Origin of the sequence: Emticicia sp. TH156 (assembly GCF_002855535.1) — a bacterium.
In the GTDB taxonomy this organism is placed as follows: Bacteria; Bacteroidota; Bacteroidia; order Cytophagales; family Spirosomataceae; genus Emticicia; species Emticicia fluvialis.
On the sequence record NZ_PKRS01000005.1, the window covers coordinates 1 to 57,671 of the forward strand.

Here is a 57,671-nt window from a genome sequence, read left to right on the forward strand (position 1 = left end):
CCTTCCTATACTGGCATTATAAGTTCTTGCGCCAAAGCTAATTCTTCGCAAATTAAACGTACTTTCCTTTTCTTTATTTTGGTATTCAAATTTATTTTGAAAAGCATTCACTAAACCTACATCTTTCAACACCACCCCCCAAGGGTCAAATGCTGTTTCAGAGGTTTTGGTTAGTGCTGAACCGTTTGCTTTGAAGGCTACACGGGTGTTACCCAGGTGGTCAAATATAAAATACTCATAAGTCCAGGCTCCACTTTGGTAATTCGCCCTGCCTTCAGGGGTTGCCAGTTGATAAAAAGCGCCGTTCTTGAAAACCAAGCCGTCCAGATACTCCCAGTATTCTCCGGTAGAATAACTCGTTTTGTACAATCGCCCGGCACCATCATAGAAGTTCTTAATCCATCGGCTGCCTGTCAGCTGAATTTCTATGGGTTGATTTGCATAAGTGCTGTAAATAATATCGGTGATGTCTTCGTTCTTATCAGCCTTCAAAGCGCCGTTGGCATAATAGGTGTAGTCGTCTGTTCCTGAGTTGCGGTTCACAAAATCAACCTCATAATTACCAGTTACGGCGTCTTCAACCTTTGTTAAACGGTTACCAGCGTAAGTATATGTCAGGTTGTCCATCGGCCCATAGGTGGTGCTGCTTAGTTTGCCATTACGCTGCATGCTGGTAATGTTTCCGTTTCTGTCGTAATTAATGGCTGCCAACCCATAGCTTTCAGAGCCTAAGCCACTATAAGTGGCCGATTTGAGGCGCGAGATGTTGTCATAGCTGAAGGTATAAGTGCGCAGCCCCGACGGAGCATTGTTGTTACTGGCCTGCCAGTATTGCTTGCCAATGTTGCCATCATAGAAAAAGGCGGTTTGAAGTGGAAACAGGAGGAGTAAGAACAGTGTGATTTATAGGCTCTATAGGTGTTAACTAGATTGAATAAAAAAAGGCCATCCAATGAATTGCCTATGGATGGCCTATGGCTTCTAACTAAATTAAATTACATTACATGTATTGGGATGGAGCGATTAACAATAAGGTCAAGGCCGTTATTCAATCATACTATACAAATATACTTCTTGAGATAAAATAAAATCATTATCGTTTTCTTCTCTTCCCATTTCTTCTTGTTCACTGAAAGGGTCAAATGATATATAGAATAAATTATCGTCTTTAAAGAACTTAAATCTTTCTATATTATAGAAAGATAAACTAGACGAATAGAAAAATCCATATTCTTTGACCAATTTAAATTCAAGAAAAATAGTCTTATTTGTTTTCGAATACATTAAATTGATATTCAAACCAATACATAAAACATTGCTTTTGTTTTGAATCTTAATGCTTTCGATTGTTCCACTTATCAAACTCTCATTGTTCGATAAAAATGAAATAACTTCGTCATTTTTTGCAATTAATTTCATGTGTTTTTTAATTATAATCCAAAATCTCTTTTTAGTTCGCCTTTTTTAGGTGGTCTTCCTGGTTGTCTATCTGTTGGTTGAGGGTCATTTGGATGCCGATTCGGTTTAGGTTTATGATCGTGAACATGGTCGTTCCTCTCATTCTTAGGTGTCTTATTACCCTGATGACCTTTATTAAATTCCTTTTGTACATTTCCATCTGGACCGTATTTTTTTGTAGTAGTACCTGAAGGATTAGTTGCTGTGGAATTGGGTTTACCTGTATCTGGGATTCTGTTTTCTCTCCTTTTACCTACATTTGAGCTTTGTGTATTTTGATTTCCTCCGCTATTTTTAGCACCCTCAGAATTTAAATTACCTAGCGCCTTAGAAATAGTATTAACTCCATTCCCCGCAGTGGCTATCGCAGCTGCACCAACTGGTAGTGCAATTGGCGTAGCAGCACCTCCAGTAACCAATTCTAAACCACCAGCGCCAAGCGTGCCTAAACCACCTGCAATTAACTGAACCCCACCACTAAGAAGTGACAAACCATCTCCAAACTTCCTGCCATTTTCATATGCAATACCTCTATATCCACCACCATCCAGCGAAGTTGGTACAGGTGAGTTATTATCTATAAATCTGAGCGTAGCACCAGCCACAAAATCTATGACCTTTTGGCAACAACTCTCACCCATTAATCCATCAGCATCAGAAAAACGGACAGGATTATTGAAAGAATAATGATACAAACTAAATTGCTCTTGTTCCTCAATTACCGGGTCTGTCCTGTCGAAACGCCCAATAGTAGGATTATAACCTCTTGCTTCTAACCGAATTAAATTCAGATTAAATGTACTTTCTTTTTCTCTATTTAAAAACTCAAATCAATTGCAAATACACCAATTTCAATAGAAGTTTTGGAAGTCTTGGTGCGTGCGGAGTTGTTTGTTTGAAAGACCTCATGGGTGCTGCTAAGATAGGTAATAAATTAAAAAAGACCATCCAATGAATGATTGGATGGTCTTAAACTAAATACTTGTACTTAAAATATTTAACTTATTTCAGGATGAGACTCACTCACCTCAACGCTTTGCAGTTGGCTTAGTTAAATATTAAATCTAACTACCCTATGACTTTAATTATCAGTTTTTGTCGCAATAATTGACTAATCAAAAAAGCAGCTACAGCAACAAGGTAAATCCAGCGCTGTTGCTCATAGATAATTGCACAATAAATAAATGGGCTACTAATAATAAACCATTCGGCAACCAATTTTAGCTTTAAATGCTTCTCATTGAAAACAATTAAAAGGAAATCCAGCGCAACCAGTGCAACTATAAAACCTATCCAAAGTATTATCCCATATAAAGCAATTAAAATTATACTAGCTAAAATGGCTTGAAGAAAGTTTCTTGATACGCCGTCATCATTAGTAAGGCCATAAATAACAGAATACAAAAATACTGCTACAAACACGCCTACTATGTTTATCCAATTTGTTAGTATGATTTTCATGAACTTTTTATTTTATAGAAAAAGATATGCCTGAAACTTCAGGTATATATTGTTGAAGGTTAATTTTTTACTGCAGGGGTAGATTGCATCATTTTATTCCAATCTGAAATACTATATGTAGTTGCATTTTTCCCGCTTCCTACAACTACGCCCGTAAATACTCCCTTTTTATCCATTGTAACGGTAAAATTAGCACTCATCATCGGTCTGTTATTGTCTCCTGGTAAACTTGTATAAGGATTGCCAACAGCGGGGCTAACACCTATCATAAGTTGGTTTCCCTTGGTGTCTCCTATCATTGTCTCGGCAGATGGGAAAGCATCTCCTGTTTGAGTTACATTTACACCCAAAGTCCCTGCTTGTTTGTTTACCGTCAAAGTAAAATTAGTTGTAACATCTATGTCTGAAGAACCTGGGATTAACGGATTATGTCCAGACATTTTTGAAGTCCACGAAGTTGTAGTACTTCCATCTTTGTTATTTGAATAAACAAAATTTAATATGCTTCCTTTATCATCCGTTGCCGTGGCCGTCCCTAATATTGGGTGTGAAGAAGGGCTTGATGAAGTTTGTAAATTACTATAAGTATGATTATCTGTATTCATTGTAAAAGATTGAGCAAGTCGTGATGTTACATTTTGAGAAGTAGAAAAACTTCTATTATCTCCAGCAAACCTACCACCAAATTCTTTAAATGGTGCAAAAGCTCGAATATTTATTGGATATGGGTATCTCCCATCAGGGTCAATAAACCTCCAGGGATTATTAAACGAATAAGTATAAGGACTGTACCTTCTCATCTTATCCGCCAACGGGTCAACCCCATCAAACCTACCTATACTCGCATTATAAGTCCTTGCACCAAAGCTAATTCTTCGCAAATTAAACGTACTTTCCTTTTCTTTATTTTGATATTCAGAAAAGGTTGGAGCAGAGGTGGTTAAATAATCATTTCCATATTAAAAAAGGCCACCCAATAAATAATCTATTAGATGGCCTTGGACTAAATGCATGTACTTAATTTGTAAACTGATTTCAGGACAAGACATTTAGAGTAATTCTTGAATTGTCAGAGAGTACTCATTATCCCAAGGAAAGTTATTTTCATTATCAGGGTAAAACAATTGGTACACATTAAAGGCTTTTTCCTTGTAATATTCAGTTGCTTTACCAAATAAATTATCGTATTTGTTATCGCTTATTTGTCTAAATATGCAATTATAACCTTCTAAAATATCGTCATACTCTTTATTTACTTTATATTCAAAACCATCTTTAATAGTTTCGACAATTCCTTCAAATATTAGAGAGCATATATCAGGTTTTAATCCTGATATTGCAATTTCAGGATGTTTAAAAGAATCTGTTAAACCTATAGTATATGAGTATTTCTCACCTCTATCATCATCTAAAATATGAACTACGTGCCATCCATACTTTTGTATGTCATTAATGATTTTTTCTTTTGGTTTCATTTTAGTTATCACTTTTTTTTCTATTACAATCTCGGCATAAGACTTGTCCATTATCTGATTTCCCTTGACCGCCTTTTGATTTAGGCTTAATATGGTCAACTTGAGTCTCATTTTTAGGTGGCGTCACACCTTTTTTCGATTTCTCAGGTTTTACGGTTTCTACACCACAATTCTCACAAACTGTTTTCCCATCATTCTTGTTTTTATTGTCTTCAATTACTTTTTGTTTTTCCTTCTTCGAGAAATTAGTACCAGTCTGCGAATTATTATTCCCACCTTTGTTATTTCCAGTTGAGTTTAAATTATTAGCTGCCTTATAAAGTGTATTAACTCCATTTCCTGCAGTGGCTATCGCTGCTGCACCAACTGGTAGTGCAATTGGCGTAGCAGCACCTCCTGTAACCAATTCTAAACCACCAGCGCCAAGCGTGCCTAAACCACCTGCAATTAACTGAACCCCACCACTAAGAAGTGATAAACCATCTCCAAACTTCCTGCCATTTTCATACGCACTACCTCTATATCCACCACCATCCAGTGAAGTTGGTACAGGTGAGTTATTATCAATAAATCTCAGAGTTGCACCAGCCACAAAATCTATGACCTTTTGGCAACAACTCTCACCCATTAATCCATCAGCATCAGAAAAACGGACAGGGTTGTTGAAAGAATAATGGTACAAACTAAATTGCTCTTGTCCTTCAATTACCGGGTCAACTCTATCAAAACGTCCAATCGTCGGGTTATATCCTCTTGCTCCTAATCGAATCAAATTCAGATTAAATGTACCTTCTTTTTCCCGATTTAAAAACTCAAATTAATAGTAAATACACCAATTCCAATCGAAGTTTTGGAAGTCTGGGTTAGTGCGGAATTGTTTGTTTGAAAGACCTTATAGGTGTAGCGAAGATGGGTAATATATTAAAAAAGGCCATCCAATAAATAATCTATTGGATGGACTTAAGCTAAATATGCTTATTTAAATTAGTTAATCTATCAATAAGACATAAACCACTAAACCTTTGCTAAGGCACTGTAGTTATTTTCCCATCTTTTTGAATAGTATATAATTCAAAATCTTGCGTTGAATCGATATTCGACAATGATGGATCTATTATAAAAAAAGACGGTTTTTCATTCGTTTTTGTTTTGAATAGCATTGTATTTTCAAAATCATAAGGGTATATGGCACGAGTGTTGATATAATGTACGGATGTTCCATTGCTTCCCTTTATAATCAGCAAAATTTTGTAATTATTACAGTTGCTCCCATTGCAAAACATATTTAAACCTCTCAGCAGAATTATTTCCTGATTCCCTTTAAATCTCTTGCCATGTATTCCGAAATCATCTCCATACCACAAGTTAATTGGCTCTACTTTAATAGAATCATTTAACGACTTAATACCATCTAAATTTAAAGTATCTTTACCAATAACAATATAACTGTTTAGGTATTGATAATCTTCAGAAGGTACAAAAGTTCTTTGAGAATAAATATGCGAGGTATCTTCAAAAACAATATTATAAGATAAATTTAAACCGGAAAAATTAACAGTTGCTACAATTTTTTGAGTTTTATTATCCTTCCTATGAGTAAATAAACCTTGTTGTATTGTGGAATATTCTATTATCCTTGATTTTTGATAAAGACTACTTATCAATTTCAAGCTATCTGAACTAAATGCAGTTCTATTATTATGGTCAACTGTGTTTCCTTCAATTTTCTGCTTAATTGAACTTTTACAAGATTGGAATACCACGATAAAAATTAAGGTCAAATATTTTCTCATTGCTTTTGATAAAAGAATCTGTGAGTTCTACCATTACCCCGCCATGAATTAGCACCATTTACTAAGTCTTGACGGTTTGTTTGCTGATTAATGACAGCTTCTGAAGAAGCTTTCATTTCACTATTTGCATTTCTTTGCTCTATTGAAGAATTGTAAAATTCTCTGTATTTTGAAGCGGAAACATCTTGATTTGTAAAACTATGATTTCCATAACTACTGGTATTTCCGGGTTTTCTATCTGTTTCACTCATTTTTTTATTGTGTGAATCTGAATTAAACATTATTTTATCTGTCAAAGCGGTGTAAGATTTTTCTGAATATTTAGGATCGTCTTTCCGATTTTCCATTGCACTAGCTACCTTATCTTTCTCTATATTTGGCATTCCCGATGCTTCATTATAAACAGTCGCAGAATATCTTATAAACTCCTCATGTGTCATATTTAACTCTGTAAGCCCTGCTCCATCAGTTATGCCAGAACGTGCAAATCCTACAAAGTCGTGCATGGTAGTTAATGCTTCTGATGTATTTTGGCTTAGTTGTTGCTCGGAAGTAGTATTTAAAACATACACGCGATTATCTTGAATACCGTCGTTCCCAATATGAGTACCATTTTGGTTATAAATATCTCCAAATCTACCATCCGGATCAATAAAAATCAAAGGATTATCATACACATAATTGTATGGAGAGAAACGTCTTGAGAGTCCCGCCAACGGATCCACCCCATCAAATCTCCCGATACTCGCATTATAAGTCCTTGCTCCAAAGCTAATTCTTCGCAAATTAAACGTACTTTCCTTTTCTTTATTTTGATATTCAAATTTGGTTGATACAGGGTCGCTTTAATCATCATTTCATTTAACTGATTAATAAAAAGGCCATCCAATACATAATCTATTGGATGGCCTTGAACTAAATTTGCTTAATTAATTTTTTAAATTACTTAGGATGAGACAGGTGACTTTTGTGCTAAAACCCCCTTCTTCTTAAATAATACAATTCATTGCTATCAGTACAGTAAAGTAAAAAATAATCTTCCAACCCATCAAAATGTATGTAGCTATAAAAGTTTTTGGGATTCGACAGTTCTTTATAAAAAGAACTACAACATTTAGCCTTGCTCAAGTCGGTAGCTGTCAATGTAAATCTGTACAACTCCAGAGATTGTTTATCAAGAGGGCAATTCTTCCAGTAACTTATGATAGTTTTGTTGGTAATTTTATTGTTTTCCCATTCAATAAACTTAGGATAATTCCTGTCAATTACCGCATCTTCTAAACTGTATTTAAAAATTTCATACAACTCTCCATGAGTGCTTAAGCCAAGAAAATCTTTACTGCAAGTTTTATCAAAACTTCCACTATAACCCTTGAATAATTTTTGAAAATCATTTTCTTTTAACGGACTGTAAGAAACTTCATTAAAAACTAAATACGAAGCAATTATAACTATGGCTACTAATAATCCTAACAGTAATTTTTTCATAATTGTTATTTTTTAACTGGCACTTTAGCATTACCATATCCATAAATCAGAAAATCTCTTCCATCATTCGCACCTCCAGGCCTTCCCACCCAAGTGGCGAAGTTCCGAAAAGTACGATTATCCATTGTAAAGTCATATTTGTCCATATTTTCTGGATATGGTAATCCAAGATGGACATCTCCTGTACTTGCATTTATAAGGGTCAATTTTAAAGTTCCATATACTTTTCCAGTATTACTAAGCCCCCAAATGAAATTCTTATAAAAAGAACTACCTTGTTTATTGTCAAAGTCTTTAGTAGTTACACCAGGAAGTTCTATTTGACTTTGGTCTACAAATAATGGCTCTCCTGATTTACCTCTCCACCATCCATCAGCCTCGGCTTTACTCAAATATCCATTATAATCAGGTCGGAACTCTAAGCGTTTGTAATGATAAAAAAAATCATCGTAGTCATCCTGATTCGGAATCGCCTTATTAAATTCTTCACCACCATTTGGAGCTAAGTTTTTTTTCATAGCATCTTCGTGTTTCATACTCTGTGTAAATTCCCCTTCCTTCATTACTATAGCTTTGCCTTTTAATCCTTTATCATCAGTCCCTAAAAATTTACCATTAGTACCATAAACAGGATTACTTATATTACTATAAGTTCCATTTAAAACAACTGAACCACTACTATTCCTTGCACTCAAATTACTATAGCCATCAGAATAAGTATAATCCTCTGACTCCATCCCATCAGGGTCAATAAATCTTAATGGATTATTATTACCATAAGTGTAAGGTGAAAATCTTCCAGCAATACTTGTCAATGGATCCACCTCATCAAACCTTCCTATACTGGCATTATAAGTTCTTGCGCCAAAGCTAATTCTTCGCAAATTAAACGTACTTTCCTTTTCTTTATTTTGATATTTAGGAAAGGGTGGGGTAGGAGCGGTTTAATCATCATATCCGTTAACTCATTAATAAAAAGACCATCCAATGAATAATCTATTGGATGGCCTTGAACTAAATGCTCTTACTTAAATATGTTAACCATAAGATAATTTAAATAGAATTTGGACATAACAGATTTAAGTAACATCGGTTTTAACAATGTTGACCATAAGGAAGCCAGCTTTAATCCCTATACTAAAATGCCACACATTTTTAACCGTATTTATCGGAGTTGGTATTTCCGAATCAATAATACTTAATAAATCACCTTTGTTTTTTTCTCCAAGGTATTTTATTTCACTAACATCCAGGTTTTTGCACCAGTCAATTAATCCTTGTTTAAGATTGTTTGCATTAATTTGACTTATATATGTGCCACCTCTGAACTCCATTATAAATGTGTAGGTGTTCATTTTTTTATTTTGAATTTATCTGAGCTTAATATTAATTTGAATATTTAAAATAAGGCTTGCTTTATTTTAAATTAATTGCTTCCTTTTGCTTTCCTACTATGGTTTTCACCAGTATTATCCATTTTTTGTTTTTCGTGTTTAAACTGTTTTTCTAATTTTTTCTCTAATGCTTTATCCTCGGGTGTTTTATTTGCCTTTGATTTTGCCGCATCGTATTCTTTTTTGGCCTTCTCATATTTTTCTTTTGCAACTTCTCTTGCTTTTTGATTAGCATGAGCACTATTTTTATTGCCTGAAGAGACATTACTTTTTTTGTTATCCCCTGAATTGCTTTTCCCTTGTGAATTTAAATTACCAAGTGCTTTATAAATAGTATTAGCTCCATTCCCCGCAGTGGCAAGTGCCACCATCCCCAAAGGTATAGCCATTGGAGAAGCAGTACCACCAGAAGCAATTTCTAAGCCGCCTGCGCCAAGAGCCATTAATCCCCCTGCCACTACCTGAGCCCCACCACTTAGAAGCGATAAACCATCTCCAAACTTCCTGCCATTTTCATACGCACTACCTCTATATCCAACACCATCCAGTGAAGTTGGTACAGGTGAGTTATTATCAATAAATCTCAGAGTTGCACCAGCCACAAAATCTATGACCTTTTGGCAACAACTCTCACCCATTAATCCATCAGCATCAGAAAAACGGACAGGGTTGTTGAAAGAATAATGGTACAAACTAAATTGCTCTTGTCCTTCAATTACCGGGTCAACTCTATCAAAACGTCCAATCGTCGGGTTATATCCTCTTGCTCCTAATCGAATCAAATTAAGATTAAAAGTACCTTCTTTTTCCCGATTTAAAAACTCAAATCAATCGCAAATACACCAATATCAATAGAAGTTTTGGAAGTCTGGGTGAGTGCGGAATTGTTTGTTTGAAAGACCTTATAGGTGTAGCGAAGATGGGTAATATATTAAAAAAAGGCCCCCAATAAATAATCTATTGGATGGCCTTGAACTAAATAATCGCACTTAAATTAGATAACTTATTTCAGGAATAGACATCCCGAATGGCGGCTTTTTACTTATTGGCTTAAAATTTCACCGGCATAGTTAAAACGAATAGTAAAGCCATGATACATTACTGCGGTCCGGATTATACCACCTCTTACACCGATACCTTTTGAAAAGAAGTCAGTATCCATCTGGAAAATGATGGGTATTTTTTTTTTGTTAATCTTCACATATCTATTTGTCATTTTTATAAAATTATTTGTCTCTTGTAACCGCAATATCATTATTGAATAATTGCTTAAACTATTTTTATCCATAACTATGTAATAATTTTGCGCCGCATTTAAATTGATAAATGAAGTAAGACTATCGGTAACTTTCTTTGGAAATGTATATTCTATTCCGTTCTGACATAAGGAATCTAAGCTGGCTAACATGAACATTAGCAAAAATATTTTTCTCATTGCATTTATTTGATTTTACCACTTGAGCGCTGTAAAGCATCTAAGCCGATATTAAAAGATGTTGTTGTTCCTTTTCCAATTGTTTTTCCAACGAAATTAGTTTGTTTACCACCTGACGTAACTCTATGTATTGTACCAACTCCATCTGTCTTCTTACCGCTGTAAGAATCAATAGCATAAATCGGTATTCCAAATTCCTTGGAAGTTGGCTTATCAATCTTATCAACTTTGCCCGAATATATGTAAGTATCGAAGAAAATCCACCCGACAGATGTCAAGTGGATTAAATAAATTAGGTAAAAAAATGGATGACCGTTATTTATTTAGTAGTGCAAACTACCAGAAAATATAATCAGATTTACCGGAATACATCCATTGGGTACCGGTAAAAATATATTCAATAGTTATATCTTTACTCTTAATAGGCTTTTTTTGAGAAGTATCCCTATCAAAGTTTGGTTTGCAATAATCTAATATTGTGCCTGTAAATTTAATAGTGTTATTTTTATTATCGAAATTGTAAAGAAAACGATTTGGTTTATATACAATACAGTCGTCATCACGGAAGTATCCAATTTTTAGGCCGTATTTCCCTTGTTTTCTAGAATCTAGAATTATTTCTAAAATATTATCTTTTAAAGCATAAATCAAATAATATTCAAATTCTCGTTTACTATAAACACCACCAAGCATATGAATACCATTTATTTTATACGACTGGAGGTATTCTATTGGAATCAAATAAGATTTATTATCTTTTTTAAAATATATTAAAGAATAGAAATTATTAAAGCTATAAGCATGCCCGCCATTAAATGAAATTTTGAAAATACTCAACAGATTGACTGAGTCATCAATTTCTTCAATTTTTATGTCTGCATTAATTCTAAAATAATTTTCATTAAGCCATTTCCTTATGGCCATTTGTTTGTTAGGAGAATTTTTTAGATTAATAGGCAATTCTAAAATTTCATCCTCATTTGTTTTAGATATATAACTTGCGTTATCATCTCTTTTATAATTACAAGAAACGAAAAATATTATTAAAATTAGCTTACAGAAAAGAAGTTTCATTTTCTTATTGAGTTATATATTTTATATACCGTTTCTTTATAATTGGGCTCTCTGCGGCCGGGACCATATTTCTCTATAGCATAATCCCACCCTTGAAAATTCTTAGTTTTACCATCAGGCGAGCTAAAGGATTTATAATATAACCATCTTAAACCCCACTGTGTACTTTGAATGGCACCACTTCCATTTTGTACATCTTCTATGCTCATTCCCATTTTACCCTTATCTCCATAATCTCCTATATTAAACATGCTAAATATGTCACTTGCGTTCGTTGATCTGGAAGCACCCTGACCTAATCTAGACTCCATATAAGCAAGCGATTTTACCAAATTTACATCTAAGGGAGTTGCATTGTTGCCTAATTTATAGCCCTTTCCAATAGACAAGGAGTTTTTACTTATTTGTCTATTGATTAAATGCGTAGCAACTGCAATAAGTTTATCAAACTGGTTATATTTATCTGATGATGGATTTTCACCTTTATCGAGCGAATAAGTAATTTTCCCAGGAGTTTCTGCTTCTAACGAATGATTTTTCAAGTCGTTAGCATGAGCTTGGCTCAAAACACCTCCCCAATTAACAGTTGTATTTTTTTTGTTTGGATCATATTCATCTTTCAAAACATAAACTTTCCCATCTTCATTTTCATCCTTTCCCAAATGAACTCCTTGATTATCATAGTAGTCGGCAAACATTCCATCAGGGTCAACAAAAATTAGTGGATTGTTAAATGCATACGCAAAACTTGTTGTCTTTCTGTCTTTTTCACTCAATGGATCCACCCCATCAAACCTCCCTATACTTGCATTATAAGTCCTTGCACCAAAGCTAATTCTTCGCAAATTAAACGTACTTTCCTTTTCTTTATTTTGATATTCAGAAAAGGGTGGAGCAGGGGTGGTTTAATCATCATTTCATTTAACTGCTTAATAAAAAGGCCACCCAATGAATAACTTATTGGATGGCCTTATAATACTAAATACTCGTACTTGAATTAGTCAACTTATTTCAGGATGAGACATTCTGATATTTCCGCCAACGGATTCACCTAACTAAACCCCATTAGTATTAGCTTCTTAATCGGTTGGCACTCCATTGTAATAAATAGTACTATTTTTACATTCAAAGCTAAAAACCTCTACTGAATCTTTACTGTCATTTTTATAAAGTGTAATGCTTAAAGTATTTTTCTTTTTAACTATCCTATCACCTTTGTTAGTCTTACGATACAATTGATAGACACCGTCATCCATAAATCTTTTTTTCTCTTTTGCATTTTCAAATACCCACATCCTATTTGGACCATCTTGCCATAGGGAATCAATCTTAATGTTAAATTCCTGGGCTTTTAAAGTAGAATTGTATTCAGAGCAATTATTCCCAATTCTACAACTGGTTAATGCAATTAAGAAAACTACAGTTATCTTTTTCATATTATTTTAGTTGGTCTCTTTCTATAATCAAAAGTTTTATAAAGGAGGGTATTTGAACCTGAAGTAAACATCCCTCCAAGTGGAATTGGTCCTTTCCCAAAAGATTTACTTCCAAATTCAAAACCAAGGCCATATGACTTTACGCCTGATTTAGCAGCTTGTAGAGCTCCCTTAGAATCGTACTCGCCTGACTCAGAAATTGAGACACTCAGTGGGCCTAAATAAGCTCCATTAGTTTTAGAGTTTCCATAAAAAGCACCAATATTGCCAATATAGGTATTATAATATTCACTCAAATACCCCATACTACTAACTGATATTCCTGGAACTAATGGGCCATTCCCCATACTAAATTCATACCCTCCGTAAGTAGTAACACCATAATTATCAAAATATAAGCCGCCGTAACCAGAAAAATTCATACCTGCACCACCTAAAGAGACGCCTCCTTGTAACCCAAAACCATGAGGCAGCCAAGCTCCGTAGTCTCTATCATCATGAGGATTATATTGGAAACTATGGACAAACTGATAAGCTACTTCGTCTTCTCTAGTCCAGCGCTTTGCTGTAACTGAAGCACTTCCTTCTCCATTATAAACTATACCTGTTGGACTATCGTAAGTAAATAAACTTTTATTATCCCTATAAATATCATATTCTTTACTATTAGGACAAGTAGGGCAAGTCCCGATATAAGCATAATGACCATTTATTTCAAGAGGGGTTATATCTTCTCCATCTTTACCACAACCCTTAAAAGACATTCCTGTTGGGTCTGTATTCTTAACAGGATTATTCCCTACATAGTTATATGGAGATAAAGAATAGTAATTATCCGCCAACACATCCACCCCATCAAACCTCCCTATACTTGCATTATAAGTCCTTGCGCCAAAGCTAATTCTTCGCAAATTAAACGTACTTTCCTTTTCTTTATTTTGATATTCAAATTGGTTCGGGGCAGGGTCGGTTTAATCATCATTTCATTAATAAAGGCCATCCAATAAATAATCTGTTGGATGGCCTTAAACTAAATGCTCATTCTTAATGTGTCAAAGCAATTCAGAGAAAATGACACTATTCCTCATCTTTTACTATCTCATTAAAGGAAGGATTAGAGATTGAATATCTGACATCAACACTATCTCCAATGTGATACCGGGTATTCCTAGTGTTACCTCTGTATGCTTTCCCATCAAGAATAAACTCATAGGAGTAAAAGAACCTATGTTCACCAGGAGTCTTTCCTACGTAATTCCTTTCATCTATAACAACGGCTTTTACAATTTTACCTTCATTTGCTAACTGATAATTAGCCACCCCGCTTCTAATCAAAAAGTATATTGGATAACCTACAACCAAAATTACGATTAGCAAGTCAAAGTAAAACTTTAAGGAGAAGTTGTTGCGTTTAGAAGTTTCCTTTTTCTTTAATCTCATCTTTAGGTTTACTAGTTACAATTTTTACTGTATTTTCTGCAGCATCTCCAATTTTTTCTGGCACTTGTTTTACAATATTTTTAGATGTTTGTTTTACAGTATTATTTACTTTCCTTGTTATATCAACACCTGATTTTCTTAAAATTGTTTTTACGCCACTTGCAAGTTTATTGCCTTCTGAACCTGCTGCCTTTTTAATCACATTACTTGCTTTCCCTTTTACTATTGGATTTAAAACTCCGCCTGTTGCTAAGTCAGACATGGCATCAAGGGCTGTATTTTTAACAACATTCGCTCCATTTGTTTCTACAGTGCCTTTAAATTGTCCATTATCATCAATACCAACAGAAACAACATTATTTGCAACAGTTACAGCAGCCTTTGCTAAAAGTTTTCTGCCTGCAGATGCACCTTGAGTTGCCGCACCCTCTGCAGCTGCGAGGCCAATAGCAGTAAAGTTTATATTTTTCGTAAATGCATCCGAATCCAATTTCCCATTTTTTAAGGCATTAGTCGCTACTTGGGTTCCATATTCAACAGCAGCACCTAAAATAGCTCCGATAAGCGGAGTAACAGCTCTACCATCTGGGTCAATGTTTCTTATAGGGTTATTCCAGTTGTAGGTGTAAGGGCCTTTGTCTACTTGCTCCGGTTCATCCGCCAACACATCCACCCCATCAAACCTCCCTATACTTGCATTATAAGTTCTGGCACCAAAGCTAATTCTTCGCAAATTAAACGTACTTTCCTTTTCTTTATTTTGATATTCAAATCTATTTTGGAAAGTATTCACTAATCCCGCATCTTTTAACACAACTCCCCAAGGGTCAAAAGATGTTTCAGAGGTCTTGGTTAGTGCTGTACCGTTTGCTTTGTAGGCTACACGGGTGTTACCCAAATGGTCGGTATAAAAGAATTCATTTTGCCATGCTCCACTTACATAAACGGCTCTACCCTCCGGAATAGGCATTTGATAAGGCTGCCCGTTTTTATAAATAATGCCTGCGTATTCCCAATATTCACCTGTTGAGTAAACAGTTTTCAGCAATGCACCTGCGCCATCATAGTAATAATTTATCTTTCTCGCACCGGTCAATTGTATTTCTTTGGGTTGTTTCAGATACGTATCATACAGAATCAAAGTTATGCCTTCATTTTCATTACTTTTCAGGCTTCCATCGGTATAATACGTATAATTGCCACTGCCTCTCGGTACAAAATCCACATCGTGGTCACCGCTAACCGCATCAGTAACCTGATTTAACTGATTACCGTTGTAATTATAATTAAGTATATCGATATCTCCAAATGTGCTGCCAACGGGCGGCGTTCCGCTTTTACCTTTACGATTTAAGGTTTTAATATTGCCATTTTTGTCGTAGGTGATACCCGATAGTGAATAATTTTCTCCATTCACAATGTTATAACTGGCACTAGCCAAACGTTTTGCAGCATCATAGGCAAAGGTATAATCTCTGATTCCTGTTGCTACATTAGATGCATTTACACCCTGCCAGTATTGTTTACCGATATTGCCATCATAAAACCCGGCCGTTTCGTAGTCCAGCTTATAGCTAAACAAATCACCTTCACTGCTGTTAGGAACGGCGTTTCCTGAATTATCTAAGTTGATACCCCGAAGTGACCCTCTTAAATGGTAAGCTAAATCAATAGTTTGTAATCCATCAATATTCGTTCCGCTGGCCACATAGGTGTTATTGGGCATAATTTTCTTTCGGGTTAAACGCCCTATTTCGTCATAGGTGTTTCTTACAACCTCTATCGGAGTAATACCTATGCCGTGAAAAACCTTCTTAGCTCTGCCAGTATGGTCAAGCTCATTCTGGGTAATCTCTGTGGTGGCAGTGCCGCTCTGATTTTTATGTATTTTTTTAACCTGCAAGATTTCTCCGGCCTGGTTATACTCGGTATCCAACTGCTCAATCTGGCTAAAGAGATTCTGTGAAAGCGTGCGAATAGCCCGGCCTTTGTTATCATAATATAACACTGAAACCAGCCAGTTGTTGTTTACACCGCTCCTACTGCGTGAACCTACCATGGAGCCTTGCGCTTCGGTGTATTGCGTATGAAAAGCCGTTCCCCCATTGGCAAACGCCATACCAGCCGGAACCCAGTCGGTGTAATTATCATAATAGGTAATCTGACGTATGTCAGCATCCGTAAATAACTGCGGATAACCATTAGAATAGCTGTAATAGATGCCCGAAGTAGTTCGGCTCTCGTAACGGCTACCTGCCCATGCCCAGGCTTCGGTTTCCATGGCGGCCAGGCCACGGCTTTCTGATTTTTCTCCTCGTATAATCTCCCGGTTAAAGGCATCATATTTATAGAAAGTCCATTTACCCGCTTCTCTTTGTAAGGCCGTTTGAGACCACACCAATCTATCCCATTTGTCATAAACCATGTATTCATCACCTGCTGCAGGCACTTGTTTTAGGTGCATTCGTCCGCGGTAATCATATTCATATCCAAACACCCATTTTTGCCACTCTGCCGAGTTTTTGAGAATACCGGTATTCAGCTCATAACCCTGCGGCTGTATAACTGCTACAATCCGCCCCATTCCATCATAGAGGTAGTAAGTTGTAATAAAGCCTGTATCGTCCTGTATTTGCTTTTGAATCAACCTGCCTCTTGTATCACTTATCTCGATGCTCGTATGTCCCTGCTCATCAATGGTTCTTTTTTTAAACAAGCTGTTATTGGGGTAATTACCGGATAAAATAATGTTTCCGCTTCCGTCCAGATAATAATACCTCACATCGGTTCCGGCCGCTTCATCAAAACTTTGTACACGTTTCGTTGCTGTGCGCCAGGCATTGCCGGCGCCGTATTGCTCACGGCCCCGGTTTAAAGGTGAATTATCAAAAGAGGTAGTGGCCGAAAAGGCATAACTATCTCCATAAAAAGAGCTCGCCAGGCTAAAAGCACTATTTTGATATGTACCAGTAGTACTACTGGTTGGTGCAACTAATGCGGTACGAATCACACGCCCGTATTTATCAAATTCAACAGCATTGCTTACGATGTCCTTATTGGTAGGTGACTGTTGATAACCAATCGTCTGTACATCTCTCCCTAAACCATCGGCATAGCCAATATTAATAAGGGCCTTGGCGGGGTCTGTTGCATCAGCTTCAGTAGTTGTGGCAACCCTGAATTTGCTATGAATAACAGCATTTCTGTCGCCCGGTATGGTTTGCCCCCAGATTTTTGAAGGGGGGCAAAAAACAACCGATGCTATAAAAAAGATATATCTATGTAGATTCTTCATTTTTTAAAAAGTATTAGTGGATACATTGGTAAGTTGTGACTCATTGATAAGGCTGTTGCTGCCATAAGCATTGTTGTAAGACATGATGCCTAACAGATACGACCCATTGTAAAGACTTGAGCTTACACTGGAAAGCAGTGTCCAATCTGCATCGTTGTTCCATGCCGGATTGGCAGACTGGCTATACCATGCTGTTATGGTAGTACCATTTTTCTTGAGTCTTATCCATAAAGGAATCGTGGTAGCTTGCCAGCTAATAGGATTATCACCGCCACTACTGTTCTGCTCATAAAAACTCAGATACTGAGTACCACTATCATAGAAAAGCTGGAGATAATCAGCCGTCGGACTCGTACTGCTACGAAGCATCACCCCTGTGCGTGTACCTGGTGAATTGGCTGACATGCTTGTAATCTTTGCCACAATTACCGTATTGCCCGTATGAGTTTTATAGACATAATTGAAATTGTCAGTGGTGTTATAAGTATTGCCGCTTCCTCTGAGTGTCCAGGTTCCGCTGTTTTCTCTTACACAACCATCCACCGGTGGAGTCCCGATTTGCTGTGCTGTCCACCCACTTGGCAAAGCAGGCGCTGTAATGGCATTGGATGAGGCGCTCGTGCAACCTGAAACAGTACAGGTAGCCGTATAAGCCACACTATTTTTGGTATCTACCTGAATACTAGTACCTACTGCTCCGTTAGACCAATTGACTGTTCCGGCACATCCTGAAGCCGTTAACTGTACCGCACAAGTACTGGTAGATGTAACAGCAATGCTTGGTGCACCAGGAGGCGTACAGCCTGACAAAGAATAAGTGGCAACATTCGTAAGTTGAGATTCATTAATAAGGCTGTTGCTGCCATAAGCATTGTTGTAAGACATGATGCCTAACAGATACGACCCATTGTATAGACTTGAGCTTACGCTGGAAAGCAGTGTCCAATCTGCATCATTATTCCATGCCGGGTTGGCAGACTGACTATACCAGGCCGAGATGGTCGTACCGTCTTTCTTAAGTCTTATCCATAAAGGAATCGTGGTAGCTTGCCAGCTAATAGGATTATCACCGCCACTACTGTTCTGCTCGTAAAAACTCAGGTATTGAGTACCGCTATCATAGAAAAGTTGCAGGTAATCAGCCGTCGGACTCGTACTACTGCGGAGCATCACCCCTGTGCGTGAGCCTGCTGTATTGAGTGACATACTCGTAATTTTTGCAACGATTACATTATTGCCCGACTGAGTTTTATAGACATAATTGAAATTGTCAGTGGTGTTATAAGTATTGCCGCTTCCTCTGAGTGTCCAGGTTCCGCTGTTTTCTCTTACACAACCATCTACCGGAGGAGTCCCGATTTGCTGTGCTGTCCAGCCACTAGGCAAAGCAGGCGCAGTAATGGCATTGGATGAGGAGCTAGTACAGCCTGAAACAGTACAGGTTGCCGTATAAGCCACACTATTTTTGGTATCTACCTGAATAGTAGTACCTACTGCTCCGTTCGACCAATTGACTGTTCCGGCACATCCTGAAGCCGTTAACTGTACCTGACACAAATTGGTAGAAGTAACAGCAATGCTTGGGGCACTAGGAGGCGTACAGCCTGACAAAGAATTAGTGGAAACATTGGTAAGTTGAGATTCATTAATAAGGCTGTTGCTGCCATAAGCATTGTTATATGCCATAATGCCTAACAGATACGACCCATTGTAAAGGCTTGAGCTTACACTGGAAAGTAGTGTCCAATCTGCATCATTATTCCATGCCGGGTTGGCAGACTGACTATACCATGCCGATATAGCTGTACCGTCTTTCTTGAGTCTTATCCATGAAGGAATTGTGGTAGCTTGCCAGGCAATAGGATTATCACCGCCACTACTGTTCTGCTCATAAAAGCTTAGGTACTGAGTACCGCTATCATAGAAAAGTTGCAGGTAATCAGCCGTCGGACTGGTACTGCTACGAAGCATTACGCCTGTGCGTGAGCCTGCTGTATTAAGTGACATACTCGTAATTTTTGCAACGATTACATTATTGCCCGACTGAGTTTTATAGACATAATTGAAATTGTCAGTGGTATTATAAGTATTGCCGCTTCCTCTGAGTGTCCAGGTGCCGCTATTTTCTCTTACACAACCATCTATCGGAGGAGTCCCGATTTGCTGTGCTGTCCAGCCAGTAGGCAAAGCAGGCGCTGTAATAGCATTGGATGAGGAGCTCGTGCAACCTGAAACAGTACAGGTAGCGGTGTAAGTAGCACTATTTTTTGTACTTACCTGAATAGTAGTACCTACTGCTCCGTTCGACCAATTGACTGTTCCGGCACAACCTGAGGCCATTAACTCTACCGAACAAGTACTGGTAGAAGTAACACCAATACTTGGCGCATTAGGAGTAGTACAAGCTGTCGGGATGGTTGTGGCATATACATAATTATATAAATCGGTTAAATATCCGTTATGGTCTTTAATGGTGCGTAAGCGATTTAATTTATCATAAGTAAACCGACTAACTAATCCATTGGGGGTTACCATACCACTTAGCCCCACCTGTGGCCGATAGCTGTACCAGGAAACCTGGGCATTGGGCAAGGCACTACGTAAACTTTGTTATTGGCTCAATTGCCCTGCTGACAAGTCGGTTACACTCATGCTACTTGCCGTAATTCCGGCAGCACTTAACCCGGCATCAGTCTGGCTCTTGGTGGCATTCTTTATTTCGGCCAGTAAAAGCGCATCATTATACCCCCATACCAAAGAAATGGGCATATCGTCAACTGCATAAGACAAAAGATTTCCATTGCTGGCATAATTGGTGAACGTGGCTCGTTTTTCAAGCGTTCCTCCTTTTGGTGCCGACCAAAGTTCTTTAAGTAATACGTTACTGGTGTATCCTCTTGGATTGGCTCCCGGGAATATGTCAAACACCTTTTTTTCTTTGTAGATAGTGCTAGTTGTACCAGAAATGGTTTCTTTCAGCTCTGTTTCCAAAGCCTGATTACGTTGGTTTCTAACTAACATTTCCTGAGCAACCGGGTCTGAACTATAGGCCGGGTCTGAAGGGTATTTAAAAAATTCAGTGCGGCTATTGCCCGTTTGACTATCGTTTGTCTGTATTTGGGCAGTGTATAATTCATTGGTATAGGTGGTTGTTTGCGTGGTGGCAACATTATCAACCTGATTGGTGACAGTGCTTACAAGATTGATGCCTGTATTGTAAGTGACTGCCGCATAGACCATTTCAGGAAAATTGCCGGAAACTCCAGTAGCCGACTGTAAAAATGTAGTAGGGCATGGAGTGGTACTTCTAGAGATTGAGCCTTGATGTATATACGGTGTGTTTACAAAACCAGCGGCTGTACGTGTAGCAGTAAGCAACTCCTGATAGCTATTGTTAAGAGTGGCTACTATATTGTTGTCTTTGTCGTAAGTGGTTTTGGTAAGCAAATTACCTCTTCTCCATGGTTGTACATCACGAGATGTATAATTTGGTGCATTGATAATCAGGTCCTGGCGAAAATCAAAAGTATATACATTCTTCCCGTTTTTTGGTTGGTCTGCTTCATCCTCAAAAAACTCGGTAACGGTGGTGTAATAAATAGGAGCTGCGTCCATTGTATTCAAATCAACAGCTCCACCACTTTGAGTAAAAGAGGCTTGCGTGGCAGTGGAATTAAATGTTCCGGCCGCATCACGATAAAAGAGGCTTTGTATAGTAGGTGCTGTTGCCGTTGCAAGGGTCCAGTAAGTGGTTAACCTTCCTACACCTTCCCCTTCGCTACTACTATATTGATATCGTTTTAATGTAGTATTCCCCCCCGAAAAACTTTTGATACTTTTAACTCTTAAACCACCTCCAAATACATTACTTACACCGTTATTGTACTTGTTGGTTTCATAATCAAATTCGGTATAGCCTTTAGTAGGATAGGTAATCTGTTTCAGTACACCTTCTTTCATGTAAGTATCTACCGTTGAACGGTCGGCCGCTCCACCGATAATCGAAAGGTTATTGTAACTGGCAACAGGTATTAAATGCGCATTAGGCTTTCCGTTATAGTAGCCAAAAAAATCCTTTTTCTCATTATCGGTGTTTTGATTCCATGAAATAGTATTACTCCAATAATTAAACAGATATTCTTCAACGGTTGTGCTCAATTGGTCGGTGATAGTTATTTTATCTAATTTCAAGCGGGCATTTGTACTGCCATTCAAAAAATAAGAATAGGTAAACTTGATGACCTTGAATAAAGTCTTGACTCCGTTCTCGTAATTATAGACATTGATTTGTTTTAAAAATCTGCTACTGGTTAAATCAAGTCTTTCTCCCGCGTTTGATTGAATGAACTCTATTTCTCCGTTAGCATACGTAATTTTATACGGATTACGCTGACCAATGGAGGTACCAACAGTTGTATATGTTGGATCAAAAACGTTGCTATTTGTATAATATCCGCCTGTTTGAGGTGAAGCATTATAAATCACTGAACTCACCCATTGTCTTTCGCTCAGATACTGAGATCCGCCATCCTGATAAGAATAGTCGATAAAATCATCTGAATTAGCAGAGCGAACTTTGGTTAAAAGCCAGCTACTTATATAACTTCTTTGGCCGGATGCATCCGTGACAGTTTGGCTTTCTGTATCTCCAAATGTGTAGGTTACGCCATCATCGTTAATCAGGTGAAATGTACTAAAAATATTAGGACTAGGATTCTTTTCATAAGCAATTTGGATGGGGTAATTAGGTATTTTAAATGGTGAATCACCATTCTGGCCTAAAATGAATTTACCACTTTTGGATGGAAAGCTGTACGAAAAAATATCGGGTTGGGTGTCTATATAATTGCTTAAAACATTTTGACCATAGTTAAAATCGTTACTGTTGTAGCAAAAATCTCTTGATACCGTAATGGGATTGGTTAAATATCCACCATCATCGTCTCTTGTACCTTGAACGGTACGATTTAAGGATGCTCCGGTATCAAGAGCAAATCCCCAGCCAACCCATGACGCCTGTTCACTCATTTTAAAACCTCCTGCATGGTAGTTTAAAGTAATAGGCATAGATAAGTTTCCATTTTGCACCGTAAAGATTGGGATGGAAATACTTGGTATGCCTGTAGCCAGATTTACCTGGTAATCTCCGAACTTTTGAAAACTCCATGCGTTCGGAGAAAGCGGAGCGTATTGCGGCAGAAACTTTTTGGCTCTGTCGTCAGCATCTGAAAAAACGGTGCTCAGAATTTTTGTTCTTTCAGTTTTGAGAGAATCTTTTTTATGGCCGACTACCATCATTGGAAGGCATAGCAGCCAGAGTAGGAGTTTGTTTTTCATTCAACAAAAGATTTTGTTTAAAAAATTGTGTAATAGTAAAACTTGCACTAACGCCATTACTCGTTCAGGAGTAATGCAGACTTTTTCTCATTGAATTTCCTGCGTGTTTGATTTAGTGTTAAAATGAATATGAACAAATAAGGCATGGCAATGCCTGCCCGATGATTATCGGGGATTATCGAATAAGAATCTTCGAAACCGGAGAGCGTTAACGCTTAAAGAACATAAAAAAGACCAGGCGTCAGAAGATGCTATAACCTTCTGAACCGTAACAGGAGATAAGTTTTGTTTTTCTGATTGTCATTTGCAAAAGCGGGTTTTAAAGTGTTGGATTTTTTGATTATTCAGGCTAATCAGACTAAATGCGCGGCTCTAAACGAAGCTGCCGATAGTAGATATACGTAACTCTATTCTACTTTGTCAATTTCATTATCCGTGTTCTGCTAATAGTCACTCCTTCGTTCAGTACAAAGATAGCGGTTTAGGTTTTCATCCCCTCAGGCTGGCTGCCCAAACATGGCCAACCCTTGCTGATAACTACTTTACATCGGGTTTTGTAGTGCGTCTCTTAAATATCCGGCAGTTACACCTTTTAGGTCTTTGTAAACCGGTTATATGCCATGCCACAAATGGGCATCAGGTATTGGGCCGACTAAGATTTTTATGGCTTTTGTTTTTGCAACATTATTGCAAAAACAAAAATCATGTGTACATTTGCAACAATATTGCAAAACAAGAATTTTGAATTTACACAAAACTTAATCATTAATGAAACCTGAACATTTACTCTTTTTTACCTTGTTTTTTTTGGGAGCCACTTTTAGCAGCCGGGCGCAGAGCCAGATAAAAGGGCTGGTGAAATATGAAGACCAGACTTCCGCAGCCGGTGTTACTGTCAATCTGGAGGTCGGGGCGGCTAAAAAGGGGACACTCACCAATAGTAAGGGGGAGTTTATTTTTGAAAACCTGCCCAACGGAAAATTTAAACTGGTGTTCAGTTCAATTGGGTACGATACCCAAATAGTGGAAGGTACCCTCAGCAATGCAAACAAAACCTTTAACGTGCTGCTTTTGCCGGCTGCCAACCAGTTACAGGATGTTGAAATTGTAGGGCGCGCCAGAAAAGACTATACCAGCGATTACAGCTTCTCGGCTACAAAAATTGCCATAAAAAATAAAGAGCTGCCGCAGGCCATGAGTACGGTTACCAAAGAACTGATAGCCGACAGACAGGCTTTTCAATTGGCTGATGCCGTTAAAATTGCAAGCGGGGTTATTCCGTCCAGTTATTATAACCAGTATAATATAAGAGGTATAAGCCAGAACGAAGAAGGCCAGATTATCAACGGTATGCGCACCAGACAATATTATTTTTTACAGCCACTAACCACCAATATAGAGCGGGTAGAGGTTCTGAAAGGTCCTGCGTCGGTTACGTTTTCGAGTGTTGACCCCGGTGGCAGTATTAATATGATAACCAAAAAGCCGCTGACAGAGAAAAGAAGAGAGTTAAGCCTGAGTGCAGGTAGTTTCAGCACGCTTCGCGGAACGCTTGATTTCACCGGCCCGCTCAATGAATCAAAAACCTTGCTTTACCGCCTGAATGCGGCCTATCAGGAGGCTGGTTCCTTCCGCGATTTAATCGGCAATAAATCAGTGCTTGTTTCGCCTTCTTTCAGCTATATTCCCAACAGCAGAACCGCCATTAATACGGAGCTGATTTTCAGCAACATGATTGGCAACCTGGACAGAGGCCAGCCGATTTTTGGCGCCGTAGCCGGTAAAACAAATCTCAATAGCACGCCTATAAGCCTTAATCTGGGTGCACCTAACGACTTCTTTAAATCGAAAGAACTGATTCTGACCGCTAATCTTTCACATAAATTTAGTCAGCATATCAGTTTTAATGCGGCTTATATGAAACAAACCTGGACAGAAGACCTCCAGGAGCACCGCACTACCAACGCTTTTGCTACCGATATCAGCGGTGCACCCGTTACCAGTCTGGTTATGATGCAACTGCTGCAGCGCAAACAGCACTGGAACACCGATAACCTGAATGCTTACTTTAATTTGAATTTTGACCTCGGCAAAACCACGCACAAACTGGTGTTAGGCTATGACCTGCAAAACTGGTATAAACTGAAAGGTGGCGGCCAGAACTCGGCCCGAGGGTTTCTGCTCAAAGACGGTACCACAAGCAATAGCTTTGTGGTAGCCAATGCAGCCAATTATCAGACTACTACCATAGACGGCAAAACCCTGCCTAAACCCAACGTCAATTATTTCGACCTCAACAATCCGGTTTATACCATCAGAAACCTGAACGATTACGTTATGAACGTCCGTACGGCGCTTCCGGCTGCGCTTACAAGTACAAATGCCCTTTATGCGCAGGAGCAAATAAAAGCCGGTAAGTTTGCGGCCTTGCTTAGCCTCAGAAACGAATGGTTTCAAGACATAACCAACTACAATGCACCCAAAGAAGCTTCATTTAAAAACACGGCTTTAATACCGCGTGTGGGTTTAACCTATGAGCTAAGCAGCAGCGTAAACATATACGCTACGTATCTCAAAGGGTATCAGCCGCAGTCTAACACGGTTACGTTAATGCCCAGCACCGGTAATTACTTTGGAACCGACAAGTCGGCAGCTCAGTTTAAACCGCTGATAAGCGACCTGAAAGAGCTGGGATTAAAATCTACATTGGGGGGCAGCCGCTTTACTTTAAGTGCAGCTGTTTATGAAATTAACCAGAAGAACATTCTGATGAGTGCCAATGACCCCGCCAACCCCGACCTGCTGGTGCAACGCGGTGCCGACCGCAGCCGTGGTTTTGAAACCGATGTGGCGGGGTACATCCTTCCACAATGGCAAATCAATGCCTCTTATAGTTTTATAGATGCCGTAATAAGAATGGACAAAGATGAAAAACTGATCGGCCAACGCAAAGAGAATACTCCGCGCCATAGCGGTAACTTATGGACCCGCTTCAATTTCGGTGGTGCGTCGGCGCTGAAAGACCTGGGCGTAGGCCTTGGATTGCAGGCACAAAGTAGCCGTATCCCGTGGTTCAGCAGGGCATTTGAAGTGCCTGGTTTTGCTACCGTTGATGCCGCCGTTTATTATAAGCCAGCCAGAAGTAATATTCAGATGGCCCTTAACCTCAACAATGTTTTTGATAAAACTTACTGGATAGGCGCCCAAAATTACACCCGTTTGTTTCCGGGGGCACCCAGAAACTTCATGTTAACGGCAACTTATGCTTTTTGATACACGCGCAAATGCAATGTAACCGAATCAGAAATTGCTGAAAAATCTATAAATTATGCGATACCCCATTATAAAAATACTCTCGGCGCAGGTCTGGAAGAGCACCATAAAAAACCGGAGCACGCTTATTCTGATTGCTATTTTTAACTGTATGCTGCTGGCCTCCCTGTTGTCGGGCTACAGCCACATGCTCAGGCAGCAAACGGCGGTAAATGATTTTAGCCACGAGGTGCGCGAACGCTGGGAAAACAACCCCGACAAACACCCGCACCGGATGGCACACTATGGCTATGTGGTTTTCAGACAGAAATTTCCTTTAAGTTTCTTTGACCCCGGCATGGACAGTTACCTGGGCAATGCCGTTTTTTTAGAAGCGCACCGCCAGAATACCGTCAATTTCTCTGAAGCCAGCCTTTCAAATGGTTTGTTGAGGTTTGGCGAAATTTCAGCCGGTCTTATTCTACAAATGTTGCTGCCTCTTTTATTGTTTTTCTGGGGCTTTGACCTGATTGCCCGCGAACGAGAAAACGGCACCTTACGCATTTTATTAACGCAGGGCATCAGCTGGCCCGAGCTTGTAGCAGGTAAGGCGCTGGGGCTGTTTCGCTTGTCATTATGCGTGCTTGTGCCTGCTTTTGTAGCTGGCGGGCTGCTGATGATTATCAATGAGCAAACCTGGCAATTGCCGCAGGCAGTGTGGCGTTTTGCAGTGCTGGGTTTTGCCTATGCCATTTATTGCTTTATAATTGCTTTACTGGCAGTTTATGTGTCTGCCAAAAGCAAAAATGCCAAGTCGGCACTAATAAAGCTGATAGGTATCTGGTTGTTGTTTACGCTTATACTGCCAAAGGTGTCGCAAGTGGCCGGGCAGAGTCTGTTTCCTTCGCCTTCCAAGATAGCGTTTGATACGGCCGTTGAAGCAGAGCTGATTAAACACGGAGACAGCCATAATCCGAACGACCCTCATTATAAAGCGCTGAAAGATTCGTTGCTGACAGCCTATGGGGTAGACTCAACTCATAAGCTGCCATTTAATTACAGCGGATACGTCATGCGTGAAGGCGAACGCCTCAGTGCCGAAACCTACGGCAGGCATCAGGCGCAACTGGTTGGTATTTATGAAAAACAACAGAATGCGGTGCGTATAACAGCCTTGCTTAACCCATTTATAGCTATTAAAAACCTTTCAATGGCGCTGGCAGGTACAGACTATGCCACTTATAACGATTTCCAGAATCAGGTTGAAGCCTACCGGTACAAAATGGCACAAACGCTTAACGAGCTACAGATAAAGCACATTAGCAACAAGGTTAAGAGTTCTGCCGATAAAAGAGCCATTATCAGCCATAAGTATTGGGAAGAATTTCCGGATTTTACGCATAGATTCCCTCCGTTTACCAGGGTTTTCAGCAACGAAATCATTTCAGTTTTATCAATCCTTTTATGGGCGGCAGGTTTATTTCTGCTCATAAAAATCAGTTCAAAACACTTTAAAGCCTTTTAATATGACAGCCCTGCTAATAAAAAACTTTTTACGGTCCAGAGGCTTTATTACCGGTCTTTTTATATTGTTTGCCTCAGGTTTGCTTAGTTTGTATATAGGAAAGCATTTTCTGGAACGAAACCGCCAAATCATTGAGAAAACAGCGCATTATCAACAGGAAAACATAGACCGTTACGTGCAGAACGTTAACAAAGAAATGGGCTTGCTGCTTTACTATGTCCGTTTCGGTCTGGCCAATCCTGGCACGCCGTTGTCGGGGCTATCTGTAGGGCAGCGAGACATCAACCCGGCTGTAATTAGCGTAACCATCAGAAGCCTGCAGGAACAAAAGTATAATACCGACCTCATGAACCCCATGTACCAGCTGATCGGTAATCTTGATTTCAGTTTTGTACTCATTTATCTGTTTCCGCTTGTTATTATCGCATTTGGTTTTAATCTGATATCGGAAGAAAAAGAAGAGGGCACCTGGAGCCTGGTGCTGAGCCAGACGGCTTCGCCCGCAAAGCTGCTCCGTGCCAAAATGGGTATCCGTTATGCCAGTGTGCTACTGGTGCTGTTGCTGCTGTTGCTGGTTGCATGGTTCTATTTATCTATACCGCCCAATGCCGCTTTTGGCGCTTTTATTGTCAGTGCGGTGCTATACGTCAGCTTCTGGTTTTGTCTGGTCTGGCTGGTGGTGTCTTTTCAAAAAAATTCAAGTCAGAATGCCCTCATGCTGCTTATCTCATGGGTTTTACTTACCATCGTTATTCCGGCATCTGTCAATGCGGCTATTGCCAGCCTTTATCCGGTGCCGGAGGCTTTCAGCACGGTTCTTGAAAGCCGCGACGGCTACCATACCCAATGGGACAAACCCAAAGAACCTACCATTGCAAAGTTTCACAGGCATTATCCGCAATTCAGTAACTACACCCATCCACCCGGCGCCGACTACAGCTGGCTTTGGTATTATGCCATGCAACAAATGGGAGACGACGAGTCGGCCACGCAGGTAGCAGCTTTGAAAGAAAAACTACAGAAACGCAACAATGCAGGCCTGGCTGTAAGCTGGTTTGTGCCTACCATTCATACCCAGTTGATGCTCAATTCACTGAGTTTGTCTGACATGAAAAACTATATGAATTTTGCCGACAAACTGGAGCAATTTCACGAACGCAGAAAATTGTACTTCTACCCGAAGATTTTCAACAACGAGCCAGTGCTAAAGCAAAACTGGCAGGCTTTTAAGTTAGAGTACTTTCATGACCAGGTAAATGTAGTGTGGGCAAATGTGCTGCTGCCTTTACTGATTGCCGCCGGGCTTTGCCTGCTGTGGGCGCAAAGAAATTTTAAAAAATTGTATTCAAATAATCATTCTCTGTAAATAAAGATATCTATGCTAACGGCAACCAACTTAACCAGAAAATACGGTGAGCACACAGCACTCAATCAGCTTAATCTAACTATTTTACCTGGCGAGGTTTTTGCTCTGCTGGGGCAGAATGGCGCAGGTAAAACCACCACCATTAATTGTTTTTTAGGATTTATTGAACCCACCTCGGGCGATGCCTTCATTAACGGAAAGTCGGTTGTGGGCCACGCAACTGAAACCAAAAAAGACCTGGCCTACATACCCGAAACCGTAATGCTGTATGCTAACCTGACAGGTATAGAAAACCTGAGCTTTTTTTCTTCTCTGGCGGGGTTCAGCTATTCAAAAGAGCAACTCGGTACTTTTTTAAGCAAAGCCGGTTTGCAGCAAACTGCTCATGAACAAAGGGTAGGGGGGTATTCTAAAGGAATGCGCCAAAAAGTAGGTATAGCCATTGCAATTGCCAAAAAAGCCAAAGTTTTATTGTTAGACGAGCCCACCAGCGGCCTGGACCCTAAAGCCTCGAACGAATTTTCGGAGATACTGAAAGAACTCTCGCAAAGCGGCACGGCTATTCTGATGGCCACGCACGATATTTTCAGAGCCAAAGAAGTAGCCGGCAGAATTGGTATCATGAAAGAAGGTAACCTGGTGTCGGTCATCCACGCCGCCGACATAACCGCCAACGAGCTTGAAAAGCTATATCTGCAAACGGTTTAACATCAACAGGGCCAAAAATTAATCAAAAAGCACGAAGTAGCACGTGCTTTTTGATTAACCATACTGCAAACCATTCAGGCTTGAATATCAAAAAGGCAGTTTTGCTCTTCCTTTCAATTTCTTCTGAAACGCCTCCGGGGTGTCTGTTCCTCTTATATCCAATCGCTGTAATTCATATACATCCTTCATAGACCTGTTCAGTCTGTTGCCAATTCTGAAAGCGGCAACAACGCCCGTATTTTGCATCCGGTCTTTCATTTGCTTCAGCACGGTTCGGTTTTTAGGCCTTTTTCCGTACGGATAAGCAAATACCGGCAAAAACGATAAGCCGTTGTCTTTAAAAAAGCCTAAGTTCTGTTGCAGGTCTGTGGTTATTTCGTCTAAGCTCAAGGCCTGATAACTCTGGTGCAAATGCGAGTGCAAGCCAAAGGAAACAAGTGTTTCATCAAGCGATTTTAGCTGGTCGAGATTCATTAAATCATCAGCTTTATGGTCCCAGCTGCTTGTTTGGCTAATGTAGGCGGTAGGCAGAAAAATAGTGGCCGGGGCTTTGTATTTTTGAAGCAAAGGGTATGCATAATGCAGATTACTAAGGTATCCGTCATCAAATGTAATAAAAACCGGCTTGGCAGGTAAGGCTTCGCCGGTGGTTATATAGGTAAGCAGGCGTTGCATTGGCAAAATATGGTAGCCATTGGCCTGCAGGTATTGCAGGTGCGCTTCCAGCTGGGTTGTGGTTACGGTCAGGTCGTCGGCGTGTTCAGGCGATACCTTGTGATACATTAATACCGGAATACCTCTGCCAGAGGCATCAAGTAGGTAAAGCCAGAGGGCGCCTGCTACCAGCAGGGCTGGAAAAATAAATAACATCAGTATCGGGATTTAAAATTGTTCTGATTAATTTCATGAAGTTTGATGTACTTCATGGTAGACCCGAATGCCTGCCCGAAAGACCACACAAAACCACGGTAACCGTTCAGAAAGTTTAGTCTGAACAGATATTCTACAAAAAATTTCAGCGGAAACTTGATGATGATGTTGAATACCGAGACTTTTTTCTCTGCCCGGTGCAATTCAACGGCTCCTTTGGTGGTGTAGTTGTTTATTTTGTTCAGGAAATCCGTTACATCGGCATAGCTGTTATGCAGTACATGGTTTTTAAGTGAGCCTCTTTTGCCGTTCAGAATCACATCTTCATGTATCTCCTTGTCGTTATAGTTGCCGTGTTTACGGTTAAACAACCTCAGATGCGGCATTTTGTATTCGCGCCCATAACGCAGGGGTTTACCCAGAAATATCAACGTGTTGGGTATCATGTAGCCCTCAAAGCTGGCGTTCTGAAAAACATCAAGAATTTCTTCGCGCAGCTCATCACTCACTACCTCGTCAGAGTCCACAATAAAAACCCAGTCGTTTTTAGCTTTCGAAACCGCATAGGCTTTTTGTTTTCCGAAGTTGTCAAATTTCCGATATAAGAAATTGGCCTCATATTTACGTGCAATCGATTCTGTTTCATCGGTGCTGCCGCAATCAAGCACCAGCAGTTCGTCGGCCCAGTCTGCAACAGATTTTAATACGCTATCCAGTGTCCGCTGGTTATTAAGGGTCAGGGTAACAATAGACAAAGGAATTTTAGTGGTTTTCTTCTGCATTTTTACAATTACATTTAGGATTGGACATAAGCTCGTATTTTTTAAGGGGTACACAGCAGCCCTGTCTTTAAAAAAAAAGACAGACACGTAAACACTGAAATACGGATACAGAGTAAAGCCCTTATCAGCGGCAATAAGGCGAGCATAAGCATGGGTTGTCTGGAAACAACCGCAATTTTAAGCGGGTATTATTGCTGATAGGTAATTTGTAAACAAACCGATAAATCTGTTTTTCAGGCAGGATTAATACAGATGTTTAGAGGTAAAAGCAGAAAATGGCTGTGCCTGATGGCTAAGGCAGATGTGGTGATGGTTAGGTTTTTCATTGTACGTTTAAATAATAGAATTAGTAATAATACCAGACAAAATTAATGCACCGAATTGAATTTGTCTAAGAATAATTATTAATATTTTCTTAATAATTACTAGGTAAAAGGGCTTGGGCTTTATCTGGTAAAACTGCCGGCATGGCGTAACCAAAGGCCTGCAGTTTTATGATTAGAAAAATTTAGAGAAGCAACTATAGCCCGGCTGCCACGGTCATAAAAATGAACCTGCCTTTACGAAAACGAAATGACTGTTCTATAAGCCGTTGCACATATAATTAAGTTTTTTGAAACCTGCTAAGCTATGGCAGCAATTGGTACTCTAATACTACTACTCCGTTTTCAAATGCCTGCGAGCGGCTAAGGGAAAAATTTCTTAATTGCAGGTTGTCATCAAACAACTTCAACCCTCCGCCCACTACAACGGGTATCAGCATCAGGTGTAATTCATCTATCAGGTTATGTTGTAGCAAACTTTTTACCAGCGTGGCACTACCATAAACCAGTATATTACCGCCCTGGGTATTTTTGAGCGCCGCCAGTTCAGTTGCCATATCTCTAATGATGTGGCTGTTGTTCCAACCGGCATTTGGCAAGGTTGCAGATACCACATATTTGGGGTAGTGGTTCATGCTGTCGGCAAAATCGTTACCAGTTTGGGTAGGCCAGTAGTTACTAAACCCGCTGTAAGTATTTTTGCCAAGCAAAAGTGCATCTACACTTTTTAGCTCGTCCATTTTATACTTTCCGCCTTCCGGGCTTCTGTAGCGGGCCTGCCAGCCACCATGCGGGTGCGGGGTTTCATCACCTCCGGGGGCTTCCACAACGCCATCAAGCGTTATAAACTCAGTAACTATAATTTTTCGCATAGGTTTTTATTGGTAAATATAGCAGAGATTTCGCGTTTTGACAGGGGGGAGGATAGACAATCTGAGGGGGTGAAACCGGCGAGGCTATGTGCTGTTGTTAAAATTAAATGCCCCTCTGCGGCAACAGTAGTTGCTGAACAACAGAGGGGCAGGTAAGTGCTTACTGATTCTGGTAGTTAATCATCCAGTTTATGCCGAATTTATCTGTAAATGACCCGAAGTAAGCTCCAAAGAACATATCTTCTAAAGGCATGGAGACAACGCCACCTGCCGACAGTTCATCAAATATTCGTTTGGCTTCTTCTCTGGTGTCTGGTTCAATGCTAATGTGCATATTGTTGCCCTGTGTAAGATTAAAACCCATTTCTTTGGGTGCGTCGGTAGCCATTAGTATATGATGGGCGGTAATGGGTAATTCTACATGCAGAATCATATTTTTTACGGCATCTGCTACAGGTGGGTTGCCAGGTGCTGCCGGAATATCGCCAAACCGCTGAATGCCTTTGCCGACAAATTCGGTTCTGAAAACAGATTTATAAAACAAAAAAGCTTCTTCTGTATTACCAGCAAAGTTAAGGTACGTGCAAACCCTTGCCTTAGTGTTGGTTTTGTTTTGCCGGCGTAGCAGAAACTGTGCCTCCAGGTATTGGTCAAGGTTTTCAAGTGCCATACTGAAACCCTCCTTAAAGCCCATTTCTATCACTTTTTCAAGGTCTGAGAGGCTGTTATAGCGGGCATTAATGGTTACAAAAGTGGTGCTGCCGGTTTGTTTAAAATCGTTGTTCCAGTACGTTCTGGGTAAGTCAGGGTCTATGTTTCCGTTTTCATCACTGAACGCATCCATGCAAGAAAAACCTTTCTGTGTTTCAATGGTCAGGTAGTCGTTTACGCCCCAGTGTTTTTCGCCTTTCGGACTTATCATGGCATAATGCCAGCGTCCCCCTTCTCTGAAATCCATCGACTTCGTTTCTGCCCTGTAAGGTTTGGGCGCCCACCATTGGTCTAATATTGCCGGGTTGGTCCAGGCCTCCCACACCAGGTCCAGGTCGGCGGCAAATTCGCGTTTTACCTCAACTGTATTGTTTTCTTTGTTTACTGTAAAATCAAATGTCAGGTTTTGTCTCATTATTCTTCAATTTTTGTATGGTTAAAAATATCTTTTCAAGTTGTTTTTTCATTTATCTGTTGCGTTTTTTTCTGTAATGATCTTATTACAAAGCTCACCGCCTTTTCTGTGGCCATTTTAATTTGGCTCTTTTTTAGCTGCCTAGGCGCTAAAGCCGTTGTCAAGATACTAAATAAAACACAAGACAGATTCGAAGCGCTTTTTCAGATTCAAAGTTACGTATGAAACCGAACGGTTGCAAATTTATGTGCAACTAATTGGTTTCGCAAATTATTTTTAATTTTTTTCATAGGCTGGTTTAATAACTTTAATTTTGCTGATAAAGCAGAAGACCTCAGAGTCATCATATAAATTAAGAAGACAATGAGGTCTGATAAGTAGGTTGATTACCTGTATTTAATGAATGAACCGAAGTGCTTTCGTTTCATTTATTTTTCAGGTTAAATTTTTCATTCAATTGAGTTTTTTAGATATAAATTTGTAAAAAACGCTGCGGCATACTGTACATCATAGCCTTTGTCAATTATTACCTGCGTATTTTTTTTATGGGGAATTTCTCGTTGAAGCGCCAGTAGTTTATCTGCCCAAACTTCTGTTTTTTCGTCGAGGCTTAATCTGTGAATCAGCGAAACCCCGAGGTCAACCTCTTCTGTAATGGCGTCTGATATAAGGGCAGGTAACCCAATTGCCTGGGTTTCAACCAAAGTAACCGGCAGACCTTCAAAAAAAGATGGCATAAGCATTGCGTCGGCCCCGGCCATTATTTTCAATACGTCGCTTCTTACACCCAGCATTATTACATGGTCGGCCAATCCGGATTCCTCAATTTTCTTTTTGATTGGCTGTTCTAAAATCCCTCTGCCTAAGATAAAAAATCTGAAATCCTCTCTGGTTTCTTTCAGGTGTTTTAAGAGTTTTATTGTAAAAAAATAATTTTTTTGTTCTTCTAATCTACCTACCTGAATGTAAATGGGCACATTGGCTGGTATGGTAAATTGGTCTCTTATGTAATTTCGGTAGTTCAGCCCGATTGAGTAAATTTCGTTTACGTTTATCGGGTAATGTACTAAAGTGTATTTTGTGTCTTTTCTGAATAAAAATTTGGCTGCATCATAACCGCAGGCTATAAATTCGGTTGCAACTTTATTAATGATATAGATGGAGGCAGCCTGATAAAGGCGATAAACCAGAGAGCCGTTTAATTGGCTTTGTGTATTATGAGAATGTGCGATTCTGACCGGTACTTTGGCCAGTCTTGCAGCAAGCAGATTAACTGCAATATTTAACAATGTATGCGAGTGTACTATTTTATACTCCGGGTGTTGCTTGAAAAACGATACCAGTTTCAAGAAATTCTTTGCCGGGTTCCCCTCCACAATCCTGAAAATTTTACCACCCAGGCTTAGTATTTCTTCATCATAATCACAGGCTTTTGCTTTAAAGTAAATAAAATCAAACTGTATTCTGGTTCGGTCTATATTTCTGTAAACATTCATTACCATTGTTTCTGCACCAGCTCTGTCCATTCCGCCTATTACGTGTAGTATTCTTATCATATTATTGCCTTTTTTAATCTTTATTATGTTTTTGCAAAGCCAGTGCCCATGCCGCTTTTGGTATTTAAAGGCAAAAGTAACAAATATTTATTTTCAAACGGTTGCGGGCGGGCTACTTTGCACGGCCCGGCCGAGTGTCTGATTCTTAACCATTTACGCAAGGCAATAGCAAAAAAACGTTTAGCGGGCATTAAAAATACGTTTCCGGGTTTGAATTCTTTGGCTTTATGCTTAGTTTTCGGTCAGAAAGTATTACAGCCCATGTTAGCAGAATTATATTACCCGCCATCATTAGAACCCGCAGACCTGGATGCACATCTGGAAGACGGTTGGTTCAGAATGGGGCAGGCTATCTTTACCACCAGTTTTCTGAAATTTAAAGATATTATCTATAGTGCTATCTGGCTAAGAATCAACCTTCGCTCTTTCAGTGAGTCCTCTACTCAAAAAAAACTCAGGAAACTTAACTCCGGATTCAATGTAATCATACGTGAGGCCTTTATTGACGAAACCAAAGAAGACCTCTTTGCGCGGTATCAGAGCCACGTAGCTTTTGACACCGCCCCCAACCTGCAACAGTTACTTTTCGGCTACGGCGATAATGACATCTATGAAACCCTTGAGATTTGCATTTATGATGATTCAAAGCTGATAGCCTGTGGTTTTTTTGACCTGGGCGAGAAAACATCGGCGGGGATTTCGTGTTTTTACGACCCCGAATACAAAAAGCATAGCCTGGGTAAATACCTCATGTTTCTGAAAATGGAATTTTCGAAAAGGCAAGGGCTACAATATTTTTATCTGGGTTATTTTGCCCCCGGTTATCCGTTGTTTGATTACAAGCTGGGTTTATCAAAAGACAATCTCGAATTCATGGATCAGGCCACCGAACGATGGCTGCCCATAGAGCAATTCAGTTATGATGCTATACCGCTGGACATCATGAAGCAAAAACTGCACGAACTGCAAATGGCGCTGTCGCAAGAGTCTGTCAATAGTGCATTTCAGTATTATGAGTTTTTTGATGCCGATTTAATCAACACCCTTAATGGGCTTCGGCTTTTTGATTTCCCCGTGTTTTTGTTCTGCTTTGGTATCAGCACTGCCAACCCGATAGTGGTTTATGACCACCGCGACGCCAGATATCATTTGCTTACCTACCATTGCATTTACGAAACCATGTTTGAGCAAAAAGACTTGAGCCGCTTTAATACCCATTTATTGCAGACCTCAAAAGTACTGTTTTCAACTGCTTCGGTTCAGACCATGATAAAGGTAATTACCACGGCCTTGCGCAAAAACAGAACCGGCGAATTTTATATTTTTGAACTGGTAATGAAAGGTATTGCCTGAAAGCCGCCATTAAAGCCAACCCCGATTACGGCAGGCGGAGTAGTCCATCTACCGCATTATAAAGTAATAGTAACTGAGGTAAAGATATTGTTAATAAATGCCCCCGGCCTGGCCGGAAAGCACTTATTAGGCGTATATTTACAACCGGATTTTTTACTAAACTCACCCTAACACTTCTAAAGCCTATATGGAAACCAGAAGAGAATTTATTCAGAAAGCAGCCGTTCTGGCCAGCGGTACGGGTCTGGCAGGTATGTTGCCACCGGTTATACAAAAAGCACTGGCCATTGACCCCAAAACAGGAAGCACCTATTTAGATGCCGAACACGTAGTGATTCTGATGCAGGAAAACCGCTCTTTCGACCACTCATACGGTACACTTCAGGGCGTGCGTGGCTTTAATGACCCTCGAGCCATAACACTGCCCAATAAAAATAAAGTATGGTTGCAGCCCAATTCAGCAGGGCAGACCTTCGCGCCGTTCAGACTAGACCTGAAAGATACCAAAGCTACCTGGATGAGCTCTTTGCCGCACTCATGGGAAAACCAGGTTGATGCCCGCAACGAAGGTAAGTACGATAAATGGCTGGATGTGAAGCAGTCGGGCAACAAAGACTTCAAGAAAATGCCACTTACAATGGGGTATTATAACCGCGAGGATATCCCGTTTTATTATGCCCTGGCTGATGCCTTTACCGTTTGTGACCAGAACTTCTGCTCGTCGCTTACGGGTACTACACCAAACCGGCTGTACTTATGGACAGGAACCATCAGAGAAGAGCAAAACGAAAATGCAAAGGCAAATGTAAAAAACGAAGACGTTGATTATGACAGATGGGCAAAATGGAAAACCTACCCTGAGCGGCTTGAAGAAAACAATGTGTCGTGGAAAATATATCAGAACGAACTGAGCCTTGACACCGGTTTTGAGGGTGAAGAAGACTCATGGCTGGCCAATTTTACCGATAACCCTATTGAATGGTTTGAGCAGTATCATGTGAAATTCTCGCCGGAGTACCGCCAGTACCTGCAAAAAGTAGCGAAAGAATTACCGGGTATGATTGAGACCCTGAAAACCAAAATAACAGGGCTAAGCACCGGAGGCAACGAATACAACGCCGCTAAAAAAGAACTGGCGCAGAAAGAAGCATATCTGGCAATAGCTCTCAATGACCTGGAAGAATTTAAGCCTGAGAATTTCGAAAAACTGTCGGAGTTCCATAAAAATATCCATAAAAAAGCCTTTACCAATAATCGTAAAGACCCTGATTACCATAAACTGACTACCCTTGAGTATGAAGACAACGGTGTGCAGCGCAAACTGCAGGTACCCAAAGGAGATGTATTGTATCAGTTCAGAGAAGATGTAAATACCGGAAAACTCCCTACGGTGTCGTGGATAGTAGCGCCTGAGAAATTCTCAGACCACCCGGGTGCACCCTGGTTTGGTGCCTGGTATCTATCAGAGGTGATGGAGATTCTTACCAAAAATCCGGAGGTCTGGAAGAAAACCGTTTTTATATTAACGTATGACGAAAACGACGGGTATTTTGACCACGTGCCGCCGTTTGTACCGCCGAATCCGCATAAACCCGGTACTGGTAAAGTTTCAGCAGGTATTGATGCCGGGGTAGAACAGGTAAGTCTGGCTCAGGAGCTGAAACGCAAACGTGCCAACCCCGAGCGCGACTCACGCGCCAGCCCGATTGGTTTAGGTTTCCGGGTGCCAATGGTGATAGCCTCGCCCTGGAGCCGCGGGGGTAATGTGTGTTCAGAAGTGTTTGACCACACCTCGGTGCTACAGTTTCTGGAGAAATTTCTGAAACATAAAACCGGAAAAGAAATAACAGAAACCAACATAAGCCAATGGCGCAGAACCGTTTGTGGCGACCTGACCTCGTCTTTTGAACCATACAACGGCGAAAAAATACAGTTACCGGCTTTTGTACAGAAAGAGCCGTTCATTAAAACGGTTTATAATGCTAAATTTAAAAAGCTGCCGTCAAACTTTAAGGAACTGAACAGTGATGAAATAGCCCAATTAAATCAAGGCAAAGACCTGGGCATTTTGCCAAAGCAAGAGCCGGGTATCAGAAAAGCCATGCCTATTCCGTATCAGTTATATGCCGAAGGCAAGCTGAATGCCGATAAAAAAGCGTTTGCTATAGAGCTGCATGCCTCTGATGAAGTATTTGGTAAAAAGACAGACGGCGCTCCGTTTATTGTCTACGCACCGGGCAAATATGCCGTACGCGATGCCAGCAACCGCATAACAGGCTTTGAAAGTGTAAGAACCTGGAACTACGCATTGAAAGCGGGCGACAAACTGGCCGACCAGTGGTTATTAGAAGACTTTGAAGACGGGCAGTATCACCTCATTGCCTACGGGCCAAACGGCTACATGCGTGAGTTTAAAGGCAACGCCCAGGACCCCGACGTGCAGATAAACTGTGAGTACCAGCGTGTAAAAGGAAGTCTTAAAAAACTGACGGGCAATGTAGAACTGAAAATCAGGAACAACAGCGCTCAGGCAGTAACAATTGAGGTTGTCGACCAGTCATATAAAAGAGGGAATCATAGCAAAACTGTGGCTGCGGGTGCAGGTGCTACCATCGTGCTTGACCTGGCCAAAAATCATAACTGGTACGATTTCAGCGTGAAAATAAAAGGTAACACCTCATTTGAAAAACGCTATGCCGGCCACGTAGAAAACGGAAAAGCCAGCTTTACCGACCCTGCAATGGGTGGGGTGGTGTAAGGTGAAACCACTTTGTTTAGTGTCCCGTCAGGATGATATATGCTTTTAATATATCGTCCTGACGGGATTTTTTTAACATTATAGGTAAATTGACGATTTTGGAAGAGGTGCAATGCTTGCGGCTTATCGTAGAATTTGGTTATTTACGATTTTATATACTTATTCTTATAAATAATTCTATTGAATAGATATACCCCTGAAGACGCACGCAGTGCGTCTCTACAAAATTTGGTTGAAATCGGTGTAAATGTATAACCTAACCTTAAACAAATTTAGCACTAAATCCCCACCATTTGTCTATATTCCTTGTGTGCGATTGACTTCCTTAGATAATTTATCTATTTTCGGAGGTAGAATCATCTAAACAAACTATTCCTTATGAATCGTCTTCTTCTCCTGCTTCTTTTGCCGGTTTCATTATTTGCCCAGCGGTTTTCGTCTGCCGAAATCACCCGTTTTGAACAACAGGCCAAAAGAGTTACCATCATACGCGATAACTGGGGGATACCGCACATTTATGGCAAGACCGATGCCGACGTGGTGTTTGGTTTGTTGTATGCCCAATGTGAAGACGATTTCAAAAGGGTTGAAATGAACTACATTGAAAAACTGGGCAGAATGGCCGAACTGAAAGGCGAAAGCGAATTATACAACGACTTACAGATAAAATTACTGATAGACACCACCGAAGCCATTGCCGACTACAACAAGGCAGCGCCCTGGCTTAAAAAACTGATGAATGCCTACGCCGACGGCATTAATTATTACCTGCACAAACACCCGCAGGTAAAACCAGCCATGCTTACACGCTTTAAGCCCTGGTTTACATTATTATGGACAGACGGCAGCATTGGCGCCATTAGCACGGCTGATGCCACCATTGCCGAACTGAAGAACTTCTACGCGGGCGATAAAGTTACGTATCTGGATGCCCCCAAAGACCCCGAGAACCAGACGGGCTCTAATGGTTTTGCCGTTGGGCCATCAAAAACGGCTTCGGGCAATGCCATTTTGTATATCAACCCGCACGTAACATTCTATTTCCGCCCGGAGGTGCACGTGGTGAGCGAAGAAGGCCTGAATGTTTACGGCGCTGTAACCTGGGGGCAGTTTTTTGTTTATCAGGGCTTTAATCCGTATTGCGGGTGGATGCACACTTCAAGTGCAGTAGATGTATCAGATTTATATGCCGAGAAAATCACCCAAAAAGGAAACAGGTATTTTTATCAATACGATGGCCGGTTAAAGCCGGTTTCTGAAAAGAAAATTACCATCAAATACCAGAAAGACGGCCAGTTATTAAGCCGGACATTCACCACTTATGCTACGCATCATGGTCCGGTTATTGCCAAACGCAACGACCAGTGGCTGAGCCTGCGGTCTTATAACCGCTCTATGCTTAGCCTGGTGCAAAGCTGGCAGCGCACCAAAGCCAAAGGGCTGGAAGATTACAAAAAGGTGATGGACTTAAAAGCCAATACCTCAAACAATACCGTATTTGCCGATAACAAAGGCAACATTGCCTATTGGCATGGCAACTACGTGCCGGTAAGAGACCCTAAACTTAACTGGGCTAAACCTGTTGACGGCAGCACCAGCGCCACAGAATGGAAAGGCCTGCACGCTGTAAGCGAAACCGTTCATTTGTATAACCCTGCAAATGGCTGGTTGCAGAACTGCAACTCAACGCCTTTTACTGTGGCTGGTGTAAATAGCCCCGATAAAGCCGCTTACCCGCCTTACATGGCGCCTGACGGCGAGAATTTCAGAGGGCTAAATGCCGCCCGTGTGTTAAGTAAGGGCAATCATTTTACGGTTGATAAAATGATTGAAGCCGGTTACGACAACTACCTCTCTGCTTTTGAAGTGCTGGTACCAGCACTGGTTAAGTCATTTGAAACGAATGTAAAGCCCACTGATTCTTTATATAGCCAACTGGCAGAACCCATTGCTTTGCTTAAAAAATGGGATTACCGCACAGCTACCAGCTCTGTAGCTACTACATTGGCTATTGAATGGGCGCAGCGATTAAACGGGGCCATACAGAAAATTTATATCGACCAGGGCGAAGACGACCAGGTTACACGCACTAAAAAGTTTGCCGAAGTAGCCACTGCCGACCAGCTGGTGATACCTTTTGCCCAAACCCTGGCCGATTTACAGAAAAGATTTGGTACCTGGCAAAAACCCTGGGGAGACATAAACCGTTTTCAACGCCTGACGGGCTATATACAGGAGAAATATGATGATGCACAACCCAGCCTGCCAATGGGTTATGCCTCTGCCCTGTGGGGAATGTTGCCTTCTTATAACAGCCGGGTGTATCCGGGTACACAAAAGAGATACGGTATCAGCGGTAATAGCTTTATATGTGCAGTTGAGTTTGGGCCAAGAATTAAGGCCAGATCATTGCTGGCCGGTGGACAAAGCGGAGACCCGGTGTCGCCCCATTTTAAAGACCAGGCCGAAATGTACACCAAAGGCCAGTTTAAAGATGTGCTTTTTTATAAAGAAGATGTGTTGAAGCACGCCGAAAAAACGTATCATCCCGGCGAGTAAGTGTCTGATAATGAGATAATTTAACATACAGCCAGTGGTACATCAGGCCTGTTCTGCCGTATGTACCACAGTTGCCGCGGTGCATCTGGCACTGCGGCTTTTTTGTATGTTAAAACTAAATAAATGATGATTAAAACAACCAAAATCCTGTTCGTTTGCCTTTGCCTCTCAGGCTTTGTCAGTGTCAAAAGCCAGGCGCAAAGGCTGGTAATTATCGGGCTAGACGGTTTCAGTGCCGAGGGCTTCAAAACTGCCAGACACCCAAATATAGATGCCCTGGTAGCCGAGGGCGTATTGTCATTAACTACCCGCCCGGTTATGCCCTCTATCACGTTGCCGAACTGGACCAGCCACTTGTCTGGCGCAGGGCCTGAAGAACACGGCATCGTAAATAATGAATGGAAACTGGATGCCCATGAACTGCAAGCCTTAGAAAAAGACCAGGAGGGCTATTACCCAAACGTATTCAAGCTGTTGAAAGAGCAGGTGCCGGGCATCAGAATCGGGTATTTTTATAATTGGGGCAAGCTAATTAACTCAATGAACCAAAAGTACTTTGATGAGATTTCGTTCGAGAAAGAGTTTAAATACCGCGCTAATTACAGCAAAGCCTATGATTACCTGTTAAAAAACCGGAATCACCCCACCACTCTATTTCTTTACAGTGTGCATACCGATTTTGCCGGACACGACCACAAGTGGATGTCGCCCCAGTACATAACCGCCATTGAAGAAGCAGATGCAGCCATTGGCGACCTGCTTGCTAAACTTAAAACTGCTCATTTGTATGCCGATACACATTTTATGCTGATAACCGACCACGGCGGCCTGCCGGAAGGGCATGGGGGGGTGTCAATGACCGAAATGCAGGTACCCTGGGCAGTTACAGGCCCCAAAATCAATAAACTGGGGCTGGTTGATTTTGCCAACAGTAATAAAAATACGGCTCTGGTAATAGCCGGAATTTATAACCTTAAAAACCTGCCGGTTACGTGGTCTGGAGTGCTGCCAAAAAATATTTTAAAGAAAAATCCAAAAAACTTGAAAATGTACTTAAGATAATATAATTTTATATCAGAATTGTACCATAATCAATTAATTAATCTAAACGCTAACCATCAAACTGATGTGACTTATGAAAAATCTGCTTCATAACCTCAATTTTGTTGCATTTTTAGCTTGTCCGGTTGTAGTTGATGAGTTGTCTCGCACGAAACTCAGTATCTACAATTTTATTACCGGCGAGATGTTTTTTATCCTTTATTTTGTCTGGGGTGTTTACACCTTAAATACCTTGTTTGCACGGGTTCCGTTCTTTGAAAGCATCAAGGTAAGAATCATCACCATAGCCTCATTAATGTCGTTTGCATTAATTGTGGGCTTGCTGGTTATTCATAATGTGGGCTGAAATGCCTTCTGAGTTAAGTTTATGAAGCAGGAATTAGGCCAAACCCGGTTTTTGATTCAGAAAGTAATCAGCATCTGTTGATTGCCTAAGCGTAAGCCGGAAGTATCACGTTAAAAGTTGCACCACCATTACTATTGTTCTCCACGACGATGTCCCCATTATGATTCTGTGCAATTTTTTTGCACATAGCCAGGCCTATACCGGTTCCTTCGTAATCCGATTTCCGGTGTAGTCTCTGGAAAATATGAAAAACTTTCTCAGCATATTCGGCAGGAATCCCGATGCCGTTGTCTGCAAATCTTATGCTGTAATAACCATAATCTGTAGAAAGCCCGCAGGCAATTATCTCTTCTTTGCTAAGCGCACTGGCGCTGATGTCTATTACAGGCGGAACACCGGCTTTTACAAATTTCAGGGCATTACCCGTTAAATTGGCAAATAGCTGGGTCATTTGTAGCGGAATAGCCTTGATGGCCGGCAGTGGTTGTTTACGTATAACCGCCTGCTTTTGCTCAATCAGCAGGTCATAGTCTGCCAGAATTTGCTCAAGAATCACATTCAGGTCAACCCGTTCAAAATGCTGATTCTCTTTCCCAAGCTGCGAGTACATCAGTACGTCGCGGATAAGGGCGGTCATTCGATTGGCAGCATTCTTTATTTTAGAAAGAAAATTAACAGCCTCTGCCGGCAGGTTTTCACCCAGCGACTTCTCCAGTAATTGAGAAAAAATCGTAATTTTTCGTAACGGCTCCTGTAAATCATGAGAAGCAATGTAGGCAAACTGAGCCAGTTCGGCATTTGAGTGCGTCAGCTTCGTGTTTGATTCGGCCAGTTCTTCTACAATAAGTTGCAGTTTTTCAATGGCTTCGTCCAGTTCTTTGGTACGTTCTTTTACCTGATTCTCTAAGGCCAGTTGCATTTGCCGGTGCATGGTAATATCCTGCGCCGACCCGGTCATAAAAGCGGCTTCTCCTGCTGAATCGTAAAAAACCTGTCCCTGTGCACGTATAATCCGTTTCTGCCCTGTTTGAAGGTTAATAACCGGGTGTTCATACTCATAAATACCTGTGCCGCCCGGTTCTGTAGCTTTGGTGCTCAGGTTTTGCATTTGTGTGAGGTAGGGCTCCGGAATACACGCATAAACTTTTTCTATATCGCCGGTAGTTAATGTTAAACCTGTCCATTCATAAAAAAGTGGCGAGAAGGTGTATTCCATTTTTTTTATGTCCATTTTCCAGGTAGCCAGCCCTGCCAGTTCAACCGCCCCGCGCAATTCTGCTTCTGCTTCTTCCAGTGCCTGCTGGGCTTTTATCTGTTCAGTTACATCCACTGCAATTTCAAGTATGGCGCTGGTTTCTTTGTCGGCATTAAATACGGGGGTGTAAGTAATGTTATAATAGCTGCTGGTCATTACCCCGTTTTTTACAATTTTGGCCAATGAGCCAAAAGAATGGTACGCCTTGCCGGTTAGCATAACCTCTTCAAGTATTTGTAAAAACGGCTGGTTTTCAGTTATCAGCTCTGGCATTACTTCTCTCAGGGGTTTGCCTTCAATGGCTGGCCCTTTGCCCATTAGCTCAATAAACGTATGATTAGGGTTTTCAATAATCAGGTCTTTGCCTACATATAAACCGATACTGGCAGGCGCTGACGATATGATGGTACTCAGTTTGGTTTCATTTTCTTCAATTCTTTTTCGGGTAATCACCTGCTCGGTTATATCATTAGCAACCACAAGCACGCCAACAATCTCATTTTCACCTTCTGCCCGTGGCTGGTACGTTAAATCAACATAGATGGTTTCCAGTTTTCCATTTCTGAAAATCTCCACGCTTGCTTCTTTGGCATTGTAAGATTGGCCTGTTTCAATTACATTATTCAGCAGCTGGTCAAAACCCTGTCCTTTTATTTCAGGTAGCGCCTCAAACAAAGGTTTATTTATTAGTTCGGTTTTACTGCGGCCTACAAGCGCGGCATAAAACGCATTAACGTTTCTGAAAGTAAGATTTTCTTTGCTGATAATGGCAATACCCACCGGCGATTCTTCAAACGACGACAGCAACTCGCGCTGGCTTTCGGCTATTTTTTGCTGGGCCAGTGTCTGCGCCGTTACGTCAATTGCCATGTTAATAATGGCATGAACCTGGCCGTCGGCATTAAAGAGCGGTTTATAGGTAAAATCAAAAATATAGCTGCTTAAAACGCCATTTACCTCCAGGTCGGCGGTCATGGCATTGGCTTCGTAAGGCACGCCGGTGTCAAATATGTTATCAAGAATATCCAGAAAAGGCTGGCCTTCCAGTTCAGGCAGGGCATAAGCCAATGGCTTGCCAATTACAGATGCACCTTTGCCCCAAAGGTTCAGCATTTTTTCGTTGGCTACTTCAATTATGAGTTCACGGCCTACATACAAAGACGTAGCAATTGGCGCTTCTTCTATCAGGGCTCTGAAACGCGATTCGCTTTCTGATAGCTTCCTGATTGACACAACCTTGTCGGATGTTTCGTTACAGATTACCAATACACCCTGTGTCTGGCAGTTTTCATCTTTGATTGCGCTGTAAGAAAAATCAAGGTACACTTCTTCATCAAACCCGTTCCGGTTTATGATGCGCTTGAAATCCTTGAATGAAACCGGTTCGCCAACCTGAACTCTGCTAAATAGCGGAGCCATGAAGCTTTCCCATGCCTCAGTATATATTTCGCTGGTGCTGCTACCCAGTGCATTCGGGTGCCGCCTGGCACCCAGTAAGCTAATGAAGGCGTCGTTATAGAGTTGTGTAAAAGAATTGCCCCAGCAGATAAGCATCGGCGACTGCACGTTCAGCATGGTGGCCACCATTTGTTTCAACTGTAAGGGCCAGTTGGCCGGGATACCGATGGCAGTCTGGCTCCAGTCTTTTTTTCTCATCAAATCGCCCATTTCGCCGCCTCCGTTTAAAAAGGGGTAATCGTTCAGGGCCTTGTCTGATGTTGTCATAAAATAAAGTTAGCTAATTAAAGGGGTCAGGATTTCTACCAGTTGTCCAAAATCGCCGGGCTTGGTAATAAACATGTGTGCACCCAGGTCTATGGTCAGTTCTCTGGTATTGGGGTCTGCTGAAGTAGATAAGATAATCACAGGTATATGCGCCAGCGTGTCTTTTTGTTTGATTTTATAAAGAAATTCCTGGCCACTCATGAGCGGCATGTTCAGGTCGAGAAATATCACTTCAGGCTGAATTTCCCCGAGCGATAGTTTATGTAAAGCTTCTCTTGCACTATTAAAGCAGGAGTACCTTACCGACGAAGAGATTTGCTTAACAGCCGTAAGAAAAATCTCCTGGTCGTCATCATCATCATCTATGAGCAGGATTGTATTAAAATTCATCTTGCAAATTTACAAAGCTCAAATAATTAAAAATGGAAAATGATGTTGCCGAAGATAAAATAAATACGCATTTCTTAGAGCATAAAGATATAGATAATTGTAACAACCACAAAATAAATGACCACTTATGGGTTTTTGTTGGCACGGTATTGAAAAAATGTTTATAAGAATTTGAAAAGTTAAACAGATATCCTAAGTTTATGGCATTGTTTTGCTGTTATTAAAGAAATTGCTTCGACTACCATGAAAAACTTCCTGCTGAATCTCAATTGTTTGCTTATAATGGCTTATTCTCTGGGGTTTATTGATTTAAGCGGTACCCCCTTCAGCCCGTATCATTATCTGCCCGGTTATATGGTGGTAAGTATCATCTATGTCTGGTGTACAGTTACTTTGTATTTAATGCTGGGCCGCGTACCTGTTTTTGAAGAACCCAGAAAACGTTTATTAATAGTTGGCTCGGTTATGTCTGTGGCTGTGCTGGTGGGTATTTGGATAATCAGGACGGCTCATTAATACGGCCGGAACCACACACTGCCAATACACCCGCTTTGGGCGATATGCCATGGCTTATGCCTAGGTATTGGGCGTTTAAATTCTTATGGTAAAACTGAGGTAGTTTGTTCGCCCATCTACGTTTTTTGTTGCGCATGCCAGGGTTTTTGCTGGTGTTAATACATTGGCAACCATTCGTTAATGTTCTCTTAAAATATGATGATTAATTTTATGGCTTAACCAAATAAATAATCAGGCTGGCACATCAATTATATCACTGAAAATATTCTTAAATTCAGCCTCAGATGGCTTTTAAGTTTTTTTGCCGTCATACATATAACATTCCTTTTCCGTCCACCTGCTTTCTTTCCATACGTTTCCATATTCAAAATCAGTTTATAAAAATGAAGCACCTGGCCATATTTTTTGTATTGCTGAGCCTTTTAACAGCTTGCAGAAGTCAGAAACCAGACGAAAACGACAGAAAGCCTGCCATTGAAAGGCTTGGCCTAAAAAGAATTAAACTAAGCAATGGCTGGTCGTTAACCCCCATCGGCAAAAGCCTGAAACTGCAGGATTTACCCCTGAACCTGGTGGTGTCGCCATCAAAAAAATACCTTGCTGTTACTAATAACGGCCAAAGTACTCAGAGCATTACGCTGATAGATGCCGAAACGGAAACAATTCTGGATGATGAGCCAATCGAGAAATCATGGCTGGGTTTGGCCTTTAGCCCCGACGAAAAATTTATTTATGCATCGGCAGGCAATGATAATAAAATCAATATTTATAAAATAGAAAACAGGCAACTGCAAAAAGATGCCGAAATAATACTCGATAAACCCTGGCCTGTTAAGGTATCGCCTGCCGGGCTTTGTGCCACCGCTCAACACATTTTTGTGGTGGCAAAAGATAACAATACGCTGTATCAGCTGGACATTGCTACCAGGAGTATCCTAAAAAAAATACCATTGCCAGCCGAGGCCTATACCTGTTTGCTTTCTCCTGATAACCAATTGTTGTATGTGTCGTTGTGGGGTGGAGCAAAAGTTCTGATTTATGACATAGCCACATCAAAAATTACCCATGAAATTGCCGTCGATAAAAACCCGAACGACATGGCTCTAACCAGAGACGGGCAGTATCTGTATGTGTCTCATGGGAACGATAATACGGTTTCAGTGATTGATACCAGACAAAAACTGCGTATCGAAACGCTTTCGTGTGCGCTGTATCCAGACGCACCCGTTGGCTCAACGCCCAATGGTGTTGCTTTAAGTGAAGATGAAGAAAAACTTTTTATAGCCAATGCAGATAATAACTGTCTGGCTGTTTTTGAGGTAGAAGAAAAAGGCAAAAGCCGTTCGTTGGGTTTTATTCCTACGGGTTGGTATCCAACTTCAGTAAAGACTATCGGCAATAAAATATATGTTACCAATGGCAAGGGGCTGTCTTCTTCTGCCAACCCCAGGGGGCCTAATCCGGTTAGTTCCAGAAGTCCGCAATTCAAAGGGGCCAACCCCGAGGCCGTGAGGGGTACACAGTATATCGGAGGGCTGTTTAAAGGAACCCTGTCAATTTTTGATTACCCCGACGAACGCACACTGGCTGATTATTCAGAAATAGTATATGAAAATACGCCTTATAACAAAGCAAAAGAACTGGAAAGTGAAGGGCAGAAAGGTAACCCGATTCCTACCGGATACGGTCAGAAATCGCCAATTAAATATGTGTTTTATGTCCTTAAAGAAAACCGCACGTATGACCAGGTTCTGGGCGATGTAAAAGCAGGTAACGGCGATACCACCCTATGCTTGTTTCCGGAGCGTACCACCCCTAATCAGCATGCCCTTGTAAAAGAATTTGTTTTGCTCGATAATTTCTATGTTGATGCAGAAGTAAGCGCCGACGGGCACAACTGGTCTATGGCAGCCTACGCCAATGACTACGTAGAGAAAACCTGGGTAACAAGCTATGGCGGGCGCGGTGGTACTTATGACTACGAAGGTAGCCGCGAAATTGCGTATCCGAAAAACGGTTTTCTCTGGGATTTCGCCCATCGTGCCGGGGTAAGTTTCAGGTCTTATGGCGAGTTTGCAGAGCAACGCCTGAAACTGCCCAACCTGAAAAACAATTGCAGCCTGAAGTACCCATCTTACAACCTGGCTATTAAAGATGTAACCCGTTTTGAAGCCTGGAAAGCTGATTTTGACTCGCTGCGAGCCATAAACAAAGTGCCGCAATTGAATATAATCCGGCTCGGAAACGACCATACCGCCGGGGCAAGAGTTGGTATGCCAACCACCGCAGCCATGGTAGCTGATAATGACCTGGCGGTAGGAAAACTGGTAGAACATCTTTCAAAATCGGGTATATGGCAGCAATCGGTTGTATTTATTCTGGAAGATGACGCCCAGAACGGCTCCGACCACGTAGATGCGCACCGCTCAACCGCCTACGTAGCCGGTGGATATGTAAAGCGCGGCTTTGTAGACCATACCATGTATTCAACCTCTAGTATGCTGAGAACGATGGAGTTAATTCTGGGCATACCCCCTATGAGCCAGTATGATGCCGCCGCCACACCTATGTGGCGCTGTTTCAGCAAAACTGCAAGTAAACAGCCATTTACAGCCTTAAAGAATAACATAGACCTAAACGAGAAAAACCTGGCCGTTAACAGCAATGCCATTAAATCGGCGCAGTTTGATTTATCCAGACCAGATTTGATTAATGACCTTGAGTTCAGCCGCATTGTCTGGCAATCGGTAAAAGGGCTAAACAGCCGTATGCCTGCACCTAAAAGAAGTGCATTTTTGGTACTGAAAGAAGAAGAGGATGACTGATACTTGAAAGTAAAGATAATAACTGAGGATGTCTAAAAAGCCTTTGGCTACCAAATATTAGTTGGCAGAAAAGCTTTAAAAGGCTACCATTACCATTATACATACTTTCTGGTTTAACCTATGGGTATAAATATACTAAATGTTGCGCCTTTGCCTGGCTCACTGGTGGCGGTAATGAATCCCTGATGGTTCTGAATGATTTTCTTGCATATTGCCAGCCCGATACCCGTGCCGGAATATTCGTTCTTGCTGTGCAGACGCTGAAAAAGCTCAAATATTTTTTCGGCATACTGTTGGTCAAACCCAATGCCATTGTCTTTAACACTCAGCCTGTAATAATTCATGCCTGCGGTGGCGCCTTCTTTTACATGGTATTTACCCTGCACCTCTGCCGATTCAATTAGTATCTCCGGCGGCACGTCAGGTTTGCTGTATTTGATGGCATTTACAATGATGTTTTCAAGCAATTGCCTGAACTGGTAAGGTATAACCCGCATCAATGGTAATTCGCCATAAATAATGCCCGCCTGTTTTTCTTCAATTGTTTCTTTGAGCGACGTCTTTATTTCTTCAATTACCTGCCCAATGCTGACACTTTCAAATATGTGGTCGGTCAGGGTAGCTCTTGAAAAGGCCAGCAGGTCGTTCAGAAGTTTCTGCATCCGGTTGGCCGAATTCAGTATTCTGGGCAGAAACTCTTTGGTTGTGGCAGGCAGCTGCTCATAATCTTTCTCAAATATCCGGTTACTAAACAGCTTTATTTTTCGAAGCGGTTCCTGCAAATCGTGGCTGGCAATGTAGTTAAAGGCCGTTAGCTCTTCGTTGCGGCGTTGCAGTTCTTTATTGGTTTGCTCAAGTTCGCAGTTTATGTGGTATTGTTCGGTTACATCCTGGCAGGTGCCGGTTAGTTTTACCGGCTTGTTGTTATCGTCCAGAATTATCTCTCCTTTGCCCTGCAGAATCCTGATGGTACCGTCGTCCCATTTTATCTGTAGCACATAATCTTCGGCAACATGAGTGGCCAGCGCGCTTTGAATCTCGTTCAGGCGTCTTTCGCGGTCATCAGGGTGTACAAGACTCATAAAACGTTCAAAGTCAATTTTCTCCGACTGCGGCTCAAGGCCGTAAATACGGTACATTTCGTCGCTCCACTCTATTATGTTATTGGGTATGTCCCAGGCCCAGTTGCCAATGTGCGTAAGCGCCTGCGCCTGTTTGTGCAGTTCTATGGTTTCTTGCAGCTTCTGCATCATTTTATGCCGCTCGGTTATGTCCATTACTGTGCCGCGCATTTTAAATGGCTTGTCGTTCAGGAACGTAACCACTCCGCGCGTCCAGATAATTTTGTCTTTCCCCCGGTTATAGCGGTATTCGCATTCATAATGGCCACCACCTACAATGGCTTCATTAATGGCCCCTGTCAGTTTGATCTGGTCTGCCGGGTGAACATAATTCAGAAACACCAGATAATCCGTCGGGCCGTCCTGGTCAAGTACCTTCATCATCTGGTCAGAAAACACAGACTCGCCACCTTGCAAGTCCCATTCGAAACTGCCAATCCCGGCAATTTCGTACGCTTCCCTTAGTTGCATTTCGCGCAGTTGCAGGGTTTGCATCGATTCCTTTTCAGTTGTAATCTCCAGCATCAGCCCGATTATCTGAGCAGGCTGGCCGTCCGGGTTTCTTTTAAATAGGCTCTCATAAGCGCGAAACCAGTGATACCGGCCGTTTTTATGTTGTACTCTAAACTCAATGTTTTTTATTTCGCCTTCATGTGTATCGGCAAAGGATGCCAACTGTTCCAGTCTTTTCGGGGCGTCGTCCGGGTGCAGCATATTGATAAACATGGCACTACCCAGCTCACCAGGGCTGTAACCCAGTATATGCTGTGCTTGAATGTTTGAGTAAACCTCTTTTCTTTCGGCCAGGTCATACAGGTAAATAACACCCGGCAAGGTATTGTTTATTTTGTCAATAAAATAGAGCTGCTCGTTAATGTGCTGTTGTTTCAGGTCGAAAAGCGTGTTATAAGAGCGGTCTTCTATGGCCAGTATAAACTGGTCTATTTCGTTGAGTATGTTATCGTAGAGTTCAAAATTCTGAGTGTATTCTGCCAGAAAACGGCGCAGACTTTTACGTCGTGCAAAGTTAACGCTTGATATATCCTTCGCAACTACCTCGTGGTGCTGTATCTGTGGCAGTTGGTTTTCTAACCACCGCTTTAAGGTTAAATCAATAAATTCGGCCACACGGTTATCTGTAAAGTAGGTAAGAAACTCGCGCGTACCTTCCATTGACAAACTGAGCAGCTCGTCTTCCGGCATGTTGTCAAAGAAGCGCAGCAGAGGTACTTCTACCTCGCGCGAAATGGTCAGCACTGCCCGGCTAAAATCATGGAGTTTGTTTTTTAGCAGATACCCGGCGTAGGCAGGTAAATATGTAAAATTCAACGCGTCAGGGTTAATGTTCTGATAATCAGAACGTTCGGTGTCTGACTTGTCTTTTAGTAGAGACATGCTTCAGAATTTTAATATTATAAAAAATTATTTCTTTTGGGCCGCTGCCTGTTGTGCTGCGGAATGAAGTAATAACCAGAATACTTAAGGTATTGTTACAGCCACCCGGGCTATGGGCTGGTATTGCGGCAGAACGGCTGGTTTATGGTACAGGCAACCTTCAGGTTTGGCGTTTTTACTCAGAAACGCCTGATAGTAAAGCTCATTCATGCAGTTTTACGTTTATCTGGTTTGGCACAATTGTTATATCATTATCCGGCTGCCGGGCAGTTGGGAAACTGATTAGCTTCAATGGCATGGTAGCGGTAACCTAATGAGGTAATACAGGTTTGATTGATTGCCGCTTTATGATTAACCGGTATGATTCTTTAAATGTAAATACTTTTAATCAAAAAAATAATAATTATTTTTTTTAATACCGGGTTTTAAAACGCCGATAGATAGTTCTGAAAGGCTGGTAATTGCGGCTGAATGAAGAATGATTTGGCCGGAAATTGTATTTTTCAATGAAATAAACGCAATTATGTGTCTTTTTGACGCATTTTTTGTTTTACCAATATGCTTGCCGGTACCTGAAAAACCAGCTTATTTTTTTTTGATTTTTTTACAACCATTTGTTGAATGTGGGAGTCGATAACAAAAAAAACTTATCAAAAATGAAAAGATTTCTGAGTATAATCTTACTTTTGACAGCAATGGCCTGCGAAAAAGAAAACATTGCTTATAACCGCGACTTTGACAGCAGCCTTAATGCCTGGCAGACTTTTAAGCAAACTTCGGGTAATTCTTACAGGTTTACGGTTACGGCAGGTACCTGGGCGGGCTCGAGCTGGAAAACCAATCTCATTGTAACCAAAGGTAAAGTTACCGAGCGTCATTTTACATATACTGTGTTTCATGATATCAGGATGCCTGCAAACGGATGGGATGAGGCAGAGGTAAATAAAATACTGGCTTTAATGAAAACCACGGCCGAAGAATTTAAAGCCAGAAACGGTGTGTCGCTGGCAGAGGTATTGTCTTGGAGCGAAACCGGCAGCAACCTAGGGGCACACAAAAACACTTCGGCAGCAGACCTGATTACCCTTGACGACGTATATGCCAAAGCCGAAACACAGTGGCTGGTGAAAAGAAAAGGGGTATCTGTTTATTTTGAAGCAAAAAACAGCGGGATGATTTCCAGCTGTGGATTTGTAAACGACGGATGCCAGGACGATTGCTTTGTTGGTATCAACATCTCAGAAATAAAAGCTTTGTAGCGGTTTGATACCGAGCGCCGGGCTAATCAGGTACATATGATTTACGTATTCAACCAACCGAAAATATATCAGTACTCTATGAAACGTAACATTTACAAAGGTTTAGTTAATTCTCTGGCGCTGCTGTCTGTGGCGGTAGGGGCCGCCCATGCGCAGCAAAAAGGTGTTGGTGTAAAAGCCCCGGCCGGAGCCGAAGTTTATTTTGACGGCAGCCGCAAAATGCTTGATGACAAATGGACGTACTGGGAAGGCCCCCGTCTGTCGGCCACGTTGCCCATTAAGTGGTATATTGTAAATGACCCTGCCGGTAAAGGCACTGTTCTGAATACCAACGACCCCGCCGGAGCAGGTGGCAGGTATGGCGCAGCAGATATTGTTACGAAAGACACTTTCCGCGACTTCAGGGCGCACATTGAGTTTTTTATCAGCAAGCCGGGGGGCAACAGCGGGGTGTATCTGCAAAACCGTTATGAAATACAGGTGCTTGATGGCGACACCACGTCGCACGGTATGGCGGCGGTTATCAACGAAACCCCGTCTCCTTACTATGCTTACAAGGGTGTAGGCAAATGGAATGCCTACGATTTTGTGTTCAGGGCGGCCCGGTTTAAAGATGGCAAACGCGTAGAGCAGCCGATGGTTACACTTTACTTTAACGGTAAAAAAGTGCATGTAAACCACAAAATAAGCCAGGTATGGGGTGGCCCTAATTCGGGTATTGATGGGGGTAACGATGGCGGAAAAGGTATTACTGATACGCCCGGAGGCCTGAAACTGCAAGCCGAAGGCCATGAAGTGCTTTACCGAAATATCTGGATAAAACGCCTTGACCTGAAAGAACCCAATACCGATTTTTAAGCAGATAAATGCAGGTAAATAATAAAATAACCCGGGCGAAAACCCGGGTTATTTGCATTTTAAGGATGGGATGACATCGATTCCGGTGCATCCTCAGGCTTGCTGCCCCAGCTTTTGTTGGGGTCTTTCCCCATGTTCAACACCAGCCTGCCGCCATTGGTAACAGTGCTGTGCCATACCCAGGGTTTGTTGAGCGCCGCACCGTCTAGCTGTGCCGACTGAATGTAAACATTGGTGGCAGAGTTATTACGGGCTTCAATCACAAATTGCCTGCCTTTATAATATTGAGGGTTTAGGTGAAAAGTGATTTTACTGAAAACCGGGCTGCTGATTTCATAGTAAGGTTTGGGGGTAGTGCCGCCGCTGGTAGAGAATATACCTGTTTTAAGCAATACAGCCAGGCTGCCCATCAGCCCCTGGTCTTCGTCGCCGCTATACCCGGAGTCCGGCGATATGCCACTATACACCTTATCAATAATCTGGCGTGTCCAGTACTGGGTGCGCCACGGTGCACCGGCAAAATTGAACAGAAAAGGCGTTTGCATACAGGGCTGGTTGCCGTAGTTGATATATACCCGGCGCAGGTGTTCAAGGGTTTCTTTGTCATGAGATTTGCCCGATACAAAATCGTGTTCGCTTGCTTTCTCAAAAGAGGTATTCAGCTTGTTGGTAAACGCCTCGCGGCCGCCCATCAGGTTAATAAGCCCCTGCACGTCATGAGGCACAAACCAGGTGTACTGTGCGGCATTGCCTTCTTCCCAGCCGTTATCATAACGCAGAATATCAACCGGCGCGCCCCATTTGCCATCTAGGGTGCGGTTCCACATCCAGCCAATTTCGGCATTATATATATTGCGGTAGTTGCCGGCGCGTTTCATAAACAGGTTGTAGTCATCTGTTTTGCCCAGGCTTTTGGCCATTTGTGCCAGGGTGTAATCCTGATAGGCATACTCAAGGGTTTGGGTTGACCCATCCTGATGATACCCGTATTTAATGTTCGTAAGCGGGTGCGGTACATACCCGCGCTCAATATAATATTCAATGCCGCCACCTTTCATGGTGTTATGTTCATAGCCGGCTTTGCTCATCAATCCACCCGGAAAATGGTTTTTCCGCATACCTTCGTATGCTTTGGCAATATCAAAACCTCTGATGCCTTTCAGGTATGCACTTACAATAAACGGAGTTGAGGGCGCACCAGACATCACAAAAGTATAATTACCACCTGCCGGGCCACGCGGTATCAGCCCGCCGTCGGCATACATCAGCAGCATTGAGTTAACGAACGATTCCGTTACTTCAGGGTAAACCAGATGCCACAGCGTATTAAGCGACCACTGTGCACCCCATAGGGCATCAAAGTTATGGTGGTTAAATTTGGGTTTACCGTCGGCACCCAGTGGTATTTGTTTAATGAGGCGTTCGGGGCCTGTCATGTCGGCATATTTTCCGTTTACGTCAGATATAATCCTTCTGCCCAGCAGTGCGTGCCACAGGTCGGTATAAAAGCGGCTTTTTTCCGTTTCGGTTCCACCTTCAATTTCAATGCGGCTTAGCCAGCTGTTCCAGTCGTTCTGGCTGTCGGCCACTGTTTTGTCAAAGTCCCAGTGCGGTAATTCTGTTTTCAGGTTCAGGCGAGCCTGTTCTTCACTTACCAGCGATACGCCCACTTTCATGCGTCTTACTTCATTTTTTCTGGTTTTAAAGCTGACATAGACCCCGGTTTTTTCTCCTCCTATTACTTTATCTACTTCTTCCAGCTGGCCTTTACGCCATCCTTTCAGGGTATCAAATGGTTTATCAAAAACGGCCACAAAAAATACGGTCAGGGTTTTAGGTCGGCGGGTAGTGGGCGCCATAATGGCGTAGCCTTCCAGTTCCTGGTTACTTACTTTTTTTACATAACCTTTCTGGGTATCTGACGGCCCCAGAAAAGTAGAGAAGTCGAACAGAATATGGCTCTGGTCTGACTCAGGAAAGGTGTACCTGTGAAACCCCACACGGGTGGTTGAGGTCAGTTCGGCGGTTATCTGGTAGGCATCCAGCATTACTTTATGATACCCAGCCTTTACTACTTCTGTCTGATGCGAAAACCGCGACCCATATTGCTGGTTACCCTTATGGCCGTTAAACGCGCCGACGGTTGGCATCACAGGTATGCCAGAGAGCTGCCAGTCGTGCAAATGGCTGAAACACCTGATGCTGTCTGAATGATAACGATAGCCTGAACCCCAGTCTGAATTAACGCCGGTATCCGGGCTCAGGTTAACCATGCCGAAGGGTCTGGTGGCAGAATTGAAAAAAAACCAGCGCGAATTGGCGGCATCAACCCACGGATTCACACGGTCAACGGGTCTTATTTTTTGGGCGAAAGAGGCGCTCAACGCTGCCAGGGTAACAAAAAAAGTAAGCGTATATTTATTTATATTCATTCTCTGAAACATTTTTCAATCTATATTATTTACCCAGCCAGGTAAGCTGGCTCCAGTAGGCAGGGCCGTCGTTGGTTTGTATTTTACCTTGTGTGCTTCTGCCATCTTTTACATATCTGGTAAGCAGGTTGGTCAGTTCTTTTACTACTTCAGGGTGTGCGGCGTACACATTCCGGGTTTCGGCTATGTCTGCCGACAGGTCATAGAGCTGAATCGGCGGTAGCGATTTTGCTTCTTCGCTGTCTTCTTTGGGTTTGCCGTTACCGCCCGAGTGCGAACACATAATGAGTTTCCATTTACCTTTTCTGATAGCAAAATATCCGTTAGACGAATGATGAATAACCGAAGCAC

General features: G+C 41.5%; 41 protein-coding genes and 6 pseudogenes (1 of these 47 running past the window's edge). 13 read left to right on the forward strand and 34 right to left on the reverse strand.

The annotated features are described in order from the left end of the window. The 23 genes and pseudogenes from C0V77_RS10370 to C0V77_RS10480 form a co-directional block, all read right to left on the reverse strand. A pseudogene (locus C0V77_RS10370) lies at positions 1-711 on the reverse strand (RHS repeat protein); the annotation flags it as partial. Between the two features lie 333 nt (positions 712-1,044). Continuing rightward, the gene (locus tag C0V77_RS10375) at positions 1,045-1,419 is read right to left on the reverse strand and encodes a hypothetical protein (RefSeq protein ID WP_101726301.1); all 375 of its coding nucleotides are present in this window, start codon (positions 1,417-1,419) and stop codon (positions 1,045-1,047) included. Between the two features lie 11 nt (positions 1,420-1,430). Continuing rightward, complete coding sequence (locus C0V77_RS10380; RefSeq protein WP_101726302.1) at positions 1,431-2,249, reverse strand: RHS repeat-associated core domain-containing protein; 819 nt, start codon at positions 2,247-2,249, stop codon at positions 1,431-1,433. A 277-nt stretch (positions 2,250-2,526) separates the two neighbouring features. Further along, positions 2,527-2,919, reverse strand: coding sequence for a hypothetical protein (locus C0V77_RS10385; protein ID WP_101726303.1), 393 nt, complete (start codon positions 2,917-2,919; stop codon positions 2,527-2,529). A gap of 59 nt (positions 2,920-2,978) precedes the next feature. After that, positions 2,979-3,866: pseudogene (locus tag C0V77_RS10390) on the reverse strand (RHS repeat-associated core domain-containing protein); the annotation flags it as partial. Positions 3,867-3,968: 102 nt separating this feature from the next. Then, a complete protein-coding gene (locus tag C0V77_RS10395) occupies positions 3,969-4,394 on the reverse strand; it encodes a DUF4262 domain-containing protein (RefSeq protein ID WP_158237927.1) in 426 nt (141 codons plus the stop codon). A gap of 1 nt (position 4,395) precedes the next feature. Then, on the reverse strand, positions 4,396-5,166 hold the full coding sequence (locus tag C0V77_RS10400; protein WP_101726305.1) for an HNH endonuclease: 771 nt from the start codon (positions 5,164-5,166) through the stop codon (positions 4,396-4,398). Between the two features lie 253 nt (positions 5,167-5,419). Beyond that, positions 5,420-6,187, reverse strand: a complete 768-nt coding sequence (locus C0V77_RS10405) for a hypothetical protein (RefSeq protein WP_101726306.1) — start codon at positions 6,185-6,187, stop codon at positions 5,420-5,422. After that, positions 6,184-7,008 (reverse strand): annotated as a pseudogene (locus C0V77_RS10410) (RHS repeat-associated core domain-containing protein); the annotation flags it as partial. The gene C0V77_RS10405 and the pseudogene C0V77_RS10410, both read right to left, overlap by 4 nt. 151 nt (positions 7,009-7,159) lie before the next feature. Beyond that, positions 7,160-7,675: a hypothetical protein gene (locus C0V77_RS10415; protein ID WP_101726308.1), complete on the reverse strand. Its 516-nt coding sequence runs from the start codon at positions 7,673-7,675 to the stop codon at positions 7,160-7,162. A 5-nt stretch (positions 7,676-7,680) separates the two neighbouring features. After that, positions 7,681-8,583, reverse strand: a pseudogene (locus tag C0V77_RS10420) (RHS repeat-associated core domain-containing protein); the annotation flags it as partial. A gap of 171 nt (positions 8,584-8,754) precedes the next feature. Then, positions 8,755-9,030, reverse strand: a complete 276-nt coding sequence (locus C0V77_RS10425; RefSeq protein WP_101726310.1) for a hypothetical protein — start codon at positions 9,028-9,030, stop codon at positions 8,755-8,757. A 71-nt stretch (positions 9,031-9,101) separates the two neighbouring features. Then, positions 9,102-9,851: an RHS repeat domain-containing protein gene (locus tag C0V77_RS10430; protein ID WP_101726311.1), complete on the reverse strand. Its 750-nt coding sequence runs from the start codon at positions 9,849-9,851 to the stop codon at positions 9,102-9,104. Between the two features lie 260 nt (positions 9,852-10,111). After that, complete coding sequence (locus C0V77_RS10435) at positions 10,112-10,504, reverse strand: hypothetical protein (RefSeq protein ID WP_101726312.1); 393 nt, start codon at positions 10,502-10,504, stop codon at positions 10,112-10,114. Between the two features lie 5 nt (positions 10,505-10,509). Then, positions 10,510-10,782, reverse strand: a complete 273-nt coding sequence (locus C0V77_RS10440) for a hypothetical protein (RefSeq protein WP_101726313.1) — start codon at positions 10,780-10,782, stop codon at positions 10,510-10,512. A 58-nt stretch (positions 10,783-10,840) separates the two neighbouring features. Then, the gene (locus C0V77_RS10445) at positions 10,841-11,578 is read right to left on the reverse strand and encodes a hypothetical protein (RefSeq protein WP_101726314.1); all 738 of its coding nucleotides are present in this window, start codon (positions 11,576-11,578) and stop codon (positions 10,841-10,843) included. After that, positions 11,575-12,447: pseudogene (locus C0V77_RS10450) on the reverse strand (RHS repeat-associated core domain-containing protein); the annotation flags it as partial. The gene C0V77_RS10445 and the pseudogene C0V77_RS10450, both read right to left, overlap by 4 nt. Before the next feature lie 210 nt (positions 12,448-12,657). Continuing rightward, positions 12,658-13,014 (reverse strand): hypothetical protein, encoded by a 357-nt coding sequence (locus C0V77_RS10455; protein WP_101726316.1) that lies wholly within the window; start codon positions 13,012-13,014, stop codon positions 12,658-12,660. Next, positions 13,011-13,964: pseudogene (locus tag C0V77_RS10460) on the reverse strand (RHS repeat-associated core domain-containing protein); the annotation flags it as partial. The gene C0V77_RS10455 and the pseudogene C0V77_RS10460, both read right to left, overlap by 4 nt. A gap of 127 nt (positions 13,965-14,091) precedes the next feature. Next, positions 14,092-14,454: a DUF3592 domain-containing protein gene (locus tag C0V77_RS10465; RefSeq protein ID WP_101726317.1), complete on the reverse strand. Its 363-nt coding sequence runs from the start codon at positions 14,452-14,454 to the stop codon at positions 14,092-14,094. Then, a complete protein-coding gene (locus C0V77_RS10470) occupies positions 14,426-17,749 on the reverse strand; it encodes a DUF6443 domain-containing protein (protein WP_101726318.1) in 3,324 nt (1,107 codons plus the stop codon). The genes C0V77_RS10465 and C0V77_RS10470 overlap by 29 nt, the downstream gene beginning before the upstream one ends. Positions 17,750-17,752: 3 nt before the next feature. Beyond that, the gene (locus tag C0V77_RS10475) at positions 17,753-20,341 is read right to left on the reverse strand and encodes a hypothetical protein (protein ID WP_143706063.1); all 2,589 of its coding nucleotides are present in this window, start codon (positions 20,339-20,341) and stop codon (positions 17,753-17,755) included. A gap of 18 nt (positions 20,342-20,359) precedes the next feature. Then, positions 20,360-23,086 carry a hypothetical protein gene (locus C0V77_RS10480; RefSeq protein ID WP_101726320.1) on the reverse strand — a complete coding sequence of 909 codons (2,727 nt, stop codon included), beginning with the start codon at positions 23,084-23,086 and terminating at the stop codon, positions 20,360-20,362. Positions 23,087-23,854: 768 nt separating this feature from the next. Here C0V77_RS10480 and C0V77_RS10485 point away from each other — a divergent pair. The 4 genes from C0V77_RS10485 to C0V77_RS10500 are packed head-to-tail and all read left to right on the forward strand — an operon-like array spanning position 23,855 to position 29,937. Further along, on the forward strand, positions 23,855-26,359 hold the full coding sequence (locus C0V77_RS10485; protein WP_101726321.1) for a TonB-dependent receptor: 2,505 nt from the start codon (positions 23,855-23,857) through the stop codon (positions 26,357-26,359). A gap of 55 nt (positions 26,360-26,414) precedes the next feature. Continuing rightward, positions 26,415-27,863, forward strand: coding sequence for a DUF3526 domain-containing protein (locus C0V77_RS10490; protein ID WP_101726322.1), 1,449 nt, complete (start codon positions 26,415-26,417; stop codon positions 27,861-27,863). A 1-nt stretch (position 27,864) separates the two neighbouring features. Next, on the forward strand, positions 27,865-29,229 hold the full coding sequence (locus C0V77_RS10495; RefSeq protein ID WP_101726323.1) for a DUF3526 domain-containing protein: 1,365 nt from the start codon (positions 27,865-27,867) through the stop codon (positions 29,227-29,229). Between the two features lie 12 nt (positions 29,230-29,241). Beyond that, positions 29,242-29,937 (forward strand): ABC transporter ATP-binding protein, encoded by a 696-nt coding sequence (locus C0V77_RS10500; RefSeq protein WP_101726324.1) that lies wholly within the window; start codon positions 29,242-29,244, stop codon positions 29,935-29,937. A gap of 87 nt (positions 29,938-30,024) precedes the next feature. Here C0V77_RS10500 and C0V77_RS10505 read toward each other — a convergent pair whose 3' ends face one another. The 5 genes from C0V77_RS10505 to C0V77_RS10525 all read right to left on the reverse strand — a co-directional run bounded on the left by C0V77_RS10505 (position 30,025) and on the right by C0V77_RS10525 (position 35,466). Next, complete coding sequence (locus C0V77_RS10505; RefSeq protein WP_101726325.1) at positions 30,025-30,807, reverse strand: polysaccharide deacetylase family protein; 783 nt, start codon at positions 30,805-30,807, stop codon at positions 30,025-30,027. Further along, a complete protein-coding gene (locus tag C0V77_RS10510; RefSeq protein WP_101726326.1) occupies positions 30,807-31,589 on the reverse strand; it encodes a glycosyltransferase family 2 protein in 783 nt (260 codons plus the stop codon). Before C0V77_RS10510 ends, C0V77_RS10505 begins: the two co-directional genes overlap by 1 nt. 628 nt (positions 31,590-32,217) lie before the next feature. Beyond that, the gene (locus C0V77_RS10515; protein WP_101726327.1) at positions 32,218-32,784 is read right to left on the reverse strand and encodes a dihydrofolate reductase family protein; all 567 of its coding nucleotides are present in this window, start codon (positions 32,782-32,784) and stop codon (positions 32,218-32,220) included. 160 nt (positions 32,785-32,944) lie between these two features. Continuing rightward, complete coding sequence (locus tag C0V77_RS23530) at positions 32,945-33,910, reverse strand: SRPBCC domain-containing protein (RefSeq protein WP_101726328.1); 966 nt, start codon at positions 33,908-33,910, stop codon at positions 32,945-32,947. Positions 33,911-34,359: 449 nt separating this feature from the next. Then, positions 34,360-35,466, reverse strand: a complete 1,107-nt coding sequence (locus tag C0V77_RS10525) for a glycosyltransferase (protein WP_101726329.1) — start codon at positions 35,464-35,466, stop codon at positions 34,360-34,362. A 261-nt stretch (positions 35,467-35,727) separates the two neighbouring features. Between C0V77_RS10525 and C0V77_RS10530 the strand changes: the two genes are divergently transcribed. The 5 genes from C0V77_RS10530 (at position 35,728) to C0V77_RS10550 (ending at position 43,544) form a co-directional block, all read left to right on the forward strand. Next, on the forward strand, positions 35,728-36,819 hold the full coding sequence (locus tag C0V77_RS10530) for a GNAT family N-acetyltransferase (RefSeq protein ID WP_158237928.1): 1,092 nt from the start codon (positions 35,728-35,730) through the stop codon (positions 36,817-36,819). 187 nt (positions 36,820-37,006) lie between these two features. Further along, positions 37,007-39,577, forward strand: coding sequence for a phosphocholine-specific phospholipase C (locus C0V77_RS10535; RefSeq protein ID WP_101726331.1), 2,571 nt, complete (start codon positions 37,007-37,009; stop codon positions 39,575-39,577). Between the two features lie 378 nt (positions 39,578-39,955). Then, a complete protein-coding gene (locus C0V77_RS10540) occupies positions 39,956-42,136 on the forward strand; it encodes a penicillin acylase family protein (protein WP_101726332.1) in 2,181 nt (726 codons plus the stop codon). 123 nt (positions 42,137-42,259) lie between these two features. Next, positions 42,260-43,198 (forward strand): alkaline phosphatase family protein, encoded by a 939-nt coding sequence (locus tag C0V77_RS10545; protein WP_101726333.1) that lies wholly within the window; start codon positions 42,260-42,262, stop codon positions 43,196-43,198. A 73-nt stretch (positions 43,199-43,271) separates the two neighbouring features. After that, positions 43,272-43,544, forward strand: a complete 273-nt coding sequence (locus C0V77_RS10550) for a hypothetical protein (protein ID WP_101726334.1) — start codon at positions 43,272-43,274, stop codon at positions 43,542-43,544. A gap of 85 nt (positions 43,545-43,629) precedes the next feature. On the opposite strand, the gene C0V77_RS10555 is transcribed toward C0V77_RS10550, so the two are convergent. Beyond that, on the reverse strand, positions 43,630-46,524 hold the full coding sequence (locus C0V77_RS10555; protein ID WP_101726335.1) for a PAS domain-containing protein: 2,895 nt from the start codon (positions 46,522-46,524) through the stop codon (positions 43,630-43,632). A 9-nt stretch (positions 46,525-46,533) separates the two neighbouring features. After that, a complete protein-coding gene (locus C0V77_RS10560) occupies positions 46,534-46,914 on the reverse strand; it encodes a response regulator (protein WP_101726336.1) in 381 nt (126 codons plus the stop codon). Positions 46,915-47,157: 243 nt separating this feature from the next. Here C0V77_RS10560 and C0V77_RS10565 point away from each other — a divergent pair, with 243 nt between their 5' ends. Both C0V77_RS10565 and C0V77_RS10570 read left to right on the forward strand, forming a co-directional pair. Beyond that, positions 47,158-47,430 (forward strand): hypothetical protein, encoded by a 273-nt coding sequence (locus C0V77_RS10565; RefSeq protein ID WP_101726337.1) that lies wholly within the window; start codon positions 47,158-47,160, stop codon positions 47,428-47,430. Positions 47,431-47,813: 383 nt separating this feature from the next. Continuing rightward, positions 47,814-50,255 carry a beta-propeller fold lactonase family protein gene (locus C0V77_RS10570; protein WP_101726338.1) on the forward strand — a complete coding sequence of 814 codons (2,442 nt, stop codon included), beginning with the start codon at positions 47,814-47,816 and terminating at the stop codon, positions 50,253-50,255. Between the two features lie 113 nt (positions 50,256-50,368). Here the strand turns inward: C0V77_RS10570 and C0V77_RS10575 are convergent, their stop codons facing one another. Together C0V77_RS10575 and C0V77_RS23470 are read right to left on the reverse strand one after the other, a co-directional pair. Then, positions 50,369-52,771 carry a PAS domain-containing protein gene (locus C0V77_RS10575; protein WP_101726339.1) on the reverse strand — a complete coding sequence of 801 codons (2,403 nt, stop codon included), beginning with the start codon at positions 52,769-52,771 and terminating at the stop codon, positions 50,369-50,371. A gap of 84 nt (positions 52,772-52,855) precedes the next feature. Continuing rightward, a complete protein-coding gene (locus C0V77_RS23470) occupies positions 52,856-52,981 on the reverse strand; it encodes a hypothetical protein (RefSeq protein WP_255408967.1) in 126 nt (41 codons plus the stop codon). 446 nt (positions 52,982-53,427) lie between these two features. Here C0V77_RS23470 and C0V77_RS10585 point away from each other — a divergent pair, with 446 nt between their 5' ends. After that, positions 53,428-54,030 carry a hypothetical protein gene (locus tag C0V77_RS10585; protein WP_143706064.1) on the forward strand — a complete coding sequence of 201 codons (603 nt, stop codon included), beginning with the start codon at positions 53,428-53,430 and terminating at the stop codon, positions 54,028-54,030. Between the two features lie 78 nt (positions 54,031-54,108). Beyond that, positions 54,109-54,888, forward strand: coding sequence for a DUF1080 domain-containing protein (locus C0V77_RS10590; protein WP_101726602.1), 780 nt, complete (start codon positions 54,109-54,111; stop codon positions 54,886-54,888). Positions 54,889-54,947: 59 nt separating this feature from the next. Here C0V77_RS10590 and C0V77_RS10595 read toward each other — a convergent pair whose 3' ends face one another. Together C0V77_RS10595 and C0V77_RS10600 are read right to left on the reverse strand one after the other, a co-directional pair. Next, complete coding sequence (locus C0V77_RS10595) at positions 54,948-57,320, reverse strand: GH92 family glycosyl hydrolase (protein ID WP_101726603.1); 2,373 nt, start codon at positions 57,318-57,320, stop codon at positions 54,948-54,950. A gap of 25 nt (positions 57,321-57,345) precedes the next feature. Then, positions 57,346-57,671: the 3' end of an arylsulfatase gene (locus tag C0V77_RS10600; RefSeq protein ID WP_229236259.1), read on the reverse strand. The gene runs 1,213 nt beyond the window's last position; 326 of the gene's 1,539 nt are visible here — the last part of the coding sequence; its start codon lies off the right edge, out of view; the stop codon is at positions 57,346-57,348.

Excerpts from the sequence above, each read along its gene's own strand:
- C0V77_RS10490 (WP_101726322.1), top strand. The coding sequence starts at position 26,415 with ATGCGATACCCCATTATAAAAATACTCTCGGCGCAGGTCTGGAAGAGC.
- C0V77_RS10500 (WP_101726324.1), top strand. The coding sequence starts at position 29,242 with ATGCTAACGGCAACCAACTTAACCAGAAAATACGGTGAGCACACAGCA.
- C0V77_RS10575 (WP_101726339.1), bottom strand. The coding sequence starts at position 52,771 with ATGTCTCTACTAAAAGACAAGTCAGACACCGAACGTTCTGATTATCAG.
- C0V77_RS10480 (WP_101726320.1), bottom strand. The coding sequence starts at position 23,086 with ATGAAAAACAAACTCCTACTCTGGCTGCTATGCCTTCCAATGATGGTA.
- C0V77_RS10550 (WP_101726334.1), top strand. The coding sequence starts at position 43,272 with ATGAAAAATCTGCTTCATAACCTCAATTTTGTTGCATTTTTAGCTTGT.
- C0V77_RS10545 (WP_101726333.1), top strand. The coding sequence starts at position 42,260 with ATGATGATTAAAACAACCAAAATCCTGTTCGTTTGCCTTTGCCTCTCA.
- C0V77_RS10585 (WP_143706064.1), top strand. The coding sequence starts at position 53,428 with ATGAAAAGATTTCTGAGTATAATCTTACTTTTGACAGCAATGGCCTGC.
- C0V77_RS10470 (WP_101726318.1), bottom strand. The coding sequence starts at position 17,749 with ATGAAGAATCTACATAGATATATCTTTTTTATAGCATCGGTTGTTTTT.
- C0V77_RS10525 (WP_101726329.1), bottom strand. The coding sequence starts at position 35,466 with ATGATAAGAATACTACACGTAATAGGCGGAATGGACAGAGCTGGTGCA.
- C0V77_RS10465 (WP_101726317.1), bottom strand. The coding sequence starts at position 14,454 with ATGAGATTAAAGAAAAAGGAAACTTCTAAACGCAACAACTTCTCCTTA.
- C0V77_RS10395 (WP_158237927.1), bottom strand. The coding sequence starts at position 4,394 with ATGAAACCAAAAGAAAAAATCATTAATGACATACAAAAGTATGGATGG.
- C0V77_RS10555 (WP_101726335.1), bottom strand. The coding sequence starts at position 46,524 with ATGACAACATCAGACAAGGCCCTGAACGATTACCCCTTTTTAAACGGA.
- C0V77_RS10530 (WP_158237928.1), top strand. The coding sequence starts at position 35,728 with ATGTTAGCAGAATTATATTACCCGCCATCATTAGAACCCGCAGACCTG.
- C0V77_RS10385 (WP_101726303.1), bottom strand. The coding sequence starts at position 2,919 with ATGAAAATCATACTAACAAATTGGATAAACATAGTAGGCGTGTTTGTA.
- C0V77_RS10485 (WP_101726321.1), top strand. The coding sequence starts at position 23,855 with ATGAAACCTGAACATTTACTCTTTTTTACCTTGTTTTTTTTGGGAGCC.
- C0V77_RS10560 (WP_101726336.1), bottom strand. The coding sequence starts at position 46,914 with ATGAATTTTAATACAATCCTGCTCATAGATGATGATGATGACGACCAG.
- C0V77_RS10505 (WP_101726325.1), bottom strand. The coding sequence starts at position 30,807 with ATGTTATTTATTTTTCCAGCCCTGCTGGTAGCAGGCGCCCTCTGGCTT.
- C0V77_RS10570 (WP_101726338.1), top strand. The coding sequence starts at position 47,814 with ATGAAGCACCTGGCCATATTTTTTGTATTGCTGAGCCTTTTAACAGCT.
- C0V77_RS23530 (WP_101726328.1), bottom strand. The coding sequence starts at position 33,910 with ATGAGACAAAACCTGACATTTGATTTTACAGTAAACAAAGAAAACAAT.
- C0V77_RS10455 (WP_101726316.1), bottom strand. The coding sequence starts at position 13,014 with ATGAAAAAGATAACTGTAGTTTTCTTAATTGCATTAACCAGTTGTAGA.
- C0V77_RS10415 (WP_101726308.1), bottom strand. The coding sequence starts at position 7,675 with ATGAAAAAATTACTGTTAGGATTATTAGTAGCCATAGTTATAATTGCT.
- C0V77_RS10495 (WP_101726323.1), top strand. The coding sequence starts at position 27,865 with ATGACAGCCCTGCTAATAAAAAACTTTTTACGGTCCAGAGGCTTTATT.
- C0V77_RS10375 (WP_101726301.1), bottom strand. The coding sequence starts at position 1,419 with ATGAAATTAATTGCAAAAAATGACGAAGTTATTTCATTTTTATCGAAC.
- C0V77_RS10535 (WP_101726331.1), top strand. The coding sequence starts at position 37,007 with ATGGAAACCAGAAGAGAATTTATTCAGAAAGCAGCCGTTCTGGCCAGC.
- C0V77_RS10510 (WP_101726326.1), bottom strand. The coding sequence starts at position 31,589 with ATGCAGAAGAAAACCACTAAAATTCCTTTGTCTATTGTTACCCTGACC.
- C0V77_RS10595 (WP_101726603.1), bottom strand. The coding sequence starts at position 57,320 with ATGAATATAAATAAATATACGCTTACTTTTTTTGTTACCCTGGCAGCG.
- C0V77_RS10445 (WP_101726314.1), bottom strand. The coding sequence starts at position 11,578 with ATGAAACTTCTTTTCTGTAAGCTAATTTTAATAATATTTTTCGTTTCT.
- C0V77_RS10405 (WP_101726306.1), bottom strand. The coding sequence starts at position 6,187 with ATGAGAAAATATTTGACCTTAATTTTTATCGTGGTATTCCAATCTTGT.
- C0V77_RS10540 (WP_101726332.1), top strand. The coding sequence starts at position 39,956 with ATGAATCGTCTTCTTCTCCTGCTTCTTTTGCCGGTTTCATTATTTGCC.
- C0V77_RS10565 (WP_101726337.1), top strand. The coding sequence starts at position 47,158 with ATGAAAAACTTCCTGCTGAATCTCAATTGTTTGCTTATAATGGCTTAT.
- C0V77_RS10590 (WP_101726602.1), top strand. The coding sequence starts at position 54,109 with ATGAAACGTAACATTTACAAAGGTTTAGTTAATTCTCTGGCGCTGCTG.
- C0V77_RS10515 (WP_101726327.1), bottom strand. The coding sequence starts at position 32,784 with ATGCGAAAAATTATAGTTACTGAGTTTATAACGCTTGATGGCGTTGTG.
- C0V77_RS23470 (WP_255408967.1), bottom strand. The coding sequence starts at position 52,981 with ATGAATGAGCTTTACTATCAGGCGTTTCTGAGTAAAAACGCCAAACCT.
- C0V77_RS10435 (WP_101726312.1), bottom strand. The coding sequence starts at position 10,504 with ATGAGAAAAATATTTTTGCTAATGTTCATGTTAGCCAGCTTAGATTCC.
- C0V77_RS10425 (WP_101726310.1), bottom strand. The coding sequence starts at position 9,030 with ATGAACACCTACACATTTATAATGGAGTTCAGAGGTGGCACATATATA.